The organism is Azospirillum palustre, from assembly GCF_002573965.1.
GTDB classification, from domain to species: Bacteria; Pseudomonadota; Alphaproteobacteria; order Azospirillales; family Azospirillaceae; genus Azospirillum; species Azospirillum palustre.
The window spans coordinates 180,467-237,417 of record NZ_PDKW01000043.1; the positions used below are offsets into that span (position 1 = coordinate 180,467).

Consider the following 56,951-nt stretch of genomic DNA (forward strand, 5'->3'; position numbering starts at 1 on the left):
TCACCGTCCTGCCCGTTGGACGCCCACACCACCACCTGGGTGCCGTTGTCCAAGACCGTTACCGCAGGCTGCAGCTGATCGCCGGAGATCGTAGCATTGGCGAGTGTTTCCTGGCCCTCTAGAAGGGAAACCATCATGACGCTCCGCTTGTGCGTGTATATAATTTTATTATACACGCACTATAGTTTTGCGCCCTCGAATCATAGGGGGTTTAAGATGATAAAATGTCGCATTCTTCCCGCTTTGAGGGTGATTGCCTACGTTTTCCATGGGCGTGATCACCATGCCACAAGTGGAAGAAACAATGCGGATATCGTGGGCCCTTGCAAGATTTGCGAGATACTCACGTCAGGCCGCCGTTGTCGTCGCGGGAAGAATGTGCATCTTTGGAAGAAAGCGTCTAATCATCCTACCTTAGAGTTCAATAAATATACCTCCAAAGTCACGCGAAAGTTCTCTTGGAATTTCGCAAGGCCGCGGATGATTGGTGGATTGGGCAGAAAACAGCAGTTGCACCATTAACCGACCCAAGCCTCGCCGATGCGGAGCCGTTCCTTACCCCGCCATCGGCACCACCCGTTAAGCGCCCCGCACCAGATCGACCTCGATTTTTGCCGCGACCAACTTCGGCCGAGTGCTCATCCCGTTGCGTATCAGCCACGCTCCGTCGGCGCGAAGCCGCCGCTCGGCAGTGTGTCCGCCCCTGTGAAGGCGTGGGATCGGATCAGCTACATGGTCGTAACGGTACTTATGGTGGAACCGCATTTCCCAGACGGCTTTACGCGTGGTGTCGAAGCCCATCAAGCGGATGCCATCCACGTCGTGCAGGGTCAGCGAACAGCGATTCCCCGATACAGCTCCATGTACTCCTCCGCCGGCCCGTGCCAGCCGAAGTCGCGCGTCATGGCGCGGCGCTGCATCGCCTGCCAGCGGTCGGGCTTGCGGTAGACGCTCATCGCCCGGCGCAGCGCCCACACCAGCTCCTGGCCGGTCGCGTTGACGAACTGGAACCCCGTCGCGCTGCCGTCGATGCTGGCGGCCGGGTTGGCGTCGATCACCGTGTCGGCGAGGCCGCCGGTGCGGCGGACCAGCGGCAGCGTGCCGTATTTCAGGGCGTAGAGCTGGGTCAGGCCGCAAGGCTCCGAGCGCGACGGCACCAGGAACAGGTCGGATCCGGCCTGGATGCGGTGGGACAGCGGCTCGTCATAGCCGATGCGGACGCCGATGGACTGCGGATGCCACTGGGCGAGCTGGCGGAAGCCGGCCTCGCTGGAGGCATCGCCGCTGCCCAGAACCACCAGCTGGCCGCCCCAGGACACCCATTGGCCGGCGGCCTCCAGAACCAGATCGAGGCCCTTGTGCCAGGTCAGGCGGCTGACCACGGCGGCCAGCGGCGCGTCGGCGCGGCGGTCCAGGCCGAAGGCGGATTGCAGGTCGGCCTTGCAGGCGTCCTTTCCACCCAGATCGTCGGGGGTGTAGCGGGCGGGCAGATGCGGGTCGGTCGCCGGGTCCCACACCGCGTAATCGACGCCGTTCAGGATGCCGGTCAGCACGTCGGAACGGGTGGCGAGCAGGCCTTGCAGGCCGGTGCCGTGCTCCGCCGTCTGGATTTCGTTGGCGTAGGTCGGGCTGACCGTGGTCAGGCGGTCGGCGTAGAAGCAACCGGCTTTCAGGAAGCTGACGTTGCCGTAATACTCGACGCCGTCGACGCGGAAGCTGGAGGAGGGCAGGCCGAGGTCGCCCATCATCCAGGGGCCGAAAAGGCCCTGATAGGCGATGTTGTGGATGGTCAGCACCGTGCCCGGCCGGAAGGGGCCGGCGAAGCGGTCGGGGCGCAGGGTCAGATAGGCGGGAATCAGCGCCGCCTGCCAGTCATGGCCGTGCAGGATGTCGGGCCGCCACCACGGGTCGTAGGATTTCTCCGCGGCGAAGCCGGCGGCGACCCAGGCGAGTGCCGCGAAGCGCAGGGCGTTGTCCGCCCAGTCCTTGCCGTCCGGCCCGAGATAGGGGTTGCCGGGACGGTCGTACAGCGACGGCGCCTTCAGCGCATAGGTGAGAACCCCGTCGGCGGTGCGGCCGATGCACAGCTGGGCGCGGTCGCAGCCGGGCAGGTCGGTGATCAGGTCGCCGACCTCGTGCAGGTTCTGCAGGCTGTTCAGAACGGCGGGATAGCCCGGCAGCAGCAGGCGGACATCGGCGCCGGCGGCGTTCAGGGCCGGCGGCAGGGCGGCGGACACGTCCGCCAGCCCCCCCGTCTTGACCATCGGGTAGCATTCGGACGTGACGTAGAGGACGCGCATCGGGAAGGCACTCGGATGAAAGGCGGGAGGGGCGGAAGGCAGGAGGGTGCAGGCATGTTATAGCGCCGATGCGGGTCCGGTGGGGAGCCGGACCGCATCGGCGCGGGCCATGGGGCAGGGGAGGGCGGCGAAATGCCGCCTTACTCCTTCGGCAGCTTCTCGATCATCTCGCGGGTGATCAGGACGACGCCGCCCTCGCTGCGGTGGAAGCGCTTGGCGTCCAGCTCCGCGTCCTCGCCGACGACGAGGCCGTTGGGGATGCTGACGCCGCGGTCGATCACCACCTTCTTCAGGCGGCAATGGCGGCCGATGTCGCATTCCGGCAGCACCACCGCCTCGTACAGCTCGCTGTAGGAGTTGACGCGGACCGAGCTGAACAGCAGCGAGCGGCGCACGGTCGAGCCGGAGATGATGCAGCCGCCCGACACCAGGCTGTCGATCGCCGTGCCGCGGCGGTTCTCGTCGTCGAAGACGAACTTGGCGGGGGGAAGCTGTTCCTGATAGGTGAAGATCGGCCAGTCGCGGTTGTACATGTTCAACTGCGGCGTGACGTGGCAGAGGTCGAGGTTGGCCTCCCAATAGGCGTCGATGGTGCCGACGTCGCGCCAGTAGGGGGCGTCGTCCGGCGCGTCGATGATGGCGCTGTCGGCATAGTCGTGGGCGATGATCCGCGCCCCGGTCTTCACCAGATGCGGGATGATGTCCTTGCCGAAATCGCGGCTGGAGCCGGGAGTGGCGACGTCGCGCTCCAGCTGTTCGTAGAGGAACTGAGCGTTGAAGACGTAGATGCCCATGCTGGCCAGCGCCATGTCCGGGCGGCCGGGCATCGGCGGCGGGTCGGCCGGCTTCTCGACGAAGTCGATGATGCGGCGCTCCTCGTCGATGTGCATGACGCCGAAGCCGCTCGCCTGTTCGCGCGGGACCGCGATGCAGGGGACGGTGACGTCGGCCTTGCGGTCGATGTGGTCGAGCAGCAGCGCGCCGTAATCCATCTTGTAGATGTGGTCGCCGGCCAGGATCAGGACATATTCCGGCTCGTGGTCGCGCAGGATGTCGAGGTTCTGGTACACCGCGTCGGCGGTGCCCTGGTACCACTCGGTCTCGCTGACGCGCTGCTGGGCCGGCAGCAGGTCGCAGAACTCGTTCATCTCGCCGCGGAAGACGTTCCAGCCGCGCTGGAGATGGCGCAGAAGGCTGTGCGATTTGTACTGCGTCAGCACGCCGATGCGGCGGAAGCCGGAGTTGACGCAGTTGGACAGCGCGAAGTCGATGATGCGGTACTTGCCGCCGAAATAGGTGGCCGGCTTGGCCCGCCGGTCGGTCAGCTGCTTCAGACGGCTTCCGCGTCCCCCGGCCAGCACCAGCGCCACCGCACGTCGCGGTGCGAGGCGCAGATCCCGTTTGTCGAGCATGGCCGTTACCCCCTTTGCCTTATTCTTGCGGCCGCTCGGCTGCGGCCATTCCATATGGAGGCGTTGACGGTGCCACATCTCGCCGCCATGTCCAATAGGCGCGGCGGAAGGGTCGCATCGGCTTACCCGCCGCCGGAGGGCTTCCCGGTCCTAGGAGGAAAGGGGGGCCTGTGGGGCACCCCTCCGAACGGACTGGGCGGAAGGGATAGGGCGCCGGACCGGCGCCGCCGCGATGCCGCCGCAATGAGCGCCTTGCAGGCCATCCCGTGCCCAAATTTTCATCATATGCCGGAATGACAGCCAGAGTGCCAGGCAGAGGCAGGCCGAAATCGGGCTGCCGACCCTGACGTTCGGTCGAAAGCCCGGAATTTGCGGCGAAATGTCGGTTCCGAAATCTGCCCATTTCCTGTGCAAACACCGGGTGCGACTCGTAGGAGGGTGCCCGTTCGGGGGTCCCGGCCCGAGACAACCCTGACGATTCCAAGCCGTTTTCGACTGGCACGCTTCTTGTAACGGTGGAGGCGTCCTTGGTCCCGTCCGCCGCCCCGTCTTTGCCGGGGACGGGGCGACCGGGACGGGGTCGCCCCAGTGCGGTGGCTTGAGCGCGGAACACCTCCGGTGCCGCGCCGGCCGTAAGGGGGTGGGAGCGATTTTGGAGAAAGAGGAGCCTCGATGAACCGTCTGTTCCTTATGGCCGCACCGATGATGGCGGTTGCTCTGGGCGCGGTCGGCATGCCGGCCGCAGCCCTTGCCCAGGATCCGGCGGCTGCCGCCGCTGCCGCGGCTGCGGCTGCCGCCGCTGCTGCCGCACCGGCGGCTCCGGCGCTGAATGGCGGCGACACCGCCTGGATGCTCATCTCCACCGCGCTGGTGCTGATGATGACCATCCCCGGCCTGGCGCTGTTCTACGGCGGCATGGTCCGCAAGATGAACGTGCTGTCGACGGTGATGCAGAGCTTCGCCATCACCTGCCTGATCAGCGTCCTGTGGTACGTCATCGGCTACAGCCTGGCCTTCACCGGCACCGGCGCCTATGTCGGCGGGCTCGACCGGCTGTTCCTCAACGGGCTCGACTTCACGAAGGCCTTCGTGCTGGGCGAGGCGACGGGGTCGGGCGTCCCGACGACGATCCCCGAGCCGGTCTTCATGATGTTCCAGATGACCTTCGCGATCATCACCCCGGCCCTGATCACCGGCGCCTTCGCCGACCGCATGAAGTTCTCCTCCCTGCTGGTCTTCACCGCGCTGTGGTCGATCGTTGTCTATGCGCCGATCGCCCACTGGGTCTGGTACCCGTCGGGCTTCCTGTTCGGCCTGGGCGTGCTCGACTTCGCCGGCGGCACCGTCGTGCACATCAACGCGGGCGTCGCCGGCCTTGTCGCCGCGCTGGTGATCGGCAAGCGCAAGGGCTATCCGAAGGAAGCCTTCATGCCGCACAACCTGGTGCTGTCGCTGATCGGCGCCTCGCTGCTGTGGGTTGGCTGGTTCGGCTTCAACGCCGGTTCGGCCCTGACCGCCGGTCCGCGTGCCGGCATGGCGCTGGCCGCCACGCACATCGCCACCGCCGGTGCCGCCATGGGCTGGCTGTTCGCGGAGTGGATCGTCAAGGGCAAGCCGTCGATCCTCGGCATCATCTCCGGCGCCGTCGCCGGCCTGGTCGCGGTGACCCCGGCCGCCGGCTTCGTCGACCCGACGGGCGCCATCGTCATCGGCATCGTCGCCGGCGTGGTCTGCTTCTGGTCGGCCACCAGCCTCAAGCACATGCTGGGCTATGACGACAGCCTGGACGCCTTCGGCGTGCACGGCGTCGGCGGCCTGATCGGCGCCATCCTGACCGGCGTCTTCGCCAAGATGTCGGTGTCCAACAGCGAAGGCGGCTTCGCCTCCGTCCTCCAGGCCGACCCGAAGGCCACGCTGGGCCTGCTGGAAGGCAACGCCGCCGCCGTCTGGATCCAGATCCAGGGCGTCGCCTACACCGTCGCCTGGTGCGCCGTCGCCACCTTCGTCCTGCTGAAGGTCGTCGATGTGGTCATGGGCCTGCGCGTCGAGGAAGACGTGGAGCGCGACGGTCTCGACCTCGCCCTGCACGGCGAGAGCATCCACTAAGAACATCCCTTTCCCACGGGTCTCTCGCGAAAAGGCCGCCGGTTCTCCGGCGGCCTTTTTCGTGTCCGATTGTTGCGCGGGGAGGAACGCTGTGGCGCGGGCGGGCCGGCTTCACGGCGGGGCTGCGAGGGACTACCTGTGGTGCATCGCCCTTGTGTCTGCTTTAGGAGTTGCCGCCATGTCCGCCAAGCCCGCCACCCCCGGTGTCCGTCCGGTGCTCGCCGCCGTGGAGGGCATGGCCACCTCCGACGGCGCCGGGGTCAGCATGACCCGCATGCTGGGCTCGCCGCGCCTGCGCACGCTCGACCCCTTCCTGATGCTGGACCTGTTCGGGTCGGACCGGCCGACCGACTATCTCGCCGGCTTCCCCGACCATCCCCACCGCGGGTTCGAGACGGTGACCTACATGCTGGCCGGCCGCATGCGCCATGCCGACAACCACGGGCATGAGGGCGTGATCGAAACCGGCGGCGTGCAGTGGATGACCGCCGGCCGCGGCCTGATCCATTCGGAAATGCCGGAGCAGACCGAAGGGCTGATGAGCGGCTTCCAGCTGTGGATCAACCTGCCGGCCCGGCTGAAGATGACCGAGCCGCGCTATCAGGAGTTCCCGGCCGCCGCCATCCCGGTGGAGCGGCGCGAGGACGGGGCGACCGTCACCGTCATCGCCGGCGACACCGCCCGCGGCACGGCGGGCCCGGTGCGGGCCGAGGCGACCGACGCCCGTTATTTCGACGTGGCGCTGCCGCCGTCGGTGTCCTTCGCCGAGCCGCTGCCGGCCGGGTACACCGCCTTCCTGGTGCTGTTCGAAGGCACGCTGGCCGTGGGGGGCGAAGCTCCGCTTTCCGGGCCGCGGGTGATCGTGCTGGGCGACGGCGAGCGGGTGGAGGCGGTCGCCGGGGCCGACGGCGCGCGCTTCCTGCTGCTGGCCGGCGAGCCCATCGGCGAGCCCATCGCCTGGGGCGGTCCCTTCGTCATGAACACGCGGGAAGAGGTGATGCAGGCCTTCCGCGACTTCGAGGAAGGGCGCATCTGATCCCTGGTGCGCGGCATCTCGTTCCTTGCACCCCCGCCACCGCCGGTTATCATGGCGCATTCCGTGCTACAGCTTCGCGCGTTTATATAAAACGCACGAAGCTGTAGTTTTATGTGTGGCGATCGGATTCACGCGATAAATCGATTCCGATTTTACGCGATCCGATCTGATACGAACGATAGCGGGGACGGGGCGATGCGTGCAAAGGGTCTGTGGGGAGGGTTCAGGGCGGTTGCGGCTGCTGGAGCATTGGCCCTGGGGCTGGCCGGAGCCCTGGTCGCCGCCAATCCCGCCGCCGCGGCGGACGTCTCCAAGGCGGCGGCGGACTTCGGGCCGGAGGGCGCCTGGACCAACCAGTGCGACATCGACCGGATGACCGACAGCAAGACCTGCCGGCTGATGATCTACCGCCTGTTCGACGACGGGAAGGATGTCGGCTTCGTCGCGCTGAGCATCATTCCGACCGGCAACGACTTCCACCTGTTCCTGACCACCAGCCAGGGCCTGATCGACCGCTGCGCCATCCGCGTCGACCGCCAGCCGCGCATCGAATCGCATGTGGCGACGCTGAACATGTGCATGTTCCCGAACTTCGTGTCCGGCCGCGTCGCTGACCAGTTCCGCAACGGCTCGACCATCCTGGTCCGCGTCAGCTCCCGCGTGGGCAAGCGCGACATCGATTTCCCGCTGAACGGATTCTCCCGCACCTTCGAGGAAATGCAGCGCAGCCTGCAATGATGTGGAAATCCCCCTCTCCCCGGGGGGGAGAGGGGATTTTAGGAGGGAGAGGGACTGCTGCATCACCCCGGCAGCCGGTAGCCCGCCGCCGGCTCATGCATCGGGCAGCCGTTCCGTTCCATGCGGAATTCGGCGGAGCGGTCGTAGGCGAGGCGCCGGGCGCGCATGATCGAGCCCAGCGGCCGGTGCGCCGCCAGCCCATGCCAGGGGCTGAAGGCCAGCCGGTCGTCGCCGGCGCGCGACCGTTCCTCGCTCCAGGCCGTCTGCGGCGGCACGGTGATGCGGGCGATGGTTCGGTAGGGGCTCAGATCCTCCGGCCACACCACGCTGGCATCCTCCACCGGCATGCGCTCCTCGTCGGTGCGCAGTTGGGCGCGCAGTTCCCAGACGGCCTCATGGTCGCGGAAGAACTCCGTCACCGCCTCGCGAATGCCGTTCGGCTTGCCGTTGAGGTCCAGCGGCGCGTTCTCCAGCGCGGTCAGGTTCGGCGAGACCGGGACGATCGACAGCTTGGCGATGTGGTCGCCATGGCGCAATGCTGCCTGGCTGTAGAAGGTTTCGCCCAGAATGTGGGTTTCCGGGTGGCCGCCCAGCGTCTTCAGCGTCGCGCTTTCGCCGCCGAAGGCCTCCACCACCCGTTCGGCGACGCGCAGGCCGGCAGACAACACTTTCTTCGCGGTTTCCGCCCGGTCGGTGGTGGCGGCCAGCAGCTTCAGCGTCGACAGGAACTGCTTGGCATCGGGCGCCGAGAAGACGGGGCCATTGGCCATGACGAAATCCTGCGTGGCCTCGCCCTCCGACCCCGGCAGCCGCTCGCCGGACACGCCCAGAACCTTCACCGCCAGACCGCGCGGGGTCGAGACGCTGTCGGGCAGGATGTCGCCCGGCGTCGTCGACAGCCGCAGGATCGCCGGATAGCTCTCCGCCTTCGCGAACAGTCCCTGGGCCAGTTCGGCCGGCAGGTCGTCGAGCACATCCAGCCGGCCGATCAGCAGCCCGTGGCTCTTGGCATGGACGCTGCGGCTGGCATGGCCGCTGTCCTCGAAGGTCCTGGCGCTGATCGACAGCATCGTCTCGGCCAGATCGTTGAAGACCTGCGCTTCATCGGGACCCGGATTTTCGACCGACGGCGTATAGGCCAGGGGGCTGGCAGCGCGCCGGGCATTGGGCTGGGCATTGGGCCGGGTGGAGGCAGCGGACACGGGCGGGCTCCCGAAGAGGAGGAAAGGGCGGGGTGCAGCCCGGACAACAGCCGGGCACTGTCCTCTGTTCCGCAACGACGGGGCCGCGCTCTCCTGCGGTGACGGCGCGCAGGGCCGCCGGCAAGGATCTGCGATATCCCGGGCGATTATTGTGCGGGTGCGAGAAAAGTCGGCGGCTGTCGCGGTTTGCACCGCAAAACGAGAGGCGGGACTGCACAAATAATCGGTCGCGCCTCATGCGCGAGTATTTTGTAGCTCCTCCAATCTCCTATGGAAAATTAACCATACATCCTCGGGAATTCCTTAGAAGAAGATCCTGGCGTCAATAGGACTGCGCTGCATATCCTTTTGTCAGGAAAAGCCAAACCTCTTTACGCCTCCTGCGGCTGCGCGACGTGCAGCCATCGGGGTGCGGCCGGACAAGCGAGCGAAGGGTGTCTCATGACCGGACGGAGCGTCATCTGGTCCTCCATACGGAAGCGCAGCGGCATCCTGCCGCTTGTGCTGCTTGTGCTGGCGACGCTGTCGGTGCCGGCGGGCGGGCGGGCGACGCCGCCCAACCGGACGGTGCTGGTCCTGCACTCCTACCACCAGGGCTATGAGTGGACCGACGGACAGGCGGACGGCATCTCCGACATGCTGGCCTCGGCGGCCCCCAATGCGCTGGCGATCCCCTATTACCTGGATTGGAAGCGCTTTCCCGACCCCGCCGGGATCGAGCGGCTGCGGGCGCTGATCGCCTACCGCCACCCCAAGGGCACCGTCGACGCCATCGTCTCCACCGACGATGCCGCGCTGTCCTTCGCCCTGGATTTGCGGCACGAGATCTACGGGCCGGTGCCGCTGGCGCATGGCGGCGTGCTGCCGATTTCGGCGCGGCGGCTGACCGAGCATGAGGCCAACGTCGTCGGCATCGACGAGGCCAAGGACATCGAGGGCACCGTGCGCATGGCGATGGCCGCCAATCCGCGGCTGCAACGCCTGTTCATCCTGCACGACGACACCGAGACGGGCCTCGGGCTGGATGACGAGATCGAGGCGCTGGTCGCCGCCGGCCGCTTCCCCGCCGGGGTGGAGCGGCAGACCCTGCCGGCGCTGCCCTTCGTCCGGCTGGAGGAGCGGCTGGCCGCCCTGCCGCCGGACAGCGCGGTGCTGCTGGGCACCTATGCCACCGACCCCAAAGGCCTGGTCCTGCCGCCCGAGCAGTTCCTGAAACTGATGAGCGAGAAGAGCAGCGTGCCGATCTACGGCTTGCAGGAATTCCTGCTGGGCCACGGCATCGCCGGCGGCAGCCTGCTGAGCGGGCAGGAGCATGGCCGCGCGGTCGGTCGGCTGGCCGCCGCCCTGGTGAACGGTGCGTCCATCGCCGGCCTGCCGGCGGAGCAGCGCCAATCGGTCATCCGTGCCGCCGATTACAGTCAGCTGCAGCGCTACGGGATCGATCCCGCGCGGCTGATGCCGATCGACCGGCTGGTCGACAAGCCCTTCTCCTTCATGGAGACCTACCGCTGGCTGGTGGTGACGGTCGGCGGCGTGCTGCTGATGCTGTTCGGCATGGTTCTGGTGCTGTCCCTCACGCTGCGCAGCCGGCGGAGGACCGAGGCGGCGTTGCAGCGGAGCAACGAGGCGCTGACCGAGTCGCGCCGGCAGTTGCAGGCCAAGGTCGTGGAACTGACCGCCAGCAAGGATGCCTTGCGCGAACGCGGGCGGTGGATGCGGCTGGTGGCGGAGGCATCGCGCGACATCATCTGGACCTGGGACATCGTCAACGACGTCCGCGTCCTGTCTGGCCGGGTCGAGGAGTTGCTGGGGGTCGACGTCGCGAGCATCAACTCCCGGGCGGCCTGGTTCGACCGCATCCATCCGGAAGACCGGTCGCTGGCGGAGGAGGCGCTGCAGCGCCACCTGTCGGGCGAGCTGCCGGAATACCGGGTGGAATACCGGGTCCGCCATCGCGACGGCAATTACCTGTGGCTCTACGCCGCCGGCAAAATCCTGTTCGATGGGGACGGGCAGGGCGGGACAGCAGGGCGGGGGAAGCCGGTGATGATGGGCGGCTCCTACACCGACATCACCGCGCAGAAGCGGCAGCAGGCATGGCTGGACCATCTGGCCCATTACGATCCCCTGACCGGCCTGCCCAACCGGCTGACGCTGGAACAGCATGTCGACCGGCTGATCGCCGCCACCAAGGCATCCGGCAATGCCGGGCCGCTGGCGCTGCTGTTCCTCGACATGGACAATTTCAAGTTCATCAACGACGGCTTCGGCCACAAGGTCGGCGACGAGCTGCTGATGATGCTGGGCCTGCGCATCCGCAAGGGGGCGGGCGACGGGCTGTTCATCGCGCGGCTGGGCGGCGACGAGTTCGTGGTGGTCGTCCAGGGGGGCGAGGCCGGCGAGCCGGCGGAGGTGGCGCAACGGCTGGAACAGGCGTTCGCCGCCCCCTTCCTGGTCGAGGGACAGCATTTCTTCGTCACATGCAGCGTCGGCATCGCCCGCTATCCCTGGGATGGCCGCTGCTTCGACGATCTGTTGCAGAACGCCGACACCGCCATGTACCGGGCCAAGGACAGCGGGCGCGGGCGCATCTGCACCTTCACCGCCGACATGAACCTGAAGGTGGTGGAGCGCATGCGGCTGCTCAGCCGGGCCCGGCTGGCCTTCGACCGCCAGGCCTTCACCGTGCATTACCAGCCGCAGGTGGCGACGCGCGACGGCCGGGTCCGCGGGTTCGAGGCGCTGGTCCGCTGGACCGACCAGGAACTGGGGCCGGTGTCGCCCGACCGCTTCATTCCGGTCTGCGAGGATTCCGGCCTGATCGTCCCGCTCGGCCTGTGGGTGCTGGAAACCGCCTGCATCGAGGCGGCGGGGCTGGCCTGCCGCGGGGCCGGCGACGTGACGATGAGCGTCAACATGTCGGCGGTCCAGCTGGCCCAGCATGATTTCGTGCCGCGGGTTCTGGAAATCCTGGCCCGCACCGGCCTGCCGGCGAACCGGCTGGAGCTGGAGATCACCGAGTCGCAGATGATCGGCTCGCTCGACGCCGCCATCGGCAAGCTGAACGCGCTGCGGAAGGCCGGCATCCACATCGCGCTGGACGATTTCGGCACCGGCTATTCGTCGCTGACCTATCTGCGGACGCTGCCGATCAACACGCTGAAGCTGGACAAGGCCTTCATCGACGACGTCCACCGCCGGCCCGATGCGCGCAGCATGGTGTCGTCCATCTCGCGCATCGCCCACGATTTGAGGCACAGCGTGGTGGCGGAAGGGGTGGAGGAGGCGGCCCAGTGGGAGGTGCTGTCGCTGATGGGCTGCGACCTGATCCAGGGTTACTTCGTCAGCCGCCCGCTGCCGGCCGACCGCATCGACGCCTTCCTGGCCGCCTGGGAGGACCGGCGAGCCGGCCTGCCGGTGATCCGCGACGATGTGGTGGTCGGCATGCCCAGCGCCGGAGCGAACCGGCCGTCCCTGCCGGCTTCGTAGGGGCCGGCTTCGTAGGGTCGGAAGAAGGCTGTGATCCGAACCGGCGCGACGCGGCCGGCCTGACGGCAAGGCATCCGACGGCGCGCAAACACGGAACGGGCAAACGCGAAACGCCCCGCAGGCTGGCTGCGGGGCGTTTTTTGAACGCGGGGCTTTTGGGGGCCGGCGGCGCCGGGCTCAGTGCCGCGTGCGGGCCGGGGTGATGTAGACGCCGTCCCAATCGACGCCGAACAGGGCGTCGTCGCCGGCCTCTTCGACCAGATCGTCATATTCGTGGGCCTCGATCAGCCCGAAGATGGAGGCGGTGCCGGAGGCGTCCAGGTCGCAGGTCACCACATGGCCGCCCACCTCGACGGAGGTGAAGAACACTTCCGGCAGTTCCATGCTGTCCAGGTCGGCGGTGACGGCGGCTTCGATCTCGTGGATGGAGCGGGCGGACAGCGACACGCGCAGCTTGGCCGCCTGGGAGGCCCAGACGATGCGCTTGACGTGTGCGGGCTCCTTCATCTCCGCGACGCCCGCCGCCTCGTCGCCTTGGCCGGCCATCGCAATCATCCGGGAAACCAGGGTCGAGGTGCTGCTGGGTGCGCGCATGAAAGCCTCCGCTCGTTCGATGACGACAGATTTGCGCGCAGGCGGTTAACGGGGTCTTAAGCCGGTACCGGGGCTAAAGCCTTACCACCGGAGGAGTAGTCCTATCCAATCGGCTTTATGTGGCCGCGAGTGCGGCGGCGACCCCTGCCGCAACCCGCGCGTTGTTGCGGATCAGCGCGATGTTGGCGGTCAGGCTGCGCCCGCCGGTGATGGCCTCCAGCGCCGCCAGCAGATAGGGGGTGATCTCCTTCCCCTTGATTCGCCTGGCGTCCGCGTCGGCAAGCGCCCGGGCGACCGCCGCCTCCATCGCGTCGGCGTCGAGTTCGTCGGCGGCCGGGATCGGGTTGGCGAGCAGCACGCCGCCCTCCAGCCCGAGCCGCCATTTCGTCCGCAGGATTTCCGCCACCTCCTGCACGGTGTCACAGCGATGATCGACGGAGAGGCCGCTGCGGCGGCTGTAGAAGGCGGGAAATTCCTCCGTGCCGAAGCCCAGGACCGGCACGCCGCGGGTTTCCAACAGCTCCAGCGTCTTGGGCAGGTCGAGAATCGACTTGGCCCCGGCACAGACCACGCAGACCGAGGTGCGGGCCAGCTCGTCGAGGTCGGCGGAAATGTCGAAGCTGGTCTCCGCCCCGCGATGGACGCCGCCGATGCCGCCGGTGGCGAAGACGGAGATGCCGGCCAGCCGCGCCCCGATCATCGTCGCCGCCACCGTGGTTGCGCCAAGCGCCCCGGTCGCCAGGGCGATGGGCAGGTCGCGGCGGCTCAGCTTGCGCGCCTTGCCGCCGGCGGTCGCCAGCCGTTCCAGTGCCTCGTCGTCAAGCCCGACTCGGATGCGGCCGTCCATCACAGCGATGGTGGCGGGAACGGCGCCGGCGGCCCGCACCTCCGCCTCCAGCGCGCGGGCGGTCTCCAGATTGCGTGGATAGGGCATGCCGTGGGAGATCACGGTCGATTCCAGCGCCACCACCGGGCGCCCCGTGGCGAGCGCGTCGGCGATTTCGGGGGTCGGCAGCAGGATCGGGTGCATGCGCTGGGTCTCCGCTATGAGCGCCCTATATTAGGACGCATGTCCGCTTCACACCAATCCAATCAGGGCGGGGCCAATCAAGGCCGCCCGCCCCCCGACAGCTGGATCAAGGTCCTGCCCGAGGGCCTCTTTGTCGAGCCGGGGGGCTTCTACATCGACCCTGTGCGCCCGGTGGAGCGCGCGGTCGTCACCCACGGCCATTCCGACCATGCGAGGCCGGGCAACCGCAGCGTGCTGGCGACGTCCGGCACGCTTGCCATCATGCGCCAGCGGATGGGCGAGGGGGTGGGCGGCAGCCTGCAGGCGCTGGACTACGGCGAGACCCTGCGCATCGGCGACGTGACGGTGCGGATGGCGCCGGCCGGCCATGTGCTGGGCAGCGCCCAGGTGGTGATGGAGCATGCCGGGTCGCGCGTGGTGGTGTCGGGCGACTACAAGAGGCGGCTCGACCGCACCTGCGCAGCCTTCGAGCCGGTGCCCTGCGACGTCTTCGTGACCGAGGCGACCTTCGGCCTGCCGGTGTTCCGCCATCCGCCCGACCTGGGCGAGGTTCAGAAGCTGCTGCATTCGATGGCGCTGTTCCCGGAGCGCAGCCATGTCGTCGGCGTCTACGCGCTCGGCAAATGCCAGCGGCTGATCACGCTGCTGCGGGCGGCGGGCTACGACCGGCCGATCTGGCTGCATGGCGCGCTGGAGCCGCTCTGCCGGCTCTACAGCAGCCTGGGGGTGGAGTTGGGGGAGCTCCGGCCGGCGACGGTGGCGGCGAAGGAGGAGTTGAAGGGCGCGCTGGTGCTGGCCCCGCCGGCGGCGGTGGCCGACCGCTGGGCCCGGCGGCTGGCCGATCCGGTGGTGGCGGTGGCGTCGGGCTGGATGCGGGTGCGCCAGCGCGCCCGCCAGCGCGGGGTGGAGCTGCCGCTGGTCATCTCCGACCATGCCGACTGGGACGAGCTATGCCAGACGCTGGAGGATGTCGGCGCGCCGGAGGTCTGGGTGACCCATGGCCGCGAGGAGGCGCTGGTCCACTACGCCACCGGCCGCGGCATCCGCGCCCGCGCGCTGGCGCTGATCGGCTTCGAGGACGAGGACTCGGAAGGAATGGCTGAGAAGGCCGGGGAAGGGGAGGCGTCGTGAACCGCTTTGCCGCGCTGATCGACGCGCTGGTCTTCATGCCGTCGCGCAACGGCAAGATCCGCCTGCTGGTCGAGCATTTCGCCACCACGCCCGATCCCGAACGCGGCTGGGCGCTGGCGGCGCTGACCGGGGCGCTCAGCTTCCGCGAGGCCAAGCCGGCGGCGATCCGCGAACTGGCGGCGACCAGGGTCGATCCGGAACTGCTGGCGCTGTCCTACGACTATGTCGGCGATCTGGCGGAGACGGTGGCGCTGATCTGGCCTGAAAGGCCCGAACGTGCGAACAGCCTGCCGCCCAGCCTGGACGAGGTGGTGGAGGCGCTGCGGGCCGCCAAGCGCGGGCAGGTGATCGGGCTGGTGGAGGGTTGGCTCGACACGCTCGACTCGTCGGGGCGCTTCGCTCTGCTGAAGCTGATCACCGGGGCATTGCGCATCGGCGTCTCGGCCCGGCTCGCCAAGACGGCGCTGGCGGAATGGGGCAAGGCGGCCCGGCCGGAGGTGAGCGTCGACGATGTGGAGGAGGTCTGGCACGGGCTGAGCGCGCCGTATCCGGAGCTGTTCGCCTGGCTGGAGGGGCGGGCCGAGCGGCCGGCGACCGGGGCCGGCGCCGGCTTCCGGCCGATGATGCTGTCCCACCCGCTGGAGGAGGAGGATCGTGCCGGGCTCGACCCCGCCGCCTATGCCGCGGAATGGAAATGGGACGGCATCCGTGTGCAGATGGTGGCGCGCGGGGGAGAGCGGCGGCTCTACAGCCGCACCGGCGACGACGTGTCCGGCGCCTTCCCCGACATCGTCGATCACATGAGCTTCGACGCCGTGCTGGACGGCGAGCTGCTGGTGGCGCGCGACGGGGTGGTGGCGCCCTTCAACGATCTGCAACAGCGCCTGAACCGCAAGACGGTGACGGCGCAGATGCTGCGCGACGGGCCGGCCTGGGTGCGGCTCTACGACATCCTGTTCGACGGCGAGGAGGATCTGCGCGGCCTGTCCTTCGTCGAGCGGCGCGCCCGGCTGGAGCGCTGGTACGAGACGGTTCAGCCGCGGCGGATGGATTTGTCGCCGCTGGTGCCGTTCGACCGGTGGGACGAGCTGGTGGATCTGCGGGAGGGCGCGCGGGAGAACGGCATCGAGGGGCTGATGCTGAAGCGGCGCGACAGCGCCTATCTCGCCGGGCGGCCGAAGGGGCCGTGGTTCAAGTGGAAGCGCGGGGCGCTGACGCTCGACACGGTGATGATGTATGCCCAGCGCGGCCACGGGAAGCGGTCGAGCTATTATTCGGACTATACCTTCGGTGTCTGGCGCGGTGAGGAACTGGTGCCGGTCGGCAAGGCCTATTCCGGCTTCACCGACGCCGAGCTGGTCGAGCTGGACCGTTGGGTGCGCAACCACACCACCCGCCGCTACGGCCCGGTGCGCGAGGTGGAGGCCGGGCTGGTGCTTGAGGTCGCCTTCGACAGCGTGCACCCGTCGAACCGGCACAAGAGCGGGCTCGCCATGCGCTTCCCCCGCATCCACCGCATCCGCTGGGACAAGCCGGCGCATGAGGCCGACCGGCTGGAGACGCTGGCGGCGATGGTGGCGGGGTAGGGCGGGACGCCCTAGCGCAGCGGAGCGGTCACCACGTCGACGGAGGTTTCCGCCACGGTGCCGACCACGTCGACGGCGGTGCCGGCGATGCTGGCGGCACCGCTGGCCACGCCGGTGACGGCGCCGCAGCCGGTCAGCGAACCGCCGAGCAGCAGCAGGGCGGCGAGCGGAAGAAGGCGGCGCGAGGCGGGGCGGCGGGACGTGGAGCGGCGGGACATGGCGTCCTCCAGAAAACCGGAAACGGATAAGGGGTCCGGTGGCGATTGCAGCATGCAATTCCGACCGAAAGGTTAATCCCGGCATTTGGCGCAAGAGCGGTGAATTCCGCCGCCGCGCGATGTGGCGCTTTTTCAGGTCGGCGCCGAGTATTACAAGTAATTCATGGTGGTGTAATACCTTGATGTAGGTTCTCGCAAGGACGCGGACGGGTTACAGGAGGCGGACATGGCTGTCATGAAGAATTCTTCGTCATCCATGGGTGTTTTTGCGTAGCCGTACTCAACTCCGGTCCCATATCTGGCTTGCCGACCGAGGAAAGATGTCTGCAATCGATTGACTGGTTGGGAAAGACACAGATGCGCGACGGATCCTTTGCCGATCTCATCGCCCCCTATGACCGGGTGGCGCTCGTCCTTCAGGGTGGCGGCGCGCTCGGCGCCTATCAGGCGGGCGTCGTCGAGGGCCTGTTCAAGCACGACATCCATCCGACCTGGGTGGCCGGCGTGTCGATCGGCTCCATCAACGCGGCGCTGATCGCCGGCAACCCGCCGGAGCGGCGCTGTGCCGCGCTGTCGGAATTCTGGAGCCGCATCGCTCCGCCCTCGCCCTGGGAAGGGGCGGAGGCGCTGTGGCGGCGGCTCGATCCCGACGGCCCGTCGATCTCGGTCCTCAACCAGTGGAGCGCGTGGCGGACGGCACTGTCCGGGCAGCCCGGCTTCTTCCGGCCGCGGCCGGCGGTGGAATGGGCGGCGGCCGGTCCCTTCGCCGGGCCGACCAGCTTCTACGACACCGCACCGCTGAAGAAGACGCTGGAGGATCTGATCGACTTCGACCGGATCAACCGGGGCGACATCCGGCTGTCGCTGGGAGCGGTGGACGTGCTGACCGGCAACTCGATCTATTTCGACACCGAGACCCACCGGATCGGGCCGGAGCATGTGATGGCGAGCGGCGCCCTGCCGCCCGGCTTCGCACCCGTCGAGATCGACGGCGGGTACTACTGGGACGGCGGGCTGGTCTCCAACACGCCGCTCGACCATGTGCTGGAGGACCAGCCGCGCCGCGACACGCTGGTCTTCCAGGTCGATCTGTGGAGCGCCATCGGCCAGGTGCCGCGCGGCATGTCGGAGGTGCTGGAGCGGCAGAAGGACATCACCTATTCCAGCCGCACCCGCTTCAACACCGACAAGGTCACCTACGAGCAGACCCTGCGCAACCAGCTGGTGACGCTGCTCGACCGGCTGCCGGAGGATCTGCGGGACACGCCGGAGGCGGAGGCGTTGCGGCACGCCGCCTGCGGGGCGGCGGTCAACATCATCCACCTGATCTACCGCCGCAAAAGCTACGAACGCGACAGCAAGGACTACGAGTTCTCCAACGCCGGCATGCGGGAGCATTGGGAAAGCGGCCTTGCCGACACCCTCGCCACGCTTGCCCACCCGGACTGGCTGGCGGTGCCGCCGCGGCTGGGCGGACCCGTCACGCACGACCTGCTGCGCGACGACGGAAAGCCGGACTGAGCGGACGGCCTGACCGGCCCGCTTGCCAGGAACAACCTTTACCGACCTTTCGACCCAACAGGAGCGGACCCATGCGCTTGCAGGACAAAGTCGCCGTCATCACCGGGGCGGCGAGCGGAATCGGGCTGGAGATCGCCCGGACCTTCGCCCGCGAGGGCGCCAAAATCGTCATCGCCGACCTGAACCAGGCCGGAGCCGATGCCGCCGCGGCCAGCCTGGACCCCACGGGGAAACGGGCTCTCGGCGTCGCCATGGACGTGACCGACGAGGCCCAGGTCGATGCCGGCATGGCCCGTGCCGCCGCCGCCTTCGGCCGCATCGACATCCTGGTCAGCAATGCCGGCATCCAGACCGTGGCGCCGGTCGAGCAGTTCGAGTTCGCCAAGTGGAAGCAGCTTCTGTCCATCCATCTGGACGGCGCCTTCCTGACCACCCGCGCCGCCTTGCACACGATGTACAAGCAGGGAAGCGGCAGCATCATCTATATGGGATCGGTCCATTCCAAGGAGGCGTCGGCGCTGAAGGCGCCTTACGTCACCGCCAAGCATGGGCTGATCGGCCTTGCCAAGGTGGTCGCCAAGGAAGGGGCGGCGCATGGCGTGCGCGCCAACGTGATCTGCCCCGGCTTCGTCCGCACCCCGCTGGTCGAGAAGCAGATCCCCGAACAGGCCAAGGAGCTCGGCATCTCCGAAGAGGACGTGGTGAAAAAGGTGATGCTGAAGGAGACCGTCGACGGTGAATTCACCACGGTCGAGGACGTCGCCCAGGCCGCCCTGTTCTTCGCGTCCTTCGAGTCCAACGCGCTGACCGGCCAGTCGCTGGTCGTCAGCCACGGGTGGTTCATGCAGTAGACGCAAAATGCGATAAACGCCCTCTCCTGCCCCGGGAGAGGGAGGGGACCCGCCGAAGGCGGGGAGGGTGAGGGGCTATCCGAACATGGATCCTTATCCTTGGATTACCCCTCACCCTTCCCAAGCTCCGCTTGGGCCCCTTCCCTCTCCCGGGGCGGGAGAGGGAGCCTTATGAGGGGCTTTCTCAGAACTCCTTCCAGTCGTCGTCGTCGCTGCTGCTGTGCTTCAGGACCGGAACCGCGGCGGCGGTGGTGCGGGTGGAGGAGTCGGCGCGGGTGGCCGGCTTGGCGGTGCTGGTCGCATGGGCCGTGCCGTTGCCGCGGGCGGCGGGCTTCGCCGCCGGCTTGGCGGTGGCGCGGGTGGGGGCCGGAGCGCGCCGGGTGGTGGTGACCGCCGGTGCGGCCTGGACCGCCGCTATCGCGCGCGGCGCCGGGGCGTAACCGAAGCCAGTCGCGCCGAAACCGGTTGAACCGAAGCCGGCCGCCTGATCGAACTTGAAGAAGCCGACCAGCGACTTCAGGTCGCCGGCCTGTCCGCTCATCGCCTGGGCGGCGGCGGTGGTCTCCTCCACCAGGGCGGCGTTCTTCTGGGTCATCTCGTCCATGTTGGCGACGGTCGAGTTGATCTCGTCCAGCGCCGTCGCCTGTTCGGCCGAGGCCGAGGCCATCTCGGCGATCAGGGTCGCCACCTGCTGCACGCCGGACACGATGCCCTGCAGCGCGTCGCCGGCCTTGCTGACCAGATCGACGCCGTCCTTCACCTGGGCGTCGCTGTCCAGGATCAGCCCCTTGATCTCCTTCGACGCCTGGGCGGAGCGCTGGGCGAGCTGCCGCACCTCCTGCGCCACCACGGCGAAGCCGCGCCCGGCGTCGCCGGCCCGCGCCGCCTCCACCGCCGCGTTCAGCGCCAAGAGGTTGGTCTGGAAGGCGATCTCGTCGATGACGCCGATGATGTCGGTGATCTTGCGGCTGGATTCCTCGATCCGGCGCATCGCCTCGATGGCGGAGCCGGCGACGCCGCCGCCCGATTCGGCGGACCCGCGGGCCTGGGCCGCCATCACGTTGGCGCGCTGGGCGTTCTCGGCGTTGGACCGCACGGTCGCCCCCAGCTCCTCCATGCTGGCCGCGGTCTCTTCCAGCGAGGAGGCCTGCTGTTCGGTGCGGTCGGCGAGGTCGGAGGAGCCGAGAGACACTTCCGCGGCGGCGGCGGCGATGGTCTCGGCGGCCTGGGTGATCTGGCCGACGATCTCCCCCAGCCGGGTGGAGGTGGTGTTGACGTCGGTCTTCACCCGCTCGAAGGCGCCCTGGTAGTCGCGGGTGACGCGGCGGTTCAGGTCGCCCTGGGCCAGTGCCGACAGCACCTCGCCCAGATCGGCGATCACCGCCTCCACCGTGTCGGTCAGGCGGTTGATGCCCTCCGACATGGTCCTGTAGAAGCCGTCCTTGCCGGCCAGATCGATGCGGCGTTCCAGGTCGCCCTTCGACACGGCGTCGATCAGGGTGGCGATCTCCTCGCCGATGGCCTGCTCACGGGCGCGCTGGGCCTCGGCGGCGCGGCGTTCGGTCTCCAGCCTCTCGCGCTCCGCCTCGTCCATCCGCTTCTTCTCGATGGCGTTCTCCTTGAACACCAGCACGGCCTTGGCCATGCTGCCGATCTCGTCGCGGTTGGCGAGCGCCGGCACGTCCACCGTGAGGTTGCCGGCGGCCAGTTCCGTCATCGTGCCGGTCATCTGCACCACCGGGCGGACGATCGAGCGCGCGGTGACCAGCGCCACCAGGATGCCGATCGCGAAGGCGCCCACCGCCATGCCGATCAGCAGGCTGCGGGTGTTCTCCATGTCGCTCTGCGACGAGGACAGCACGGCTCCGCGCGCCTCCGCCTGGGACGCGATGGTCTTCTCCACCAGGGTGGCGAATTCCTCCGCCTCGCCGGTCATGACGCGGAAGGCCAGGGTCTGGGCGTCGTTGACCGCCGCCACAACCCGGTTGAAGCTGTCCAGATAGCGGGTGGAGAGCTGAACCGTCTCCTCGACGTCGCGCTTCTGCACCGGGTCGGCGATGCGGGCCGACAGCGGGCCGGCTGCCTTGAGGAAGGCGTCCAGCCGTCCACGGGTCTCGTCCGCCGACTTGGCGGTCTGGTCCGTCAGGAAGCGCTGGGCGCTGAGGCGGGCGAGGACCAGCATCTCCTGCGCCTGTCCGGCGCGCGCCGCAGTCTCGAAATCGCCGGCGGCGATGCCGGCGGCGATCGCCCGGCTCAACCCCTCCCGCGCCTTCAGGCCGGCCGGAACCAGCTCGTCCGCCACCAGCCGGTCACGCTGTTCGCGCAGCTTGACCAGCTGGGCGAAGTTGGCGGTGTAGCTGTCGAACTGCCGGATCATCGCCTCCAGATTGGCCCGGCGGCCGGGATCCTGCGTGGCGTCGCGGATGGAGCGCAGCATGTCGCCGAGCTTCTTCTGCTGCGCCTGGATCGGAGCGATCAGGGCGCTGTTGCCGGAGAAGGAGTAGTTGACCGCGTTGCGGCGCATGTCGGACACCGAGCCGTCCACGTCGGACAGCCGCAGCGAACCGTCGGAGATCGTCGCGTAACGGGTGAAGCCGTCCTCCACAGTAGACAGGGACCGGACGCCCAGCGCTGCCACCAGGACGAGGAGGGCGAGGATCAGAAGGAAACCCACCTGGATGCGGGTGCCCACCTTGAAACGGCCGGCGAAGCTGGCGTTCTGCATGGTCAAATGCCTTGGTCTGCGGATCGGATCGAACGCGATACGCCCGGCAGGGTAGAGGAAAGTGGTTTCCAGTCCGTTGCCATGGCGCAGGGAAATGCGCGGAAAGCGTCCCTGGGGCGCGGCAAAATCGTGTCAAAGCCGTGACCCGGGGCTTTGACGATGCCGCAGCGGTGCCTAGGTTACGTCGCCTGCACAGCATTCGGGTGACGGTCCCTCGGGGGGCGGTTTCTCCTGGGCCGGCAGACTTCACATTATGAGGCCACTGAAAAATCCGATGCGCCGCAGCCTCCCGCCGACCTCCGACACCAGCGCCTTCACCCGCCCGTCCGGCGACCTGCGGGCCGCGATCCGCTCGCTCGGCCCCTACATCTGGCCCCGCGATTCCGTGGAAACGCGGGTGCGGGTGGTGCTGGCGATGCTGCTGCTGATCGGCGCCAAGGTCGCCAACGTCTATGTCCCGATCTTCTACAAGCATGCGGTGGACGCGCTGACGCCCGCCAGCGCCGGCGGCAGCCTCGGGCCGGAGGGGGGGCCGGGGGCCGCGGTGACCATCCCGCTGGGGCTGATCGTCGCCTACGGCCTTGCCCGCGTGACCTCGCTGGTCTTCGCCGAACTGCGCGACGCCGTCTTCGCCACGGTGGCGCAGCGGACCATCCGCCGGGTGGCGCTGTCGGTGTTCCGGCACCTGCACGCACTGTCGCTGCGCTTCCATCTGGAACGCCAGACCGGCGGCCTGACCCGCTCGCTGGAGCGCGGAACCCGCGCCATCGAATCGCTGCTGCGCTACACGCTGTTCTCCATCGTGCCGACGCTGGTGGAGATAGCACTGGTCTGCGCCATCCTGTGGAAGCTGTTCAGCGTCTGGTTCGCGCTGGCGACCTTCGTCACGGTGATGGGCTACATCCTCTATACCTTCTTCGTGTCGGAATGGCGCATCAAGTTCCGCCGCCTGATGAACGACACCGACAGCAAGGCCAACACCAAGGCGATCGACAGCCTGCTGAACTACGAGACGGTCAAGTATTTCGGCAACGAGGAGCATGAGGCCCGCCGCTACGACGGCGCGCTGCAAAGCTACGAGCAGGCGGCGGTGCGCAGCCAGCAGAGCCTGTCGCTGCTGAATGTCGGGCAGTCGGCGATCATCTCGCTGGGGCTGGCGGCGGTGATGGGCATGGCCGCCAAGGGCATCGTCGACGGCAGCATGTCGCTGGGCGACTTCGTTCTGGTGAACACCTATCTGTTGCAGCTCTACCAGCCGCTGAACTTCTTCGGCGTGGTCTATCGCGAGATCAAGCAGTCGCTGATCGACATCGAATCGATGGTGACGCTGCTGGCGGTCGACCGCGAGGTGGCCGACGGGCCCGATGCGAAGCCGCTGGCGGTCGATGGGGCGGAGCTGCGTTTCGAGGGGGTGGAGTTCGGCTACGACGCGCGCCGGCCGATCCTGAAGGATGTCAGCTTCACCGTGCCGGCCGGCAGGACGGTCGCCATCGTCGGCCCGTCGGGGGCCGGCAAGTCCACCATCAGCCGGCTGCTGTTCCGCTTCTACGACGTCAATGGCGGCCGGGTGCTGATCGACGGGCAGGACATCCGCGGGGTGACCCAGTCCTCGCTGCGCGCCTCCATCGGCATCGTCCCGCAGGACACCGTGCTGTTCAACGACACCGTCTTCTACAACATTGCCTATGGCCGGCCCGGCGCCAGCCCGGCGGAGGTGGAGCGGGCGGCCCGGCTGGCCCACATCCACGACTTCATCATGGCGTTGCCCGACGGCTACCAGACCACGGTGGGCGAGCGCGGGCTGAAGCTGTCGGGCGGCGAGAAGCAGCGCGTCGCCATCGCCCGCACCATCCTGAAGGACCCGGCGATTCTGCTGTTCGACGAGGCGACCAGCGCGCTGGACACCCACACCGAGCGGGAAATCCAGGCCAACCTGCGCGAGGTCAGCCGCGGCCGTACCACGCTGGTGATCGCCCACCGGCTGTCCACCGTGATCGACGCCGACGAGATCCTGGTGCTGGAGGCCGGCCGGGTGATCGAGCGCGGCCACCACAGCGACCTGCTGGCCGCCCGCGGCGCCTATGCCGCCCTGTGGGCACGGCAGCAGGAGGCCAGCCAGACGGCGACCGGCGGGGCATCTGCCGGGGGCCCGGCGCCGCTGCCCGGCGTGCTGGCGCCGACCTGAGCCGGAAGCGGGGAGCAGAGATCATGGGACCGGCAAGGCAGGCGCTGCGCGCCGCGACGCGGGAGAGCCACGACCGTCTGGACAAGGCCGAGCTGTTGCAGCCTCTGGTCCGGCCGGACATCACGCAGCCGCAATATGTCCGCGCGCTGGCCGTTCTCCACGGCTTCAACGCGCCGGTGGAGCGGAGGCTGGCGGAGGTCGGGGGGGACGGCGCGGCACGGCTGGAGTTGCTGCGCGAGGATCTGCGGGTGCTGGGCGCGGATCCGGACGCGCTGCCGGAGATGGCGGGGCTGCCGCCGCTGGACAGCGCGCCGGCCCGGCTGGCGGCGCGCTACGTGCTGGACGGCTCCGCCCATGGCGGACGGGCGATGCTGCCGGGGATCACCCGGGCGCTGGGCCATGACGCCCGGCGCGGCGCGCGTTTCCTGGCGTCGGACGGGCTGGACATGGCGGGAGCCTGGAAGGCGCTGACGGTCCGGCTGGAGGAGGAGCTTGCCGACCCTGCGGCCCTCGCCGTCGCCTGCGCCACCGCCGCCGGGCTGTTCGCGGCGCTGGAGCGCTGGACGGCCGAGCAGTGGATGGGGGAACGGGGGGCTTGAAACTGGCGTATGGCCCCATCCCTTGCTAGGGTGCCGCACCATCCTCATCCGGGTTCTGGAGACCGCTTTCCCATGACCGCGCCAGCCTCGCGCATCTATTGCTCCGTCGACACCACCGAGATCGAGTCCGCCCGCCGCATCGCCGGGCAGGTGGCCGGGGCCGTCGGCGGCATCAAGCTGGGGCTGGAGTTCTTCATCGCCCAGGGCCCGGCCGGCGTCCGCGCCGTGGTCGGGGAGGACGGCCCGCCGCTGTTCCTCGATCTGAAGCTGCACGACATCCCCAACACGGTGGCCGGCGGCGTGCGCGCGGCGCTGCCGCTGAAGCCGGCCTTAATGACCATCCACAGCGCCGGCGGCCCGGCGATGATGCGGGCGGCGGCGGAGACGGCGGCCACCGCGGGCGCCGACCGGCCGAAGATCCTGGCCGTCACCGTGCTGACCAGCCTGGACGAGGACGATCTGGGGGCGGTCGGCCAGTCGGTGCCGGTGGCCGATCAGGTTGTGCGGCTGGCCAGGCTGGCCAAGGCGTCGGGGGTGGACGGGGTCGTCTGCTCGCCGGCCGAGGTGGCGCTGGTGCGGGCCGCCTGCGGTCCCGATTTCATCCTGATGGTGCCCGGCATCCGCCCGGCCTGGGCCGCCACCAACGACCAGAAGCGCTTCATGACCCCGGCGGAGGCGCTGGCCGCCGGCGCCGACCATCTGGTCATCGGCCGTCCGATCACCGCCGATGCCGATCCGGCCGCCGCCGCCCGCCGCATCGTCGCCGAAATTGAGGGGACCGCATGACCGTCGCCGCCAAGATCTGCGGGCTGACCGAGCCCGAAAGCCTGCGCGCCGCCGTCGCCGGCGGGGCGCGCTATGTCGGGTTCGTCTTCTATCCGCGCAGCCCGCGCGCCATCGCCCCGGCGATGGCGGCGGAGCTGGCGCGGCTGCTGCCGACCGGCGTGCGCTCCGTCGGGCTGTTCGTCGATCCCGACGACGAGTTCCTGGAGCATGTCACCGGGCAGGTGCCACTCGACCTGATCCAGCTGCATGGGGCCGAGACGCCGCGCCGCATCGCCGAGATCAAGGCCCGCTATGCCCTGCCGGTGATGAAGGCGATCAGGATCGGCGGGCCGGAAGACCTGACCCTGGCGCTGGAGGCGGCGGAGGTCGCCGACCGGCTGCTGTTCGACGCCAAGCCGCCGGCCAAGGTGTCGGCGCTGCCCGGCGGCAACGGCATCGCCTTCGACTGGACCATCCTGGCCGGCCGCAGCTGGCCGCGGCCCTGGATGCTGTCGGGCGGGCTGACGGTGGACAATGTCGCGGAGGCGGTGCGGGTCACCGGCGCCACCGAGGTCGACGTGTCGTCCGGCGTCGAGGACCGCCCTGGCCACAAGGACCCGGCGCTGGTCCGGGCCTTCCTTTCGGCGGTGACGGGGCTTTGAGGCGGACTCTGAGGATGGTCCGCCGGAATAGCACCCTGTTTTAGACGAATGCTTCGGCTTATCTTGATCGCATGGCGGGACCCTGCGCCGTCGGCTAGGATGCGCCCATGAGCGATTCCACCACCCTGTCCACAACCGAGGCGCTTGGCGCCGTGCTCGATGAGCATCTGCGCTGGATCGGCCAGTGGCAGCGCGCCGTTTTCTACCGCGACGGCCGCGGCGGGGAACGGTCGTCGGCCCCGGCCTCCTTCCAGGCCTGGTGCCAGGCGGCCAGCCGCGACGACCTGCTGCAGCAGCCGGCGGTGCAGAAGCTGGCGAACCTGCACGAGCAGATGCACCGGCAGGCCCGGCTGATCCTGCTGAAGGCGTCGAGCGGCGAGTTGCCGACCGAATCCGAGTATGAGGGGGTGATCGGCCGCTTCGAGGAGTTCATGCTGCATCTGCGGCGGATGGAGCGCGCCTTCGCCGCCGCCGCCTCCGGCCTGGATCCGCTGACCGGTCTGCGCACCCGCCGCGGCATGGGCGAGGCGCTGGAGCGCGAGCACAACCGCTACCGCCGCACCGGCCAGCCCTTTTGCGTCGCGCTGGCCGACATCGACAAGTTCAAGGGCATCAACGACAGCTACGGCCACGACATCGGCGACCGCGTGCTGGCCGCCACCGCCGCCGTCATCAGCCGCGGTGTCCGCAGCTTCGACGAAGCCTTCCGCATGGGCGGCGAGGAGTTCCTGGTCTGCCTGAAGGAAACCGGGCTGGACGAGGGCTATGCGGTGATCGAGCGGCTGCGCGTCGATCTGATGCGCTCGCCGGTGGTGCTGCCGGACGGCCGGGTGATCCCGGTCACCGCCTCCTTCGGGCTGGTCGAGGCGGTGGCCGACCTGACCGTCGACGACCTGGTGGTGTGCGCCGACCGCGCGCTCTACCAGGCCAAGAATTCCGGCCGCAACCGGGTGATCCGCTACGGCATCGACCGTCCGGAACCGAAGGCGGCGGTGGCGAAGGCGGGGCGGGGGTAGGGACAAACCGCAGCGTCGGTCAGCCCCCTTGGCCCCGGCCCCCCAGGCGCGCTAGGATCGGGGCAACCTTACCGTCAGCCGCGATCCGGATTCCATGCGCACCCTGCCCGAATTTCCCAACCTGTTCGTCCTCGACCATCCGCTGATCCAGCACAAGCTGACCCATATGCGGAACAAGGAGCGGTCGACCGGTGGGTTCCGCACCCTTCTGCGCGAGATTTCGCTGCTGATGGGCTATGAACTGACGCGCGACATTCCGCTGACCACCGAGCGGATCGAGACGCCGCTCCAGCCGATGGACGCCCCGGTGATCCTGGGCAAGAAGCTGGCCGTGGTGCCGGTGCTGCGCGCCGGGCTCGGCATGTCGGCCGGCCTGCTGGAGCTGGTGCCGTCGGCGCGCGAGGGGCATATCGGCCTCTACCGCGACCACGACACCAAGCAGCCGCACGAATATCTGGTGAAGCTGCCGCCGGCCGACGGACGGCTGTTCATCGTCGTCGATCCGATGCTGGCGACCGGCAACTCCGCCGCCCATGCCTGCGACGTGCTGAACCGCCATGGCGTGGACGACCACAACATCCGCTTCATGGCGCTGGTCGCAGCACCCGAGGGCGTGCGCCGCTTCCACGAGGCGCACCCGGACGTGAAGGTCTTCACCGCGGCGCTGGACAGCCATCTGGACGAGAACGCCTATATCGTTCCCGGCCTGGGCGATGCCGGCGACCGCATGTTCGGCACCAAGTAAGGACCGCAGGGCAAGCACTGCCGATGCCAGGGCAAGAGCGGGGCGGGTGCCGGAGGACGGCCCCGCCCCGCTTTTTTGCCTTTTTCCGCCGGGCCTGGGCCGTCAGCCGGCCGCAGTCGGAGCCGGGGCCGGCTGCTGCACAGGCGGAACACCGAACTGCGCCAGCGCCTTGCGGTAGCCGACGTTGGGCGGTGCGTAGCCCGCATCGCTGGCGGCGCGCTGCGGCACCGACTCGTGCAGGTTCTCCTCGCTGAAGGGGAGGACGCAGACCGGGCGGTAATGGCGCGGCTGCACCAGTTCGCCGACCCCGTCGAGGAAACGGGCATAGGAATCGACGATGACGCCCAGCGCATTGTCGGGCGACACCTCCGGCACCCAGATGGGGTCGATGGCGAGGCCGCAGCCTTCGGCGTGCTCCATCATCCATTTCAGCGTGATGTCCGACAGCCTGTCGTCGTCATAGCCGCCGCCGACATTCGAATGGCAGCCGGCGAACCAGCGCTGCTCCATCCGCTGCGCCGGCTTCGCCTTCGGATCCCAGAGGTTGGCGGCGAAGGTCTTGCGATGCTCGTCGATCGCCAGCGCCTGGAAGGCGTTGCGGACAAGGCTGCTGAGTTCGGTGTCGTGGAAGCCGTACAGGTCCTGATCCAGCTGCTTGCAGATGCCGAGCGGCACGCCGAGCGCGCCGACCGTGTCCCAGACGCCGAGGAAATGGATCGGGATCAGCGTCGAACCGTTGGTGTCGCGGAACCGCTTTGCCTCACCCACGTCCGGACCGTCGTCCCGCTTGCGGTAGAGCGCGTAGGCATCGTCCGTCTCGCCCAGCCTGTCGGCCGGCAGCAGCCCGGCATTGCGGATCAGCCCGACGAGGCTGCGGGCGGTGTAGGCGCCGCGCGAGAAGCCCAGGATGAAGACGTGGTCGCCGTCGTTGTAGTGCGAGGCGAGGAACCGGTAGCCGTCCTTGATCTTCTTGTCGAGGCCGAGGCCGAAGGCTCCGCCGAGGATTTTGTCGAACCAGTCGTGGAGAAAGCCGCCTTTTCCATCGGTGCCGACACCGGAATCGTAATAGGAAACCTGTTCGGTATTGTCCGGTGCGGCGCCGAGGACCGACTTGTAGAACTTCCAGACGTTGGTCGATGCCTCGTTGTCCGTGTCGGGCTGGCTGCCGCTGCCCGGCTTGTTCCAGGTTCCGTCGAAACACAGGACGATCCGCTTGCCCATCTTCCTCTCCCCGTCACATGAGTGCGCGCGAAGGATGATGGCGATGATATTTTTTCAACTTCAATAGATTTATTAAAATCGGCCGCAACCCCGAAGCGGACGGCTGAGCATGCCGCAACCGTGTGCGGTCTGTGGAGCGCGCCGATGGATCGCGGCAGATATGCGCACGTATTCCCGGACCCCCGCCATGGTTATCCGGGACGTTCGGACCATATTGCTGCCGATGAATCCAAGTCATCGCCAAGCCGATGCCCTGTCCGCGGGACGCCGACATGCGGCATCCGCAGGGCATGGGAGCCTGCCACTTGTGCGAAGGTCTCATGCGGCGGCGGCTTGATTTCGATCAATGCCGGGTGGCATGCCAGGAAGGATCATGCCATCCTCTTCGACGCGCCGGACGAATGGCCTAGCCCCTAAGTCTGAAACCGGTGCAGCCGACCGTGTGAATGAACGCGAACGGGAACGCGCGATGGATTACGAAACTTTCTTCCGCAACCAGATTGCGACCCTGAAGCAGGACGGCCGCTACCGCGTGTTCGCCAATCTGGAGCGCCACGCGGGCAATTTCCCAACGGCGACCTTCCGCGATTCCCATGGGCGCGAGCGTCCGGTCACGGTCTGGTGCTCCAACGACTATCTCGGCATGGGCCAGCATCCCGACGTGCTGAAGGCGATGCACGACGCGCTGGACGGGGTCGGCGCCGGTGCCGGCGGCACCCGCAACATCTCCGGCAACAACCATTACCATGTGCTGCTGGAACGCGAGCTGGCCGACCTGCATCACAAGGAAGCGGCGCTGCTGTTCACCTCGGGCTATGTGTCGAACGACGCGACGCTGACCACGCTGGGCAAGATCCTGCCCAACTGCGTGATCCTGTCGGACGCGCTGAACCACAACTCGATGATCACCGGCATCCGCAATTCGGGTGCCGAGAAGCACATTTTCCGCCACAACGACCCGAAGCATCTGGACGAGCTGCTGTCGGGCATCGCCCCCGGCCGGCCCAAGGTGGTGGCGTTCGAGAGCGTCTATTCGATGGATGGCGATATCGCTCCCATCGATGACCTGTGCGACGTGGCCGACAAGCACGGCGCCATGACCTATCTCGACGAGGTGCACGCCGTCGGCATGTATGGCGCCCGCGGCGCCGGCGTGGCCGAGCGCGACGGTGTCATGGACCGGCTGACCATCATCGAGGGCACGCTGGGCAAGGCCTTCGGCGTGCAGGGCGGCTACATCACCGGTTCCACCGCGCTGATCGACTGCATCCGCAGCTTCGCCGCCGGCTTCATCTTCTCGACCTCGCTGTCGCCGGTGCTGGCGGCGGGGGCGCTGGCCTCCATCCGTCACCTGAAGCACAGCCAGACCGAACGGACGCACCATCAGGAACGCGCCGCCACGCTGAAGCGGATGTTCGCCGATGCCGGCCTGCCGGTGATGCCGTCGATCAGCCACATCGTGCCGCTGATGGTCGGCGACGCCCACCGCTGCAAGCGCGCGTCGGACGAACTGCTGGACCGGCACAACATCTATGTCCAGCCGATCAACTATCCCACCGTTCCGCGCGGGACGGAGCGGCTGCGCTTCACGCCGACCCCGCTGCACACCGATGCGCAGATGGGCATGCTGGTCGACGCGCTGCTGGATGTGTGGAGCCGGCTGGACCTGCGCCTCGCCGCCTGAGCGGGGCTCCTGGAAACAGGTCCGGAAAGACCCTTTTGGCGATAAGGACGTTTTGCCCTCTGGACAGACGGCGCGCGCATCCCTACTTTGAGGGGTAGTGTTGCGACCGGTTCGCAGCTTCAGTGCTGCGGACCGGCCGTCAACCGTGCCATCCTTTCCGTTTTTCCGGGGCTTCGCATCCAGCGGCTCGCCTAGGGGGGTTCGCCATGTACCGTGACAACTCGCTGATGCCGAAGGAGGCCGTGCGCCTCGTCGTCCTGGGCACGCTGATCCAGGGCGGGCCGCTGCGCTACGCCGATCTGGCCGGCTCCGTCCGTCATTTCCTCGATCGTATGATGGGTCCGTCGCTGGACCTGATGGGCACCTCGCTGGAGATGCTGCGCTACGAGGGGCTGATCGAGGCGCTGGACGGCAGCGGCATGGAAGACAACGCCCTGCTCGGCCCGACCGAAACCGGCCGGGCGGAGTTCGACACGCTGATGCGCGCCAATGTCCGCGCGCCGTCGGCCGACGGGTTGAACAAGCTGGTCATCGCGCTGAAGCTGCGTTTCCTGCATCTGCTGGACCTCGAGTCGCAGCGTGACCAGATCGACAATCTGGTGGCGCTCTCCGAGACCGAACTGGCGCGGCTGGGCGACCTGAAGCGGGCGGATGTCGGCAGCGACGGCCATTTCGCCTCCTGGCTGGACCGCGACATCGCCCAGACGGAAGAGCGTCTGGGCTGGTTCCAGGCGCTGCTCGCGCGGCTCTGACCTCCCTGTAAAACCAATGGTTTTATTGCGCGCGGCGCGTCCTTTCGAATAGGGGCGCGCCGCGTCTGTTTCGGCGCACGGATTTGGTGTACCTTCGGGTTACCCCTTTCCCTCCCCAGCCGGAATCCGCTCCATGGCCTCGCACATGTCGACCGACGACCTCGAAGACCGCTTGCGCATGGAGTTCGTGGACGACGCGCGCGACCGGCTGGAGCTGATGAACGCGACGCTGGTGGACCGCGTGAAGGGCCAGCGCAGCGATGTGGAAACCATCGGCGTCCTGCGGCTGGAAGCCCACAATTTCAAGGGCATGGGCACCAGCTTCGGCTATCCCACCGTCAGCCTCGTCGCCCACCGGCTGGAGGATTACCTCAGCGGCCTGAAGCGGCTGGACGAGAAGCAACTGGTCGATGCCCAGATCTTCATCGACCGCATTTCCGAACTGGTCGACCGCGCCGAACAGCCGCTGCTGGCCGAGACCAACCGGATCATCCGCGCCCTGCCGGTACGCTACGAGTTCCAGGTCACCGACGTCGACGTGCGCAACGTCGAGATCATGCTGGTCACCCCGTCCAAGGTCGTCGCCAAGAAGCTGGGGACGGAGTTGGCCGCCTGCGGCTTCCGAACCATGACGGTAACCGACCCCATCGAGTCGATCAGCCTTGCCGTGCGCGTGCCGCCGGACATGGTCATCGCCTCGATGGTGATGGACGGCCTGTCCGGCCTGGACCTGATCCGCGGCCTGCGCGCCATGAGCGTGACCCAGCATGTGCCGATGGCCCTGCTGACCTCGCTGAACCTGGACCACCCGTCGCTGAAGGAAATCCCCTACGGCGTCTCCGTCATCCGCGTCGGCGAGCATTTCGGCGACGACTTCGCCGCCGTGGTGGCCAAGCACAATCTCGGCTGAGATCCCCTCTGCTGAACGTCATCGTCATATAGCGGCGCTTGCGCCGGCGGGAATCCCCATGTTAGGCGTCAAACCGGTCCCACAGGCTGGAGCAGTGCCCGAATGACGGAGGTTCTTCGCCGGTACGGCCCGGTTCTGACCGGGGTGATCCTGCTGGCCGTGGCGGTCTGGCTGGCTCTGCTGGTGCTGCTGCCGCAGCTGATGATGATCGGCTTCTCCTTCCGGCCGTCGCTGCCGCCGTCCAAGATCGGCGGGCCGGAGGATGTGTTCACGGTCAAAAACTACCTGACCCTGTGGACCAACCAGATCCATCTGTCGATCTTCCTGAAGACGATCTGGGCCAGCGCGCTGGTCACCGCCACCACCCTGGCCGTCTGTTATCCGGTCGCCTTCTATCTGGCGCAGGTGGCGCCGAAGCGGCGGCTGCCGCTGCTGATCCTGATGCTGGTCGTGCCCTTCTGGATCAACGAGCTGCTGCGCACCTTCTCCTGGTACATCATCCTGGCCTTCAACGGGCCGCTGAACGCGATCCTGCTGGGGCTGGGCATCATCGACGAGCCGCAGCGCTTCCTGGGCGGCGACGCCGGGGTGATCGTCGGCATGGTCTATGTCTACATCCTGTTCATGGTCTTCCCGCTCTACAACGCCATCGAATCGCTGGACCGCAACCAGATCGAGGCGGCGCGGGATCTCGGCGCCGGCTGGCTGCACATCCATCGCAGCATCGTGCTGCCGCACGCCAAGCCGGGCGTCGCCGTCGGCTGCATCATGACCTTCATGCTGGCCGCCGGCAGCTATGCCGTGCCGGCCCTGCTGGGCGGGCCGAACAGCCGCTGGTTCACCGAGATCATCTACAACTGGTTCTTCGAAGGCGGGAACTGGAACCAGGGGGCGGCCTACGCCTTCATCCTGCTGGTGCTGTGCATCGGCTTCATCCTCGGCGCGATGCGGCTGTTCCGCGTCGGGCTGGCGGATATCGCGAAGTGAGCCTCAAGCCATGAGACGGCCCCAATGACCGCTGCCCGCTTCCGCCGCCTGCTGACCGGCGCCTATCTGGTCCTGTTCTTCGGCTATCTGTTCCTGCCGCTGGGCATCATGGCGGCGGCGACCTTCAACAGCAGCCGCTTTCCCACCGTGACCCCCTGGATGGGCTTCACGCTCGGCTGGTTCCAGGCGCTGTGGGAGGATCAGCGCATGTGGGCGGCGCTGGGCACCAGCCTGATCGTCGGGGCGGGTGTGATCGCGCTGGCCGTGCCGCTGGGGCTGGCGGCGGCCCTGCTGCTCGACCGGCTGCACAGCCGGGCCAAGACCTTCCTCTACGCGCTGATGGTGTCGCCGCTGCTGACGCCGGGGGTGATCGTCGGCATCTCCACCCTGGTGTTCTGGCGGGAGTGGTTCGGGGTCAGCGGCGGGCTGTTCCTGACCGTGGTGGCGCAGTCCAGCTTCATCGCCGCTTATGCCATGCTGCTGTTCTCGGCAAGGCTGGAGCGGTTCGATCCGGCGCTGGAGGAGGCCGCACTCGACCTCGGCGCCACGCATGGGCAGGTGTTCCGGCGCATCACGCTGCCGTATTTGATGCCGGCAATCCTGTCGGCGGCCCTGCTGGCCTTCCTGCAGAGCTTCGAAAACTACAACACCACGCTGTTCGTGCGCGGGCTGGACACCACATTGACCGTCTATATCGCGACCAAGGTGCGCACCGGCCTGACGCCGGCGGTCAACGCGCTGTCACTGGTGCTGATCGCGCTGACCATTCTGGGCGCCGTCGTCTACGAGGCCTTGCGCCGGCGCGAGGCGCGCCGGCAGGCAAGGTCCGTCGTGGCCCTGGAGACGGCGTAAGCGTCAGTCCTCTTCCGCCTCGTCGGCGTCCGCCTCGATCTGGGCGGCGAGGTCGCGCAGCATGTCGATGACGTCCTCGTGGCTGGTCTCGTCCACGGCGGCGTTCACCGCGGCCTCGATCATGGCGACGGCGATGTAGGGGCCGAGCGGGCCACCTTCCTTGATCGCCTCGTCCAGGTGCTTTTCGGCGATCGACAGCGCCTTTTCGAACAGCGCCTCGGCCGTCTGGTTGGTGGTGTCCTTGCTCATCGTCCGGTCCGTTGCGGAGGGTTGGTCCGACTCCAATAACACGGCCAATCGGGGATTGGTGCGGGAATTCGCGGGCGACCCTGGAAATATGGCTGCGAACCGGGGCCGCAGGGCGCGAAGCCGGGCTTGCGCCGCTCCGGACCATACGCCACAGTCCGGAGATGCATTGACCTATACGGCAAGGAAGACGGCATGACCGGCACGCCCGACCTGAGCAAACCCGACCTGACGAGCCCCGATCTCTACCGCTTCTGGTGGGAGGAGCGCGTGCGCTTCAACGACCTGGATGCCGTCGGGCACGTCAACAACAACGCTCTCGGCGTCTATTTCGAACAGGCGCGCGTCGCCTTGATTCATCAGGTCGGCGGCTTCACCGATGAGGTTCCCTGGACCGTCGTGCTGGCGCGCAGCCTGATCGAATACAAGGCGGAGCTGCTCTATCCCAACACGGTGCGCATCGGTGCGCGGACGCTGCGGCTGGGCACCAGCTCGATCACGCTGGGCTGTGCGATTTTCCTCGGCGACCGCTGTATCGCCACCCAGGAGGCGGTGGCGGTGATCGTCGACAAGGCTGCCCATCGCCCGACGCCGATCCCGGAACCGTTGCGCGCCAAGCTGCTGGAGGCGTAAAGGGAGGGCGCTCCAGACCCGCATCCAACGGACCCCCGACATGACGCGTCCCGCCAAGCGCCCCTTCGCCAAGGGGCGCCAGCCGACCCGCAAGACCGCCCCGCCACCCCGTGACGTGCAGGAGATGGAGGTGTCCATCGCCGATGTCGGTGCGCGTGGCGACGGGATCGCCTTTGCCGAGGGGCTGCGCCTGTTCGTGCCCTATACGGTGACGGGTGACCGCGTGCGTGTACGTGCCGCCGACAGCGACGGGAAGGGGGAGGGCGTACGGGCCGAACTGCTTGAGGTTCTTGAGCCCGGTCCCGGCCGCCGGACTCCGCCCTGCCGCCATTTCGGCCGCTGCGGCGGCTGTACGCTCCAGCAGATGGACGATCCGACATACGCCGCCTGGACCGTCGGGATGGTGCGCGGTGCGCTGGAGCGGGTCGAGCTTGGCGATGTGCCGATGGAGCCGCTGGCACGGACGCCCGCCGGGGCGCGCCGCCGCGCCCGCTTCGCGGCGCTGAAGCGCGGCAAGCGGGTCTGGTTCGGCTTCAACGAGCGGCAGAGCCATCGGCTGGTCGATCTGGAGGAATGCCCGGTCCTGTCCCCCCGCCTGTTCGCGCTGGTGGAGCCTTTGCGGACCCTGCTGAACGGTCTGCTGCCGGATGGCGGCGACGCCGATGTGGTGCTGACCGATCTGGAGGGCGGGATCGATCTGCTGCTCGTCGGGCCCCGCAGCCTGGACCGTGCGGCGCGCGAGGTGCTGGTCGGGTTCGAGCCGGAACGCGTCGCCCGCATCAATTGGCAGCCGACCGACCGCGCGGCAGCGGAGCCGGTGGCGAACCGCCGGCCGGCCTTCATCCGTTTCGCAGGCGTTTCGATCCAGCCGCCGCCTGGCGCCTTCCTCCAGGCGAGTGCGGAGGGCGAGGCCGCCCTGGTCGCCGCGGTGCGTGAGGGAGTCGGGCAGGCAGGCCGCATCGCCGACCTGTTCGCCGGCATCGGCACCTTTTCCATTCCGCTTGCGCAACAGGCGGCGGTCCATGCGGTGGAGGGCGACGAGGCGGCGGTGGCGGCGCTCGGCCGTTCGGTGCAGGGGCTGCGGCTGACGGCGGAGCGGCGCGACCTGTTCGAGAACCCGCTGAGCGCCAAGGAGCTCAATCGTTACGATGCCGTCGTGTTCGACCCGCCGCGGGCCGGTGCCGCGGCCCAGGCGACGGCGCTCGCTGGAAGCAAAGTGCCGCGGGTGGTGGGCGTGTCCTGCAATCCCGCCAGCTTCGCCCGCGACGCGCGGGTGCTGGTGGATGGCGGCTATCGTCTGGTGAAGGTCTGGCCGGTCGACCAGTTCCTGTGGTCGGCCCATGTGGAACTGGTCGGGCTGTTCGAGCGGTAAGAAACTACAGCGGCCGCCGTGCCTTCAGCGCGGCGGTCAGCGTGCCGTCATCGAGATAGTCCAGCTCGCCGCCGACCGGGACGCCGTGCGCCAGACGGGAGACCGACACGTCGGACTCGGTCAGGCGGTCGGTCACCACATGGGCGGTGGTCTGGCCGTCGACGGTGGCATTCAGCGCCAGGATGATCTCGCGGACCGCCGGGTCCTTGGCGCGCTCGGCGAGGCCGCCGATGTTCAAATCGTCGGGGCCGACGCCCTGGAGTGCCGACAGCAGCCCGCCCAGCACGTGATAGGTGCCGCGGAAGGCGCGGGTGCGTTCCAGCGCCCACAGGTCGCCGGCATCCTCCACCACGCAGATGACCGAGCGGTCGCGGGTGTGGTCGGAGCAGACGGTGCAGGGGTCGCGGCTGTCGAGGTTGCCGCAGACGGAGCAGGCGCGGATCGATTCGCCGGCCGCCGCCATCGCTTCCGACAGTGGGATCAGCAGGCTGTCCCGCCGCTTCATCAGATGCAGCGCCGCCCGCCGCGCCGACCGGGGGCCCAGTCCCGGCAGCTTGGACAGCAGCTGGATCAGGCGTTCGATTTCAGGTCCGATCATTGACTCGGTGGCCGAAGCATAATCTCCCTCTCCCGCCCCGGGAGAGGGAAGGGGCCCAAGCGGAGCTTGGGAAGGGTGAGGGGTGATGCAAGGGTAAGGGAATCCATGTCCGGACCGCCCCTCACCCTCCCCACGCCTTCGGCGCGGGTCCCCTCCCTCTCCCGGGGCGGGAGAGGGCAAGCAGGATCAGAACGGCAGCTTGATGCCCGGCGGCAGCTTCAGGCCGCCCATCATCTTCGAGGTTTCCTCGGCGACGTGCTGTTCGACCTTCTTCTTGGCGTCGTTGAAGGCGGCGACGATCAGGTCTTCCAGAACCTCGACGTCCTCGGGATCGACGACGGACTTGTCGAGCTTGACCTTCTTCATCTCGCTCTTGCCGTTGACGGTCACGACGACCATGCCGGCGGCGCTCTGGCCGGTCACTTCGACCTGCTCCAGGCTCGCCTGCATTTCCTGCATCTTGGCCTGCATCTGCTGGGCCTGCTTCATCATGTTGCCGATATTCTTCATCGGTCAGTACTCTCCTTCGTCGTCGAGGGGGTAATAGACCCCGTCGTCCTGCTGCTGAACCATGAAATCGGGTGTCTCGCCGTCATCCGCAACCGCTGCACTCTCCGCCGCGGCAACTTCCGCAAGATCGCGGATGTCGATGATCTTCGCCCCGCTGAACGTGTCGAGCACGGCGCGCACCACCGGGTTGGCTTCCGCCTCCGCCCAGGCGCGGTTCTTTTCGGCCTTGTCCTGTTCGGCCAGCGTCGGCTGGGCCGGGCCTTCGGACAGCGCGACGATCCAGCGCTGGCCGGTCCATTCGGTCAGGAACTGCCCGACCTTGGCCGGCAGGGTCGGCGGGGCGGCGGGGCGGAGCTTCAGCTCCAGCGTGCCCGGCTCCATGCGGACCAGTTGGACGGTCTCCATCATGTAGCCGTAGAGCGCGCCTTCGCGCCGGTCGGAGAACAGCTGCACCAGCGCACGGAAGTCGTGCGGCATCGGCGACAGCTCTTCGCCCTCCGGGATGGCGGCAGGGGCGGGGGCCGCCTGCGCCACAGGGGCGCTCTGCGGCTGGGCGGAGCCCATGGAGCGGGCGACGGCATGAGTGGACTGGCTGGCGACCGCGACCGGTCCGCCGCCGCCGCCGGGACCGCGGCCCATCGGCGTGCCGGCTCCGCCGCCATTGGCCTGCTGGGCCTGGAACTGGCGGATCAGCTCGCCCGGAGTCGGCAGGTCGGCAGCGTAGGACAGGCGGACGATCACCATCTCCAGCGCCTGCTGCGGCACCGGGGCGGCCTGCACCTCGTTCAGCCCCTTCAGCAGAAGCTGCCAGGCGCGGGTCAGCGCCGGCATGCCGAGCCTGGAGGACAGGCTGGCGCCCCGTGTGCGCTCGGCCTCCGGCAGGGAGGGATCGTTGGCGCTGTCGGGCACCACCTTCAGGCGGGTCAGATTGTGGACGAGGTCGAGCAGATCCTGGAGGATCACCACCGGATCGGCGCCGACGCGGTGCAGGTCGGACAGGATGTCCATCGCCTCTGCCGGCTTGGCGGAGACGGCGGCCTCGAACAGGTCGATGACGCGGGTGCGGTCGGCCAGACCCAGCATGTCGCGCACCTGCTGCGCGGTGACGGTGCCGGCGGCCAGCGCAATGGCCTGATCGAGCAGCGACAGCCCGTCGCGCACCGACCCGTCGGCGGCCCGCGCGATCAGCGAGGCGGCGTCGCCTTCGATGTTGGCGCCTTCCATGGCGGTGACGCGGGTGAAATGCTCCTTCAGCACCTGGGCGTCGACGCGGCGCAGGTCGAAACGCTGGCAGCGCGACAGCACCGTCACCGGCACCTTGCGGATTTCGGTGGTGGCGAAGACGAACTTCACATGGCTCGGCGGTTCCTCAAGCGTCTTCAGGAGCGCGTTGAACGCGCTCTTGGACAGCATGTGGACCTCGTCGATGATGTAGAGCTTGTAGCGCGCCGAGACGGGCGAGTAGCGCACGCCGTCGATGATCTCGCGGATGTCGTCGACGCCGGTGTGGCTGGCGGCGTCCATCTCCATCACGTCGACGTGGCGGTCCTCGGCGATGGCGCGGCAATTGTCGCAGACACCGCAGGGGTTGACCGTCGGCCCGCCGGTGCCGTCCGGCCCGGTGCAGTTCAGCGCGCGGGCGATGATGCGGGCGGTGGTGGTCTTGCCGACGCCGCGCACGCCGGTCAGCATGAAGGCCTGGGCGATGCGGCCGGACTGGATGGCATTGGTCAGGGTGCGGACCAGCGCGTCCTGGCCGATCAGCTCGTCGAAGGTCTTCGGCCGGTATTTGCGCGCCAGCACCCGGTAAGCCTGCCCGGTGGCGGGAGCGGAAGCGGCGGTGATTTCGGCGGTTGTATCGGTCACGCGGCTGGCCTGTCGAAACGACGGGAGGGGAATTTCGGGCCGCAGGATAGCGTCCCGGCACCGCGCTGTCGCCGTCTGTTTCGTGCTGGCAATTTTTGAAGAGGGTGGGAGACTGGACGAACGACCCGAGCCGTAACTCGTTGCGGCTGCTTCCTTCCGGACCTGACCGGGTTGGCGAGGGACTCGTCCGACGCCAGTCTCCCGCCGCTTTTATGACCATTCGTGTGGGCGGATGCAAGGGGAAACGGTTGGTGCGCACGGGTCGTTGCGCAGTCCGCAGCGGACTATTGACGATTATTTTTCAGGACATAAATTATGGTTCATTCCATAATTGGTCCTAATGAGGCCGCCCGTGCCGTCCCACCCTGCCTCCACGCCTGCACAGAAGTTCCTGTTTCACCGCCCGAAGCTGGCGGCGGCGCTGGCCGACATCGTGACGGGGGACGCGCCGATCGGGGCGGAGCCGACGCTCTGTCTGGCAGCACCGCGGCGGACCGGCAAGAGCACATTCCTGCGCCACGATCTGGGGCCGGAGCTTGAAGGGCGCGGCGTCCTGTCGGTCTATGTCGATCTGTGGTCGGACATGGCGGCCGACCCGGCCCATCTGATCGCGGAGGCGTTGAAGGCCGAGCTTCGCCGGGCCGACAGCCTGCCGGTCAAGGCGGCGCGGGCGGTCGGACTCAGCAAGCTGGGCATGGGCGGCGTCTCGGTCGACATCGACCGGATCGGGCAGGCGCAGGGAGCCACGCTGGCCGACGCGCTGGAGGCCCTGCTGGAGCGCACGCACAAGCGGATCGCCCTGCTGGTGGATGAAGCGCAGCACGCGCTGACGACCGAGGCCGGGCTGAACGCCATGTTCGCGCTGAAAGCGGCACGCGACCGGCTGAACACCAGGGACGATGCCCGCGACGGTCCGAACCTGATGATCGTGCTGACGGGCTCCCATCGCGACAAGCTGAGCCGGCTGGTGCTGAACCGTGACCAGCCCTTCTTCGGAACCAGCGTCCGCAGCTTTCCGCTCCTGGACCGCGCCTATACCTACGCCTACACCACTTGGATCAACGAGCGGCTGGCCGAGGGCAACCGGTTCGACGCCGACGATGTCTTCGCGGCCTTCGACGCGGTGGGGCGGCGGCCCGAGGCCCTGATGCGGATCCTGTCGGATGCGGCGCTGCTGGTCGGCGATGCCGGCGACCTGAAACGTGCGTTGGCGGACGGCGCGACCGAGCTTCGCCAGCGGGTGTGGGAAGACTACGAGTCCGCATGGTCGGGGCTGACGCCGTTGCAGCAGGCGGTGGTCGAACGGCTGGCGCTGGAGGGGCCGCAATCCGCTCCCTTCTCCGCTCCGGCTCTGCAAGCCTATGCCGATGCGGTCGGGGAGACGGTGGAGCCGCCGGCCGTGCAGGCAGCCATCGAGGCCCTGCGGCAGAAGAATATCCTGTGGCGGTCGGCACGCGGACAATATGCGCTGGACGATCAGGGCTTGGCGGAGTGGCTGAAGATGAGGGCGGAACGGGTTGGACAGGGGTGAGACAGCAAAAAGGCTCCGGGCCGAAACCCGGAGCCTTTTGCGTCTGCGACCCTGCGGAGCCGCTTACTTCTTCAGAGCCGCGACACCCGGCAGTTCCTTGCCTTCCAGCCATTCCAGGAAGGCGCCGCCGGCGGCGGACACGTAGGTGAACTTGTCCTCGACCCCGGCATGGGCCATCGCCGCGACGGTGTCGCCGCCGCCGGCCACCGACAGCAGGCCGCCGGCCTCGGTGCGGGCGGCGACCAGACCGGCCACCGCGTTGGTGCCGGCGTCGAAGGGCTGGATCTCGAAGGCGCCGAGCGGGCCGTTCCAGACGACGGTCTTGGCGCCCTGCAGCTTCACGCCGAGGAACTCGACGGTGGCCGGGCCGACGTCCAGCGCCATCTCATCCGCACCGATGGCGTCGAAGGCGACGACGCGGTTGGCCGCACCGGCCTTGAACTCCTTGGCGACGACGAAGTCCTTCGGCAGCAGGATCTCGCAGTTGGCCTCCTTGGCGGTCGCCATGATGGCGCGGGCCTGGTCGGCCATGTCCTTCTCGCACAGCGAGGCGCCGACGTCGGTGCCCTGGGCGAACAGGAAGGTGTTGGCCATGCCGCCGCCCAGAACCAGCAGGTCGACCTTGCGGACCATGTTGCCGAGCAGTTCCAGCTTGGTGGAGATCTTCGCACCGCCGACGACGGCGGCGACCGGGCGCTCCGGCTTCTCCAGCGCCAGCGTCAGGGCCTTCAGCTCGGCTTCCATCAGGCGGCCAGCGGCGTTCGGCAGCAGGCGGGCGACACCCTCGGTCGAGGCATGGGCGCGGTGCGCGGCGGAGAAGGCGTCGTTGACGTAGATGTCGCCCAGCGCGGCCATCTCCTTGGCGAAATCCTTGTCGTTCTTTTCCTCTTCGGCGTGGAAGCGGGTGTTCTCCAGCAGCACGATGGCGCCGTCATGCACCTTGGCGATGGCCTCCTTGGCCTTCTCGCCGACGCAATCCTCGGCGAAGGCCACCTTCTGGCCGACGGCGGCGCTGAGAGCGTCCAGCACGTTGCGCAAGGAGTTCTTGGCGTCCGGGCCGTTCTTCGGGCGACCGAAATGCGACAGGACCACGACCTTGGCACCCTTGGAGGACAGCTCCTTCAAGGTGGGGGCGAGGCGGTCGATGCGGGTGGTGTCGGACACCTTGCCGTCCTGCATCGGAACGTTCAGGTCGGCGCGCACCAGCACCGTCTTGCCGCTCACCTCAAGATCGTCGATCGTGTTGAAATCGGTCATCGTCACACTTCCCCAATTATGGCCGATCCCAGCGGGACAGGCCGTTTCAGTTTGCGGGAACCCAATCACAGCCCCGCACGCTTTGCAACGCCCCAGGGGTGGGGTGAAATGGGGCATAATGACCCTGCGGTTTCCCGGTCAAAGCCCTGGCCGAACGCTGGGAACCGGCGGCGGACGTGCAGCCGGTGGGTGCCGCAACCGCAGGCTTCTGCAACATTTCCGTAACTTGACCCTGTCCATTGGCTGTGCAAACACCCAACTGTAGGCCAATGGGCCGCAAAACGGGGGTTGAAGCGCAGGCGATGGCTGAGGCCGAGATCAACCGCGAGACGGAACTGAAGCTGGCGGCGAAGCCGGAAGACTTCGACAGGCTGCGCGCCGCTTCCGCCATCGCAGACCGGGTGTCCGGCCCGGCGGCGACACGGACCCTGGAAAGCACCTATTACGACACCGAGGAGCGACGGCTCGCCGCGCGCAAGGTGACGCTGCGGGTGCGCAAGACCGGCGACGGCTTCGTCCAGACGGTCAAGTCGGCACCCGACGAGGACGGGCTGGGGCGTGGCGAGTGGGAATGCGCGGTGACCTCCGCCGCACCCGACCTGACGCTGATCGCCGACGCCGACGCCATCGAGCTGCTGGGATCGCTGAGCGACTCGGAACTGCGGCCGGTCTTCACCTCCATCGTCGAACGCACCACGCAGGACGTGACGCTGGGCGAGGGCGACGGTGCCGCCGTGATCGAGGTCGCCTTCGACCGCGGCCGGATCGAACTGCCGGACGGGCGGTCCACCGACCTCTGCGAGGTGGAGCTGGAGCTGAAGAGCGGCACGCCCGCGGCACTCTACGATCTGGCGCAGGAACTGACGCAGGCCGCCCCGCTGCGGCTGGAGATGCGCACCAAGGCGGAGCGCGGCCACGCGCTGGCCAACGGCACGGCCGAGAAGGCGCTGAAAGCCGAAAAGCTGGTGCTCGATCCCGAGACGACGGTCGAGGGTGCGGTGGCGCGCATCGTGCGCGCCTGCATCGCCCACATGGTGGCGAACGAGGCGGTGACGCTGGCCGGCGAAGATCCGGAGGGCGTGCACCAGATGCGCGTCGCGCTGCGCCGGCTGCGCTCGGCCACCGCGCTGTTCCGGCCCTTCATTCCGGCCGCGCAGTATCTGTGGCTGGTCGGCGAGATCAAGTGGCTGGCCGGCAGCCTGGGGCCGGCGCGCGACTGGGACGTGTTCGGCGAGGAGCTGCTGGCCCCGGTGCGCGACGCCTTCCATAAGGCCGACGGACATGGCCGCTCGGCGGTCGAGGATCTCGACGCGCTGGCGGCGGCGGCCGAGGCCAAGCGGCTGCGCGCCTATGAGGGCGTGCGCGAGGCGATCCGCTCCGACCGCTACACCGCCTTCCTGCTCGGCGTCGGCAGCTGGGTGGAGAAGCGCGGCTGGCGCGACCAGCCGGTCAGCGAGGAATCGGTGCGGCTGTTCCAGCCGGTGATCGGGCTGGCCGACCATCTGCTGAACAAGCGCCACAAGAAGGCCAAGCGGGCCGGGCACGGTTTCGCCCATCTGCCGGTGGCCCAGCGCCACCAGCTGCGCATCGCCCTGAAGAAGCTGCGCTATGCCGTGGAGTTCTTCCGCAGCCTGTATGACGACAAGCCGGTGCGCCGCTACATCCAGCAGATGGCCGCCTTCCAGGACGCGCTGGGCCATCTGAACGACGTGGCGACGGCGACGCGGCTTCTGCACGAGCTGCACGACGACGGCAGCCGGTCGGCCCCCGGCGAGCCGCGCGCCGCCGGCATCGTCATCGGCTGGCATGCCCGCGGCGTTGCCGACACCGAGGCGGCGCTGGTCGCCCTGTGGCATGATTTCATCGACACCAAGCATTTCTGGTCGAAGCCGGACGCCGGGGTGTAGAGTCCACGGCCATGCTCACGATCCTCGTCGCCAACATCAAGGGCGGCTGCGGCAAGACGACCGTCGCCACCCACCTTGCCGCCGCGTCCGCCGCGGCGGGCCTGCCCACCGTGCTGGCCGACGTCGACCGTCAGCGCTCCTCGCTCGGCTGGCTGGAGCGCCGGCCGGAGAAGGCGCCGGCCCTGGTCGGGCTCGACTGGGCCAAGGACTTCACCGACACGCCGCGTGGCATCAAGCGGCTGGTGATCGACGCGCCTGCCGCGTTGAAGACCAAGCAGATCGAGGATCTGGTGAAGATGGCCGACGTCGTCGTGCTGCCGGTGCTGCCCGGCGCCTTCGACGAGCAGGCGACGCAGCGCTTTCTGGTCAAGCTCGACGAGCTGAAGCGGATCGCCAAGAAGAAGACAACGGTGGCGGTGGTCGGCAACCGCATGCGCGCCCGCACCAAGGCGGCCGACCGGCTGGACCGCTTCCTGGGCGGCATCGGCCATCAGGTGGTGACGCGGCTGCGCGACAGCCAGATCTATGCCGATGCGGCGGAAAGCGGTCTCAGCCTGTTCGACATGCCGGGCAAGCGCGCCGCCGAGCATCGCGGCGACTGGCAGCCGCTGCTGGCCTACATCGACGGGGTTTGAGGGGAACTCACCCCGGCTTGCAGCCTTCCTTGCGCCAGAGGGCGAGATAATCGTCCAGGCCGCGGCCGGGGATCTCGTCGAACCGGCGCTCCAGCGGCAGCAGTGTTTCCATGCGGTCGATGCGGAAGCTGCGGAACTCCCCGCGCAGTTCGCACCAGGCGCCCAGCGTCCACACCCGGCCCCAGAAGAACAGGCCCAGCGGCTGGACCGCGCGGGCGGAATGGGTGCCGTCCTGGCGCCGGTAGTCGAACATCACCACGCTCCTGGCGTTGATGGCGCAACGCAGCACGTCCATCCGGTCGCGCAAGGGCGCGGGGAAGGAGAAGTCGGGGACGAAGACGCGGCTGTCGGCCAGTTCGCGCCGCCGCGCCTCCGGCACCACCGCCTCCACCTTGTCGAGCGCGCGGGCGGCAGCATCGGCGAGCGCGCCGCCGACCCAGGCGCGGGCGAGCCGGGCGCCGACGACCAGCGCCTCCACCTCATCCTGGGTGAACATCAGCGGCGGCAGGTCATAGCCGTCGCGCAGCAGATAGCCGACGCCGGCCTCACCCTCCACCGGAACGCCGGAGGAGGCGAGGTCGCGCATGTCGCGGTAGACGGTGCGCTCCGACACCTCCAGGCACCGCGCCAATTCGGCAGCCGTCACCAGCCGCCCCTTGCGGAGATGCTGGACGATCTGGAACAGGCGGTCGGCGCGGCGCATGGCGGCGGCTCCGGCAGGAAGGTCAGTGCATCGAGAAGAGGCCGACGCGGTTGCCCTCGCTGTCGATGAACTGGGCGAAATAGCCGATTTCCGGGGTGATCAGCGTCTTCGGCACGACGATGCGGGCGCCGGCCTGCTCGGCACGGGCCAGAGGGGCGGACAGGTCGTCGCCGCCGTTCAGGTAGACGGTGGTGCCGTCAGCGCTCGGCTTGCAGGCCTCATGCTGGATCAGGCAGCCCTTGACGGCGGTGCCTTCGGCCGGGAAGACGGCCATGATCATGCCGCTGGGGCATGGCTCCTGGACCATCTTGGCGGCAAAGACGGTCTCGTAGAAGCCGACTGCGCGGGCGAGGTCGGTGACCGGAATCTCGAACCAGGTGACGACGTGCGGGATGTTCATCGGAGTGGCTCCTGACAGCGAGTGGGGTGGATGTTCGTGGTTCGTGCCGGCACGCCCTCTTGATAGCACGCCCCTCCTGACAGCGTGATGTCAGGAGCGATCGGCTCCCTCAATGAAAATTGCGGCCCTTGGGGAAGGGGCCTGCCGCAGGCCGGTGCTCGCCGGTCAGTTCGGACAGCCGGTGGGTCAGGTCGATCAGCGATTCCACGCGCAGATGCACCACACCCTCGTGGTTCTGCACCCGGCCGGTGGCGGCCATCAGCCGGGCGGTCATGATTGGGCGGTGGAAGGTCTCGAAGGCGTCGGGCATGACGACGAGATTGGCGACCCCGGTCTCGTCCTCCAGCGTGATGAAGACGACGCCCTCGGCGCTGCCCGGCCGCTGGCGGACCAGGACAAGGCCGGCGGTGGTCAGGCGGCGGCCGTCGCGCGTCTGCGCCAGCCGCTCCGCCGGGGTGATGCCGGGCAGGCCGTCGCGCAGCAGCGACAGTGGGTGGGCCTTCAACGACAGGGACAAGCTGCCGTAATCCATCACCACATGCTCGCCGAGCGCCATGGCGGGCAGCGGAGCCTCCGGTTCCTCGGCCATCGGACCGTCGAGTCTCGCGAACAGCGGCAGCGGCTGGTCGCCCAGCGCCCGCACCGCCCACAGCGCCGCCCGGCGGTCGAGCCCGACCGAACGGAAGGCGTCGGCCTTGGCGAGCTTTTCCAGCGCCGCGACCGGCAGGCGGGCGCGGCGCCACAGATCGTAGGGGTCGCTGTAGCCGCCGGCACGGAAGAGGACGACCGAGTCGGCGTGGGCCTGGGTGAAGCCCTTGATGAGGCGGAGACCGAGGCGGAGGTGAAGGCTTATCCCCAGGATCTCCTTCTCCCCCCCGGGGAGAAGGTCGGGATGAGGGGGTTCGGCGCAGCCGAAGGCGTCCGGCATGTGCATCCCCCTCACCCTAACCCTCTCCCCGGGGGGGAGAGGGAACTGGTTCCGGGGAGCATATTCCACCGCGCAATCCCAGCCCGACAGGTTCACGTCCGGCGGCAGCACCGTCACGCCATGCTCGCGCGCGTCGCGGACGATCTGGGCGGGGGCGTAGAAGCCCATCGGCTGGCTGTTCAGCAGGGCGGCGGCGAAGATGGCGGGGTGGTGGTGCTTGATCCAGGCGGAGACATAGACCAGCAGGGCGAAGCTGGCGGCGTGGCTCTCGGGGAAGCCGTATTCGCCAAACCCCTCGATCTGCTTGAAACAGCGCTCGGCGAAAGCGGGGTCGCAGCCGTTGGCGATCATGCCGGCGATGAACTTGTCGTGGAACCGCTGGACCTGTCCGCTTTTGCGGAAGGCCGCCATGGCGCGGCGCAGCTGGTCGGCCTCCTCGGCGCTGAAACCGGCGCCGACCATCGCGACCTTCATCGCCTGCTCCTGGAACAGCGGCACGCCCAGCGTTCTGCTGAGGACCGGTTCCAGCACCGGCATCGGATAGGTGATGTCCTCCGCCCCGCTGCGGCGGCGCAGGTAAGGATGGACCATGCCGCCCTGGATCGGGCCGGGGCGGACGATGGCGACCTCGATCACCAGATCGTAGAAAGTTTTCGGCTTCAGCCGCGGCAGCATGCTCATCTGAGCGCGGCTTTCGACCTGGAAGACCCCCAGGCTGTCGGCCCGCCCCAGCATCGCGTAGACCGCGGGGTCGTCCTGGGGCAGGGTGGCGAGCGTCCAGCGTTGCCCATGCACCTGTTCGATCAGGTCGAAGGCGCGATGGATGCAGGTCAGCATGCCCAGCGCCAGCACGTCGACCTTCAGGATGCCGAGAGCGTCGATGTCGTCCTTGTCCCATTCGATGGTGCTGCGGTCCTCCATCGCCGCGTTGGCGACCGGGCAGAGATCCGACAGCGGGCCGCGGGTGATGACGAAGCCGCCGACATGCTGCGACAGGTGGCGGGGAAAGCCGATCAGCTCATGGGCAAGCTCCAGCGTGCGCTTGAGCCTCGGGTCGTCGGGATCGACGCCGAGTGAGCGGGCGCGCTCCTCGTCCACCCCCTGGCTGCTCCAGCCCCAGATCGAGCCGGTCAGCCGCGCCACCAGATCGGCCGACAGCCCCATCGCCTTGCCGACCTCGCGGAGCGCGCTGCGGGCGCGGTAGCGGATGACGGTGGCGGTCAGGCCGGCGCGGGCGCGGCCGTATTTCCCGTAGATGTACTGGATCACCTCCTCGCGCCGTTCATGTTCGAAATCGACGTCGATGTCCGGCGGCTCGCCGCGGGCGGAGGAGATGAAGCGTTCGAACAGCAGGTCGACTTCGGTCGGATCGACCGAGGTGATGCCCAGGCAATAGCAGACGGCGGAGTTGGCGGCGCTGCCGCGGCCCTGGCACAGGATGTCCTTTTTCCTGGCGAATCGGACGATGTCGTGGACGGTCAGGAAATAGGGGGCGAAGCGCTGCTCGGCGATCAGGGCCAGTTCGCGCTCCACCGTCTGGCGCACCGCATCGGGGATGCCGCCGGGGAACCGGTCGGGCGGGTAGCGCTTGGCCGCCCCGTCCCAGGTCAGGGCGACCAGCGTCTCCTGCGGGTCGCGGCCCTCCGCCACCTCGTCGGGATACTCGTACCGCAGCTCCTCCAGCGAGAAACGGCAGGCCTCGGCGATCTCCAGGCTGCGGGCGACGGCGTCGGGATGGTCGCGGAACAGCCGCATCATCTCGACGGCCGGTTTCAGGTGGCGCTCGGCATTGGCGGACAGCCGCCAGCCGGCCTCGTCGATGGTGGTGTGGTGGCGGATGCAGGTCATCATGTCGGCCAGCGCCCGCCGCCCGGCGCCGTGATAGAGCACGTCGTTGGTGGCGACCAGCGGCACCCCCTCCGCCTCCGCCAGCCCGGCCAGCCAGCGCAGCCGGCGGGCATCGTCGCCCTGGTAGCGGTGGCTCGCCGCCAGATAGAGCTGCCCGCGCGCCAGCCCGCTGCGCCAGGCGCGCAGCTCGCGCACAAAGGAGTCGTCACGCCGGTCGGGGCCGAGCAGCAGGAACAGCATGCCCTCGGCATGGGCCAGCACGTCGGCGCGGGCGATGAAGCACTCGCCCTTCGGTGCCCGCATCTTGCCCAGCGTCAGCAGCCGCGACAGCCGCGCATAGGCGGCGCGGTCGGTCGGGTAGGCCAGCAGGCTGTCGGCGTCGGTCAGGTCCAGCCGGCAGCCGATCAGCGGCCGGATGCCGGCCTTCTTCGCCGCCACATGCATCTGCACCACGCCGGCCAGCGAATTGCGGTCCGTTACCCCCACCGCCGCCAGCCCCAGCGCCGCCGCCGTCATCGCCAGCTCGTCAGGGTGCGACGCCCCCTCCAGAAAGCTGAAGTTGGTGGCGAGCTGCAACTCGGCATAACGGATCATGGCAAGGCTCCCCGGCGCAGGAAGGATGGGTGCGCGCGGGGATGATAGTCTGAAAATGGGACTTATGTCATTATCATGGCAAGGTGCGGCTTTCCGGCCGCATTCTCACTCGATATAGGATTCGACGCCCATGACGGTGAAGCCCTTGTTCTCCGGAAAGCGGGCGTTGACCTTTTCGCGGGCCTTCTTCTCGTCCAGTGCCCAAACGAGGAAGCGCCGGCCGCGCTTCCAGCTGTCGAGCGCGGTGGGAATGAGGGTGGGATTGACGCGGGTGCCGTATTCGATGTTGACCACCCGCAGGAGCCAGCCCTGGTCCTTCTGGGTGCGGCGGTCGTCCAGCACATAGATGCGGCGGTCGTTGGCACCGGCGGCCTTCAGGCGCTGTTCCAAATCCTCGCAGCCCAGCTCGGCCATCGCCTTGCGGCGGCGGGCGTCGCGCAGGTCGCGGGCCTGCTGGAGCGTGACGCGGGCGATCTTCTTGATCCGCTCGACCTGCGCCTGCTTGCGCGACACCGCGGTGGCGATCCGTTCCTCCGACGTCTTCAGGCGGCGCAACGCCAGCAGCAGCGCCACCGCCAGGGAGGCGAGGCCGATCAGGCCGGAGAAGATGTAGGGCATGCTGTCCATGGCGGGTCCGGCTTTCGATGGGGGCTCAGCTGGCCTTGGCGACGGGGGTGTCGGCGGACAGGAATTCCTGCATCCGCGTCACGGCATAGCCAAAGGCGGGCGGGTAGCGCCGCTCGATCTCCGTCCGCGCCTCCGCCATCGAGCGCGCCCAAACCTCGATCATCTGCGGCTGCGCCCAGCTGGGATCGACCAGCGCATGCTGGCTCTGCTGGACAGCGCCGGTACCGACATATTTGTTCACCACCATGGCGACGTAGCAGGGGCTGCCCTGGACCTCCTCGCCGACCAGGCGGACAAGCCGCTCGCCGGACTGGCGCACCTCCTCGATCTGGCGTTCCATCACCTTGCGGCGGCGCAGCACATCCTCGACGGCGCCGTCCAGCTCCTTCAGTTCGCGGATGCGGTCACCGCGGCGGGCGTCCAGCTTCGTCTCCAGCTTGGCACGGCGGGCGATGATGTCGCGCACCCCCTCCGACCCGTGGCGGCGTTCGATCGCGCGTTCGCCCAGCATGATGACGAGCTTGCCGATGCCGAACCCCAGCCCGGCCAGTCCGAAGGCGGTCATCAGCGCGTTGGTGTAGTTCTGCCACATGTGCGAAACCCCGATCGGAACTGCCATCCGGCTGGATGTTTCCAACGATAGGAGTAACCCCTGGCTTGCCGCCATTCAATCGCGGCGCTGAAACGATATTATACAGTCGACAGGCCGGAAGGCCGGGTGCGGCATCCCGTTACCCCGCCGCACGCTCGACCCGGTTGCGGCCGGCCTGCTTGGCGGCATGCAAAGCGTGTTCGGCGCGGTGCAGGGTCTGTTCGACGCCGGGCTCGGCGGGAAGCCAGTTGGCGACGCCGATGCTGGCGGTGACGGGGATCGTCCGCTCCTCCACCAGGATCGGGCTGTCGGCCAGGGCGGCGCGCACCCGTTCCGCCACCACGGCGGTGCCGGCGGCGTCGGTTTCCGGCAGAAGCACGACGAACTCCTCCCCGCCCGACCGCGCGATGTGATCGGAGATGCGCAGAGCCGCCCGGATCCGCTTCACCACCGCGCGCAGCACCGCGTCGCCGATGGCATTGCCATGAGCGTCGTTGACCGCCTTGAACCCGTCGAGGTCGAGCAGGAAGACGCCGAGAGGACGGCCATAGCGCCGTGCCCGCGCCAGCTCCGCCGCCGCCAGTTCCAGGAAGCGGCGGCGGTTCCACACGCCGGTCAGCGGATCCAGCGTCGCCATGCGGTTGAGGCGGACGGTCGCCTCCTCCAGCGCGCGGCCGCGTTCGGCAAGCTTCTGTTCCAGGGCCGCGAGATCGGCATAGGCGCGCAATGCCGTCACCACGCTTGTGAACAGCCGGCGTGCCGTCAGTTCGGTCTTGGCGGTGTAGCCGTCGATTTCATAGGCGAGGACCAGATCCTCTTCCGGCACGCGGGCCGGCTGTCCGGTGCGCAGGACGATGCGGATGGCGCGGTTGCCGAGATCCTCGCGGATGCGGCGGGCCAGCCGCAGGCCGGCATCCTCGGTCTCCATCACCACGTCGAGCAGGATGACGGCGATGTCCGGGGTGTCGCGCAGGATGCGTTCCGCCTCCGCCGCACTGGAGCAGTCGAGCAGGCGGACGGGACGGCCGCGGAAGCGCAGCCGGGCGAGCGCCAGCCGGGTGACGGCATGCACCTCCGGCTCGTCGTCGGCCACCAGAACCAGCCAGGGCGGAGCGGTGGGGTCGGTGTCGCCGGTTCCGCCGGCCCCGACGGCCCCGACGGCCCCGCCGGAAGGATCCTGCGGGGTGGGAGACTCGTCCGAGGCGAACAGGAGATCATTGGACATGGCTGCCGGCTCGGAACTGTCCACGGTGCACGCAGGAATGGAAGCACGGGCCCGGCGCCGATGCAACGGTGCCGAGTGCCGCGCCGGCGCTATGGCGTTCCGAACCCGTCGGGATGAAAATCATGGGGGATCGGTCGCGCCGGTGGCGCGTTTCGCCATTCGGTGCTTGCGCGGCCACGCCAAGCCACCTTAGGCATGGCTTTGTATGGAAATGATCGGAGCGGACCGGGTATGGAAGCAAGCATGGATGGGCGGGAGCATGCGGCCAAGCTGCGCGCGCTCGCGCTGGGGGCGCTGGGTGTCGTCTATGGCGACATCGGCACCAGCCCGCTCTACACGCTGCGCGAATGCCTGACCGAGGGCGGCGGCTTCCCGCTGACGCCCGAAGTCATCCTGGGCGTGCTGTCGCTGATCTTCTGGGCGCTGATCATCACGGTGACGGTGAAGTACGTCATCTTCATCATGCGCGCCGACAACCAGGGCGAGGGCGGCATCCTGGCGCTGACCGCGCTGGCGTTGCGCGGCATGCGGCCGGGGCACCGGCGGACCGGGGTCGTCATGGCGATCGGCGTGATGGGCGCCTCGCTGTTCTACGGCGACAGCCTGATCACCCCCGCCATCTCGGTGCTGAGCGCGGTGGAGGGCCTGCATGTCGTCGCCCCCGCCCTGGACAGCTATGTCATCCCGATCACGCTGACCATCCTGGTCGGGCTGTTCGTATTGCAGCGATTCGGCACCGAGAAGGTCGGTAAACTGTTCGGGCCGGTGATGCTGGTGTGGTTCCTGACGCTGGCGGTGCTGGGTCTGGGGCAGATCATCCGCTATCCCGGCGTACTGGGCGCGGTGTGGCCCGGCCATGCGGTGGAGATGCTCTTCAACCATGGCTGGCACGGCTTCCTGCTGCTGGGGGCGGTGGTGCTGGCGGTGACGGGGGCGGAGGCGCTCTATGCCGACATGGGGCATTTCGGCCGCAAGCCGATCCGCGGCGCCTGGTACAGCATCGTGCTGCCGTCGCTGCTGCTGTGCTATTTCGGCCAGGGCGCCCTGCTGCTGCACGAGCCGGAAGCCATCGAGAACCCCTTCTTCCATCTGGCGCCCGACTGGGCGCAGGTGCCGCTGCTGCTGCTGGCCACCGCCGCCACCATCATCGCCGGGCAGGCGGTGATCTCCGGCGCCTATTCGGTGACCTTGCAGGCGATGCATCTGCGCTACCTGCCGCGGATGGAGGTGATGCACACCTCGGAGCACGAGAAGGGCCAGATCTACATGCCGCAGCTGACCTGGCTGCTGCTGGCCGGCGTCATCCTGCTGGTGCTGACCTTCCAGACCTCCAGCAACCTCGCCGCCGCCTACGGCATCGCGGTGACCGGCACGATGGTGGCGACCACGCTGCTGGCCTACAAGGTGGCGCGCTCGCTCGGCCGCTGGAAGCTGTGGCAGGCGGTGCTGGCGCTGGCGGTGTTCCTGACCGTCGACATGGCGCTGTTCCTCGCCAATCTGGTGAAGGTGGAGGAGGGCGGCTGGTTCCCGCTGGTGGTCGGTGCGGCGGTCTTCCTGCTGATGGCGACGTGGCGACGCGGCCGCGAGGTGGTGCGCAAGCGGCTGGCCGAGGATGCGCTGCCCTTCGACATGCTGCTGGAGCGGCTGAAGAGCGGGTCGGTGCAGCGGGTGCCGGGCACCGCGGTGTTCCTGACCGGCAACCCGCGCGGCCTGCCGCCGGGGCTGCTGCACAGCATGAAGCATTACAAGGTGCTGCATCAGCGCGTCGTCCTGCTGACCGTCGACATCGAGGATGTGCCGCATGTGCCGGACGAGCAGCGCTTCGAGCTGAAGGCGCTGTCGGCCGGGTTCTTCCGGCTGATCGTCCATTTCGGCTTCAAGGACGAACCGGACATCCCGGTGGCGCTGGAAAGCAGGCGCATTCCCGGACTGCCGTTCGAGCCGATGGAAACGACCTATTTCGTCAGCCGCGAGACGCTGATCCGCAGCCACGGCAAGTCCGGGCTGCCGCGCTGGCAGGAACCGCTGTTCATCTTCCTGTCGAAGCTGTCGTCCAGCGCGTCGGAGTATTTCTGCATCCCGCCCAACCGGGTGGTCGAGCTGGGCATGCAGCTGGAGATCTGATCCGGATCGCGGCCTTGCGGACCGGGACCGTGGAAACGAAAAGGTCCCGGCCTTGCGGACCGGGACCCTGGAACCTGTTCGGAAAGTCCACCACCGTCATTCGTCCGACTCGCAAAGGCGGGGTCCAGGTTTCCTCCTGCGCTAAAAGCGGGAATGGATGAAGTCCCACCTTCACAGAAATGACGAATGGACAGTGTCGAGTTTCTGGATGGAGTTTCCGATTAAGGGCCCAATGGATTCTGGTGATCCACCCGAAAGCAAGAGTTCACTCAGAAATTCGACAAAGAATGCATCCGTGGCATCCAGTCGGATAGCTGGGCGCTCTGCTATTTTCATCTCTGGTGGAAGAGGGGATGCCTTTTTTGATCGACATTTCCACCATTTGATACGCCGGAACGATTGGAGTGTTCGTCGTTTATATTCGAGACTATTTGTTAAGATTGAGCAAGATCCTGAATAAGAACTTCAATGCTTAAGTTGGAATGAGATGCTGTAGGTGTCGCGATAATATTGCATCCAATCGATCCGGGCCATGTAAAGGGTTGAGATGGATCGTCGCCCGATGTAGTCCAATTGGGAGCCGTATTTTCGCCGCCATTATTATCATAGGAAGTGTACCAGTATGGAGCGGTGCCGATGTCGGCGACCTGAAGCGGTACATGGATGCGAACTCCAAATCTTGCTTTTGTGTTTGGATTATACCATGTGCAATATATCTCATATGGCCCGTCTGCAACGGTAGAGAGGATCTCGGATGCAGACATTACTTGTGAGCCACTTTCTGCGATAAGCTCGGTTCCTGGCGATGTATTGAGAGAGCCGACTCCCGCTTCGAGGATCCATCCCCAGTAACCACGATAAAATGGTGTAGCGGAATAATTTAGGAACCTGATTTCCATATCCGGATCGCTCATGATGTCTCCTTAGGGCTTTGTGTTTCTGCAGAAAATAAATGATCGTTTTCAAAAGGGAATCTTGCTGATCAGCCATTCTCCAACCTGTTGAATCTCACTCCATAGAGTGTCGTCGCCGATTGCTGTAAATGCTGGTATATCATCATAGACAAGAATATCGCAGTTTTTGAATAATTGAGTAACAACTGTATCAAGATTAACATTTGCTGGTATTTGTAGTGTTTCTGGTAGGCCTGCCATTACAGCGTCCTGTCCATCTTCCATAGCCGTTACGAGCTGGCGAACTGCAGCCTCTTGGTTTGATCGGCCATCACCGACAAACGTATAAACCACATTTTGGACTCCCGAAGGGCGTGCAACCCAATTACCATTCTCAATTTTTATTAGGAGAGAGGGCATTTTGATCCTTTCTATAGATTGTTGTGGCGATATTCAGCATCGCTAGCACCGCCCCAGCCTATGCTGAGAAACAGATCTTAAGCTGAGATGTGGAGTGTGATTTATCGTCTGCACTGCTGACTGGGATAATAGTGACGATTGATTTCCATTCTCTATTATCTACGTTTGCAAATACGGCAAACAGGCAGACCGCTTTTCTCAAACGGGTACTGAGAAGCGTTTTCAGGCACGCATATCCTCTTATTGGTTGGCTTTTTTGATTCCCGCAATAATAGCTTTTTTGATTTATATATGCGCATTTAGGTTGTTTATGTTGTTTAGCGGTTGCGCTTTTTGTATGGCATTCCCGTTTTTTTGGCGCATCCTCCAGTTCTCAAAAACTGGATGGTCCAGATGCTCAGACTGTGGCCACTTCACATTCCCCTCGATGAAAACAGCCAGCGGGCGATCCACATTCAAATCTACGACGCGGTGGTGGCGGGCATTCGTTCGAGACGGCTGCCCGCCGGTAGTCCGCTGCCGGGTAGCCGAACCTTGGCGCAACTTTTGGATGTTAATCGTAAAACGGTGCAATTGGCATATGACGAACTGATCGCTGCCGGCTGGGTTACGGCGGAAGGCCGACGTGGCACCTTCGTTTCCCTGCGCCTTCCATCAGCGCAGCGTTCGACCGCGGAGACGGGCACCAAACGGCATCCGGAGCCCGTGCGATCTTCCCAGCCGGTTCCGAAGCCGCCGCCATCCACTATGATCGTCTTCGACGACGGCGCTCCGGACACCCGGCTGGTGCCAGTGTCGGCCCTGGCGCAAGCCTATCATGGGGCGCTGCGGCGGCTCAGCCGAAGCAACAGGCTGGCCGATGAGCACGCGTTGGGCAATCCGGAGCTCCGGCAATCGATTTCGGGCATGCTGAATTTCAACCGCGGCATGGCCACCATGCCAGAGCGCATCTGCCTGACCCGCGGTAGCCAGATGGCCATTTTCCTGGCGGCCCGCATCCTGACCGGACCGGGCAGGACGGCTGTGCTGGAGGAGCCGGGCTATGGGCAGGCCCGCACTGCGTTCCGTCGAGCCGGGGCGGATCTGGCGCTGGTTCCGGTGGACGGGGAAGGGATGCGGGTGGATATTCTGGAAGAGCTGTGTCAGACCCGTAAGGTCGCCTGCGTCTATGTCACACCGCACCATCAGTTTCCCACCACCGTGTCGCTGAGTCCCGAGCGGCGCCGATGGTTGCTCGAACTGTCGGAACGTTACGGCTTCACCATCGTTGAGGACGACTACGACCACGAGTTCCATTTTGCCAGCAAGCCGTTGCTGCCGCTGGCCAACCGGGCGCCGGATGCGCGGATCGTATACATCGGCTCATTCTCCAAACTGTTGTCGCCGCATGTGCGCAGCGGCTTTATCACGGGGCCGGCCGGATTCATCCGTGACGCCGCCTCGTGGGTGGCCCAGATCGACAGGTTGGGAGATCCGGTGAAGGAATTGGCGCTGTCCGAACTGATCAATTCCGGCACTGTGCAGCGCCATAACGACAAGGCCCGGCAGGTCTACGACCAGCGTCGGCAGGGCTTTGCCGACCTGTTGCGGCAGAATTTCGGGACTGGTGTGCGCTTTTCGGTGCCGGATGGCGGATTGGCCTATTGGGTGGAATTCGACGCGCCGGTTAACACGGCTGTTTTCATGGCGCGGGCAAGGGTGGCGGGGGTGCGCCTTCTGCCCGCC

At 67.5% G+C, this 56,951-nt stretch carries 47 protein-coding genes and 1 other RNA gene (1 of these 48 cut by a window edge); 26 read left to right on the plus strand and 22 right to left on the minus strand.

Going from position 1 to position 56,951, the window contains the following annotated elements; all coding sequences use genetic code 11:
- Nucleotides 1-830: 830 nt before the first annotated feature.
- Both glgA and glgC read right to left on the minus strand, forming a co-directional pair.
- Nucleotides 831-2,300 (minus strand): glycogen synthase GlgA, encoded by a 1,470-nt coding sequence (gene glgA, locus CRT60_RS23245; protein ID WP_098738951.1) that lies wholly within the window; start codon nt 2,298-2,300, stop codon nt 831-833.
- A gap of 140 nt (nt 2,301-2,440) precedes the next feature.
- Nucleotides 2,441-3,712, minus strand: a complete 1,272-nt coding sequence (glgC, locus tag CRT60_RS23250; protein ID WP_098738952.1) for a glucose-1-phosphate adenylyltransferase — start codon at nt 3,710-3,712, stop codon at nt 2,441-2,443.
- A 672-nt stretch (nt 3,713-4,384) separates the two neighbouring features.
- Here glgC and CRT60_RS23255 point away from each other — a divergent pair.
- From CRT60_RS23255 to CRT60_RS23265, 3 genes are all read left to right on the plus strand, one after another.
- Nucleotides 4,385-5,818: an ammonium transporter gene (locus tag CRT60_RS23255; RefSeq protein ID WP_098738953.1), complete on the plus strand. Its 1,434-nt coding sequence runs from the start codon at nt 4,385-4,387 to the stop codon at nt 5,816-5,818.
- A 178-nt stretch (nt 5,819-5,996) separates the two neighbouring features.
- Nucleotides 5,997-6,854 carry a pirin family protein gene (locus tag CRT60_RS23260; RefSeq protein WP_098738954.1) on the plus strand — a complete coding sequence of 286 codons (858 nt, stop codon included), beginning with the start codon at nt 5,997-5,999 and terminating at the stop codon, nt 6,852-6,854.
- Nucleotides 6,855-7,049: 195 nt separating this feature from the next.
- A complete protein-coding gene (locus CRT60_RS23265; protein WP_098738955.1) occupies nt 7,050-7,592 on the plus strand; it encodes an invasion associated locus B family protein in 543 nt (180 codons plus the stop codon).
- A 62-nt stretch (nt 7,593-7,654) separates the two neighbouring features.
- Here the strand turns inward: CRT60_RS23265 and CRT60_RS23270 are convergent, their stop codons facing one another.
- On the minus strand, nt 7,655-8,794 hold the full coding sequence (locus CRT60_RS23270) for a catalase family protein (RefSeq protein ID WP_098738956.1): 1,140 nt from the start codon (nt 8,792-8,794) through the stop codon (nt 7,655-7,657).
- 441 nt (nt 8,795-9,235) lie between these two features.
- Here CRT60_RS23270 and CRT60_RS23275 point away from each other — a divergent pair, with 441 nt between their 5' ends.
- Nucleotides 9,236-12,283 (plus strand): GGDEF and EAL domain-containing protein, encoded by a 3,048-nt coding sequence (locus CRT60_RS23275; RefSeq protein WP_098738957.1) that lies wholly within the window; start codon nt 9,236-9,238, stop codon nt 12,281-12,283.
- A gap of 177 nt (nt 12,284-12,460) precedes the next feature.
- Here the strand turns inward: CRT60_RS23275 and CRT60_RS23280 are convergent, their stop codons facing one another.
- On the minus strand, nt 12,461-12,877 hold the full coding sequence (locus CRT60_RS23280; RefSeq protein ID WP_098738958.1) for a hypothetical protein: 417 nt from the start codon (nt 12,875-12,877) through the stop codon (nt 12,461-12,463).
- 115 nt (nt 12,878-12,992) lie between these two features.
- Nucleotides 12,993-13,907 (minus strand): pseudouridine-5'-phosphate glycosidase, encoded by a 915-nt coding sequence (locus CRT60_RS23285; RefSeq protein WP_098738959.1) that lies wholly within the window; start codon nt 13,905-13,907, stop codon nt 12,993-12,995.
- Nucleotides 13,908-13,946: 39 nt separating this feature from the next.
- On the opposite strand from CRT60_RS23285, the gene CRT60_RS23290 reads away from it, so the two are divergent.
- Together CRT60_RS23290 and CRT60_RS23295 are read left to right on the plus strand one after the other, a co-directional pair.
- Entirely contained in the window at nt 13,947-15,038 is a 1,092-nt protein-coding gene (locus tag CRT60_RS23290) for a ligase-associated DNA damage response exonuclease (protein WP_098738960.1), read from the plus strand.
- The gene (locus CRT60_RS23295; protein WP_098738961.1) at nt 15,035-16,624 is read left to right on the plus strand and encodes a cisplatin damage response ATP-dependent DNA ligase; all 1,590 of its coding nucleotides are present in this window, start codon (nt 15,035-15,037) and stop codon (nt 16,622-16,624) included. Before CRT60_RS23290 ends, CRT60_RS23295 begins: the two co-directional genes overlap by 4 nt.
- Before the next feature lie 11 nt (nt 16,625-16,635).
- On the opposite strand, the gene CRT60_RS23300 is transcribed toward CRT60_RS23295, so the two are convergent.
- Entirely contained in the window at nt 16,636-16,842 is a 207-nt protein-coding gene (locus tag CRT60_RS23300) for a hypothetical protein (RefSeq protein ID WP_098738962.1), read from the minus strand.
- Nucleotides 16,843-17,199: 357 nt separating this feature from the next.
- On the opposite strand from CRT60_RS23300, the gene CRT60_RS23305 reads away from it, so the two are divergent.
- Together CRT60_RS23305 and CRT60_RS23310 are read left to right on the plus strand one after the other, a co-directional pair.
- Entirely contained in the window at nt 17,200-18,363 is a 1,164-nt protein-coding gene (locus tag CRT60_RS23305; RefSeq protein WP_161958118.1) for a DUF3734 domain-containing protein, read from the plus strand.
- Nucleotides 18,364-18,434: 71 nt separating this feature from the next.
- A complete protein-coding gene (locus CRT60_RS23310) occupies nt 18,435-19,214 on the plus strand; it encodes a 3-hydroxybutyrate dehydrogenase (protein ID WP_098738964.1) in 780 nt (259 codons plus the stop codon).
- A 184-nt stretch (nt 19,215-19,398) separates the two neighbouring features.
- Here the strand turns inward: CRT60_RS23310 and CRT60_RS23315 are convergent, their stop codons facing one another.
- Nucleotides 19,399-21,939, minus strand: coding sequence for a methyl-accepting chemotaxis protein (locus CRT60_RS23315; RefSeq protein ID WP_098738965.1), 2,541 nt, complete (start codon nt 21,937-21,939; stop codon nt 19,399-19,401).
- Between the two features lie 274 nt (nt 21,940-22,213).
- Between CRT60_RS23315 and CRT60_RS23320 the strand changes: the two genes are divergently transcribed.
- From CRT60_RS23320 to upp, 6 genes are all read left to right on the plus strand, one after another.
- Nucleotides 22,214-24,124, plus strand: coding sequence for an ABCB family ABC transporter ATP-binding protein/permease (locus tag CRT60_RS23320; protein ID WP_098738966.1), 1,911 nt, complete (start codon nt 22,214-22,216; stop codon nt 24,122-24,124).
- Between the two features lie 23 nt (nt 24,125-24,147).
- Entirely contained in the window at nt 24,148-24,723 is a 576-nt protein-coding gene (locus CRT60_RS23325) for a biliverdin-producing heme oxygenase (RefSeq protein WP_098738967.1), read from the plus strand.
- Nucleotides 24,724-24,795: 72 nt separating this feature from the next.
- A complete protein-coding gene (gene pyrF, locus CRT60_RS23330) occupies nt 24,796-25,509 on the plus strand; it encodes an orotidine-5'-phosphate decarboxylase (protein WP_098738968.1) in 714 nt (237 codons plus the stop codon).
- On the plus strand, nt 25,506-26,150 hold the full coding sequence (locus tag CRT60_RS23335) for a phosphoribosylanthranilate isomerase (RefSeq protein WP_098738969.1): 645 nt from the start codon (nt 25,506-25,508) through the stop codon (nt 26,148-26,150). The genes pyrF and CRT60_RS23335 overlap by 4 nt, the downstream gene beginning before the upstream one ends.
- A 107-nt stretch (nt 26,151-26,257) precedes the next feature.
- A complete protein-coding gene (locus tag CRT60_RS23340; protein WP_098738970.1) occupies nt 26,258-27,166 on the plus strand; it encodes a diguanylate cyclase in 909 nt (302 codons plus the stop codon).
- 94 nt (nt 27,167-27,260) lie between these two features.
- Nucleotides 27,261-27,911, plus strand: a complete 651-nt coding sequence (gene upp / locus CRT60_RS23345; protein WP_098738971.1) for a uracil phosphoribosyltransferase — start codon at nt 27,261-27,263, stop codon at nt 27,909-27,911.
- A gap of 102 nt (nt 27,912-28,013) precedes the next feature.
- Here upp and CRT60_RS23350 read toward each other — a convergent pair whose 3' ends face one another.
- Nucleotides 28,014-29,132 (minus strand): DUF2235 domain-containing protein, encoded by a 1,119-nt coding sequence (locus tag CRT60_RS23350; RefSeq protein ID WP_098738972.1) that lies wholly within the window; start codon nt 29,130-29,132, stop codon nt 28,014-28,016.
- 469 nt (nt 29,133-29,601) lie between these two features.
- Between CRT60_RS23350 and hemA the strand changes: the two genes are divergently transcribed.
- From hemA to CRT60_RS23375, 5 genes are all read left to right on the plus strand, one after another.
- Entirely contained in the window at nt 29,602-30,816 is a 1,215-nt protein-coding gene (gene hemA / locus CRT60_RS23355; RefSeq protein WP_098738973.1) for a 5-aminolevulinate synthase, read from the plus strand.
- A 206-nt stretch (nt 30,817-31,022) separates the two neighbouring features.
- Complete coding sequence (locus CRT60_RS23360) at nt 31,023-31,568, plus strand: hypothetical protein (RefSeq protein WP_098738974.1); 546 nt, start codon at nt 31,023-31,025, stop codon at nt 31,566-31,568.
- Nucleotides 31,569-31,701: 133 nt separating this feature from the next.
- Entirely contained in the window at nt 31,702-32,478 is a 777-nt protein-coding gene (locus CRT60_RS23365; protein ID WP_098738975.1) for an Hpt domain-containing protein, read from the plus strand.
- 102 nt (nt 32,479-32,580) lie between these two features.
- A complete protein-coding gene (locus tag CRT60_RS23370) occupies nt 32,581-33,465 on the plus strand; it encodes an ABC transporter permease (protein ID WP_098738976.1) in 885 nt (294 codons plus the stop codon).
- 24 nt (nt 33,466-33,489) lie between these two features.
- Complete coding sequence (locus tag CRT60_RS23375; RefSeq protein ID WP_098738977.1) at nt 33,490-34,317, plus strand: ABC transporter permease; 828 nt, start codon at nt 33,490-33,492, stop codon at nt 34,315-34,317.
- Nucleotides 34,318-34,320: 3 nt separating this feature from the next.
- On the opposite strand, the gene CRT60_RS23380 is transcribed toward CRT60_RS23375, so the two are convergent.
- Complete coding sequence (locus CRT60_RS23380) at nt 34,321-34,566, minus strand: hypothetical protein (RefSeq protein ID WP_014248877.1); 246 nt, start codon at nt 34,564-34,566, stop codon at nt 34,321-34,323.
- A 192-nt stretch (nt 34,567-34,758) separates the two neighbouring features.
- On the opposite strand from CRT60_RS23380, the gene CRT60_RS23385 reads away from it, so the two are divergent.
- The gene (locus CRT60_RS23385; protein WP_098738978.1) at nt 34,759-35,196 is read left to right on the plus strand and encodes an acyl-CoA thioesterase; all 438 of its coding nucleotides are present in this window, start codon (nt 34,759-34,761) and stop codon (nt 35,194-35,196) included.
- A gap of 40 nt (nt 35,197-35,236) precedes the next feature.
- Nucleotides 35,237-36,568 carry a class I SAM-dependent RNA methyltransferase gene (locus tag CRT60_RS23390; RefSeq protein ID WP_098738979.1) on the plus strand — a complete coding sequence of 444 codons (1,332 nt, stop codon included), beginning with the start codon at nt 35,237-35,239 and terminating at the stop codon, nt 36,566-36,568.
- 4 nt (nt 36,569-36,572) lie between these two features.
- Here the strand turns inward: CRT60_RS23390 and recR are convergent, their stop codons facing one another.
- The 4 genes from recR to ffs form a co-directional block, all read right to left on the minus strand.
- Nucleotides 36,573-37,166 carry a recombination mediator RecR gene (gene recR, locus CRT60_RS23395; protein ID WP_098738980.1) on the minus strand — a complete coding sequence of 198 codons (594 nt, stop codon included), beginning with the start codon at nt 37,164-37,166 and terminating at the stop codon, nt 36,573-36,575.
- Nucleotides 37,167-37,352: 186 nt separating this feature from the next.
- A complete protein-coding gene (locus tag CRT60_RS23400) occupies nt 37,353-37,676 on the minus strand; it encodes a YbaB/EbfC family nucleoid-associated protein (protein WP_063635355.1) in 324 nt (107 codons plus the stop codon).
- 3 nt (nt 37,677-37,679) lie between these two features.
- Nucleotides 37,680-39,542 carry a DNA polymerase III subunit gamma/tau gene (locus CRT60_RS23405; protein ID WP_098738981.1) on the minus strand — a complete coding sequence of 621 codons (1,863 nt, stop codon included), beginning with the start codon at nt 39,540-39,542 and terminating at the stop codon, nt 37,680-37,682.
- A 104-nt stretch (nt 39,543-39,646) separates the two neighbouring features.
- Nucleotides 39,647-39,744: signal recognition particle sRNA small type (gene ffs, locus CRT60_RS23410), an RNA gene on the minus strand.
- Between the two features lie 150 nt (nt 39,745-39,894).
- Here ffs and CRT60_RS23415 point away from each other — a divergent pair.
- Entirely contained in the window at nt 39,895-41,073 is a 1,179-nt protein-coding gene (locus tag CRT60_RS23415; RefSeq protein WP_204562098.1) for an AAA family ATPase, read from the plus strand.
- A 63-nt stretch (nt 41,074-41,136) separates the two neighbouring features.
- On the opposite strand, the gene CRT60_RS23420 is transcribed toward CRT60_RS23415, so the two are convergent.
- On the minus strand, nt 41,137-42,330 hold the full coding sequence (locus tag CRT60_RS23420; RefSeq protein WP_098738983.1) for a phosphoglycerate kinase: 1,194 nt from the start codon (nt 42,328-42,330) through the stop codon (nt 41,137-41,139).
- Nucleotides 42,331-42,632: 302 nt separating this feature from the next.
- Here CRT60_RS23420 and CRT60_RS23425 point away from each other — a divergent pair, with 302 nt between their 5' ends.
- Both CRT60_RS23425 and CRT60_RS23430 read left to right on the plus strand, forming a co-directional pair.
- Nucleotides 42,633-44,237, plus strand: coding sequence for a CYTH and CHAD domain-containing protein (locus CRT60_RS23425; protein WP_098738984.1), 1,605 nt, complete (start codon nt 42,633-42,635; stop codon nt 44,235-44,237).
- An 11-nt stretch (nt 44,238-44,248) separates the two neighbouring features.
- Nucleotides 44,249-44,872, plus strand: coding sequence for a ParA family protein (locus CRT60_RS23430; RefSeq protein WP_098738985.1), 624 nt, complete (start codon nt 44,249-44,251; stop codon nt 44,870-44,872).
- Nucleotides 44,873-44,879: 7 nt separating this feature from the next.
- Here CRT60_RS23430 and CRT60_RS23435 read toward each other — a convergent pair whose 3' ends face one another.
- The 6 genes from CRT60_RS23435 to CRT60_RS23460 form a co-directional block, all read right to left on the minus strand.
- Nucleotides 44,880-45,575 (minus strand): helix-turn-helix transcriptional regulator, encoded by a 696-nt coding sequence (locus CRT60_RS23435; RefSeq protein WP_098738986.1) that lies wholly within the window; start codon nt 45,573-45,575, stop codon nt 44,880-44,882.
- 22 nt (nt 45,576-45,597) lie between these two features.
- Nucleotides 45,598-45,975 carry a VOC family protein gene (locus CRT60_RS23440; protein ID WP_098738987.1) on the minus strand — a complete coding sequence of 126 codons (378 nt, stop codon included), beginning with the start codon at nt 45,973-45,975 and terminating at the stop codon, nt 45,598-45,600.
- Between the two features lie 109 nt (nt 45,976-46,084).
- Complete coding sequence (locus tag CRT60_RS23445) at nt 46,085-49,345, minus strand: error-prone DNA polymerase (protein WP_098738988.1); 3,261 nt, start codon at nt 49,343-49,345, stop codon at nt 46,085-46,087.
- A gap of 105 nt (nt 49,346-49,450) precedes the next feature.
- Complete coding sequence (locus CRT60_RS23450; RefSeq protein ID WP_098738989.1) at nt 49,451-49,972, minus strand: hypothetical protein; 522 nt, start codon at nt 49,970-49,972, stop codon at nt 49,451-49,453.
- Between the two features lie 25 nt (nt 49,973-49,997).
- Nucleotides 49,998-50,591, minus strand: a complete 594-nt coding sequence (locus tag CRT60_RS23455; protein ID WP_244592711.1) for a hypothetical protein — start codon at nt 50,589-50,591, stop codon at nt 49,998-50,000.
- A 112-nt stretch (nt 50,592-50,703) separates the two neighbouring features.
- Nucleotides 50,704-51,789: a GGDEF domain-containing response regulator gene (locus CRT60_RS23460; protein WP_098738990.1), complete on the minus strand. Its 1,086-nt coding sequence runs from the start codon at nt 51,787-51,789 to the stop codon at nt 50,704-50,706.
- A 231-nt stretch (nt 51,790-52,020) separates the two neighbouring features.
- Here CRT60_RS23460 and CRT60_RS23465 point away from each other — a divergent pair, with 231 nt between their 5' ends.
- Nucleotides 52,021-53,913, plus strand: a complete 1,893-nt coding sequence (locus CRT60_RS23465) for a potassium transporter Kup (protein WP_098738991.1) — start codon at nt 52,021-52,023, stop codon at nt 53,911-53,913.
- Nucleotides 53,914-54,347: 434 nt separating this feature from the next.
- On the opposite strand, the gene CRT60_RS35830 is transcribed toward CRT60_RS23465, so the two are convergent.
- The gene (locus tag CRT60_RS35830) at nt 54,348-54,827 is read right to left on the minus strand and encodes a hypothetical protein (protein WP_143273368.1); all 480 of its coding nucleotides are present in this window, start codon (nt 54,825-54,827) and stop codon (nt 54,348-54,350) included.
- A 48-nt stretch (nt 54,828-54,875) separates the two neighbouring features.
- Complete coding sequence (locus CRT60_RS35835; RefSeq protein WP_143273370.1) at nt 54,876-55,226, minus strand: hypothetical protein; 351 nt, start codon at nt 55,224-55,226, stop codon at nt 54,876-54,878.
- 393 nt (nt 55,227-55,619) lie between these two features.
- Between CRT60_RS35835 and pdxR the strand changes: the two genes are divergently transcribed.
- Nucleotides 55,620-56,951, plus strand: the 5' portion of a protein-coding gene (pdxR, locus tag CRT60_RS23470; RefSeq protein ID WP_161958119.1) for a MocR-like pyridoxine biosynthesis transcription factor PdxR. It continues 150 nt past the right edge of the window; the window shows 1,332 of its 1,482 coding nt (coding positions 1-1,332); the start codon lies at nt 55,620-55,622; the stop codon falls past the right edge of the window.

What these genes read in the sequence shown, in the direction of transcription:
- CRT60_RS23340 (WP_098738970.1), top strand. Translation starts at nt 26,258, where the DNA reads ATGAGCGATTCCACCACCCTGTCCACAACCGAGGCGCTTGGCGCCGTG.
- CRT60_RS23360 (WP_098738974.1), top strand. Translation starts at nt 31,023, where the DNA reads ATGTACCGTGACAACTCGCTGATGCCGAAGGAGGCCGTGCGCCTCGTC.
- CRT60_RS23280 (WP_098738958.1), bottom strand. Translation starts at nt 12,877, where the DNA reads ATGCGCGCACCCAGCAGCACCTCGACCCTGGTTTCCCGGATGATTGCG.
- CRT60_RS23455 (WP_244592711.1), bottom strand. Translation starts at nt 50,591, where the DNA reads ATGGCAGTTCCGATCGGGGTTTCGCACATGTGGCAGAACTACACCAAC.
- CRT60_RS23275 (WP_098738957.1), top strand. Translation starts at nt 9,236, where the DNA reads ATGACCGGACGGAGCGTCATCTGGTCCTCCATACGGAAGCGCAGCGGC.
- CRT60_RS23425 (WP_098738984.1), top strand. Translation starts at nt 42,633, where the DNA reads ATGGCTGAGGCCGAGATCAACCGCGAGACGGAACTGAAGCTGGCGGCG.
- CRT60_RS23325 (WP_098738967.1), top strand. Translation starts at nt 24,148, where the DNA reads ATGGGACCGGCAAGGCAGGCGCTGCGCGCCGCGACGCGGGAGAGCCAC.
- CRT60_RS23310 (WP_098738964.1), top strand. Translation starts at nt 18,435, where the DNA reads ATGCGCTTGCAGGACAAAGTCGCCGTCATCACCGGGGCGGCGAGCGGA.
- CRT60_RS23450 (WP_098738989.1), bottom strand. Translation starts at nt 49,972, where the DNA reads ATGGACAGCATGCCCTACATCTTCTCCGGCCTGATCGGCCTCGCCTCC.
- CRT60_RS23265 (WP_098738955.1), top strand. Translation starts at nt 7,050, where the DNA reads ATGCGTGCAAAGGGTCTGTGGGGAGGGTTCAGGGCGGTTGCGGCTGCT.
- hemA (WP_098738973.1), top strand. Translation starts at nt 29,602, where the DNA reads ATGGATTACGAAACTTTCTTCCGCAACCAGATTGCGACCCTGAAGCAG.
- CRT60_RS23440 (WP_098738987.1), bottom strand. Translation starts at nt 45,975, where the DNA reads ATGAACATCCCGCACGTCGTCACCTGGTTCGAGATTCCGGTCACCGAC.
- recR (WP_098738980.1), bottom strand. Translation starts at nt 37,166, where the DNA reads ATGATCGGACCTGAAATCGAACGCCTGATCCAGCTGCTGTCCAAGCTG.
- pyrF (WP_098738968.1), top strand. Translation starts at nt 24,796, where the DNA reads ATGACCGCGCCAGCCTCGCGCATCTATTGCTCCGTCGACACCACCGAG.
- CRT60_RS23335 (WP_098738969.1), top strand. Translation starts at nt 25,506, where the DNA reads ATGACCGTCGCCGCCAAGATCTGCGGGCTGACCGAGCCCGAAAGCCTG.
- CRT60_RS23380 (WP_014248877.1), bottom strand. Translation starts at nt 34,566, where the DNA reads ATGAGCAAGGACACCACCAACCAGACGGCCGAGGCGCTGTTCGAAAAG.
- CRT60_RS23350 (WP_098738972.1), bottom strand. Translation starts at nt 29,132, where the DNA reads ATGGGCAAGCGGATCGTCCTGTGTTTCGACGGAACCTGGAACAAGCCG.
- CRT60_RS23255 (WP_098738953.1), top strand. Translation starts at nt 4,385, where the DNA reads ATGAACCGTCTGTTCCTTATGGCCGCACCGATGATGGCGGTTGCTCTG.
- CRT60_RS23290 (WP_098738960.1), top strand. Translation starts at nt 13,947, where the DNA reads ATGTCCGCTTCACACCAATCCAATCAGGGCGGGGCCAATCAAGGCCGC.
- CRT60_RS23285 (WP_098738959.1), bottom strand. Translation starts at nt 13,907, where the DNA reads ATGCACCCGATCCTGCTGCCGACCCCCGAAATCGCCGACGCGCTCGCC.
- CRT60_RS23465 (WP_098738991.1), top strand. Translation starts at nt 52,021, where the DNA reads ATGGAAGCAAGCATGGATGGGCGGGAGCATGCGGCCAAGCTGCGCGCG.
- CRT60_RS23460 (WP_098738990.1), bottom strand. Translation starts at nt 51,789, where the DNA reads ATGTCCAATGATCTCCTGTTCGCCTCGGACGAGTCTCCCACCCCGCAG.
- CRT60_RS23435 (WP_098738986.1), bottom strand. Translation starts at nt 45,575, where the DNA reads ATGCGCCGCGCCGACCGCCTGTTCCAGATCGTCCAGCATCTCCGCAAG.
- glgC (WP_098738952.1), bottom strand. Translation starts at nt 3,712, where the DNA reads ATGCTCGACAAACGGGATCTGCGCCTCGCACCGCGACGTGCGGTGGCG.
- CRT60_RS23315 (WP_098738965.1), bottom strand. Translation starts at nt 21,939, where the DNA reads ATGCAGAACGCCAGCTTCGCCGGCCGTTTCAAGGTGGGCACCCGCATC.
- CRT60_RS23320 (WP_098738966.1), top strand. Translation starts at nt 22,214, where the DNA reads ATGCGCCGCAGCCTCCCGCCGACCTCCGACACCAGCGCCTTCACCCGC.
- CRT60_RS23305 (WP_161958118.1), top strand. Translation starts at nt 17,200, where the DNA reads ATGCGCGACGGATCCTTTGCCGATCTCATCGCCCCCTATGACCGGGTG.
- CRT60_RS23390 (WP_098738979.1), top strand. Translation starts at nt 35,237, where the DNA reads ATGACGCGTCCCGCCAAGCGCCCCTTCGCCAAGGGGCGCCAGCCGACC.
- upp (WP_098738971.1), top strand. Translation starts at nt 27,261, where the DNA reads ATGCGCACCCTGCCCGAATTTCCCAACCTGTTCGTCCTCGACCATCCG.
- CRT60_RS23375 (WP_098738977.1), top strand. Translation starts at nt 33,490, where the DNA reads ATGACCGCTGCCCGCTTCCGCCGCCTGCTGACCGGCGCCTATCTGGTC.
- CRT60_RS35830 (WP_143273368.1), bottom strand. Translation starts at nt 54,827, where the DNA reads ATGAGCGATCCGGATATGGAAATCAGGTTCCTAAATTATTCCGCTACA.
- CRT60_RS23445 (WP_098738988.1), bottom strand. Translation starts at nt 49,345, where the DNA reads ATGATCCGTTATGCCGAGTTGCAGCTCGCCACCAACTTCAGCTTTCTG.
- CRT60_RS23365 (WP_098738975.1), top strand. Translation starts at nt 31,702, where the DNA reads ATGGCCTCGCACATGTCGACCGACGACCTCGAAGACCGCTTGCGCATG.
- CRT60_RS23385 (WP_098738978.1), top strand. Translation starts at nt 34,759, where the DNA reads ATGACCGGCACGCCCGACCTGAGCAAACCCGACCTGACGAGCCCCGAT.
- CRT60_RS23300 (WP_098738962.1), bottom strand. Translation starts at nt 16,842, where the DNA reads ATGTCCCGCCGCTCCACGTCCCGCCGCCCCGCCTCGCGCCGCCTTCTT.
- CRT60_RS23420 (WP_098738983.1), bottom strand. Translation starts at nt 42,330, where the DNA reads ATGACCGATTTCAACACGATCGACGATCTTGAGGTGAGCGGCAAGACG.
- CRT60_RS23260 (WP_098738954.1), top strand. Translation starts at nt 5,997, where the DNA reads ATGTCCGCCAAGCCCGCCACCCCCGGTGTCCGTCCGGTGCTCGCCGCC.
- CRT60_RS35835 (WP_143273370.1), bottom strand. Translation starts at nt 55,226, where the DNA reads ATGCCCTCTCTCCTAATAAAAATTGAGAATGGTAATTGGGTTGCACGC.
- CRT60_RS23400 (WP_063635355.1), bottom strand. Translation starts at nt 37,676, where the DNA reads ATGAAGAATATCGGCAACATGATGAAGCAGGCCCAGCAGATGCAGGCC.
- CRT60_RS23430 (WP_098738985.1), top strand. Translation starts at nt 44,249, where the DNA reads ATGCTCACGATCCTCGTCGCCAACATCAAGGGCGGCTGCGGCAAGACG.
- glgA (WP_098738951.1), bottom strand. Translation starts at nt 2,300, where the DNA reads ATGCGCGTCCTCTACGTCACGTCCGAATGCTACCCGATGGTCAAGACG.
- CRT60_RS23370 (WP_098738976.1), top strand. Translation starts at nt 32,581, where the DNA reads ATGACGGAGGTTCTTCGCCGGTACGGCCCGGTTCTGACCGGGGTGATC.